Origin of the sequence: Streptomyces sp. CLV115 (genome assembly GCF_038448545.1) — a bacterium.
In the GTDB taxonomy this organism is placed as follows: Bacteria; Actinomycetota; Actinomycetes; order Streptomycetales; family Streptomycetaceae; genus Streptomyces; species Streptomyces sanglieri.
Genome location: NZ_JBCEWQ010000025.1, coordinates 1 through 55,819, shown reverse-complemented (window position 1 = coordinate 55,819; position 55,819 = coordinate 1). Strand labels below are relative to the sequence as shown.

The 55,819-nt window shown below is 71.4% G+C and carries 56 protein-coding genes (1 of these 56 cut by a window edge); 23 read left to right on the top strand and 33 right to left on the bottom strand.

The features are described 5' to 3' along the window. A protein-coding gene (locus AADR41_RS12220; protein WP_342281385.1) for a mycothiol-dependent nitroreductase Rv2466c family protein crosses the window boundary here: on the top strand, positions 1–10 show its final stretch. The gene continues 596 nt to the left of window position 1, outside the view; the window shows 10 of its 606 coding nt (coding positions 597–606); its start codon lies beyond the left edge, outside the window; the stop codon is at positions 8–10. A gap of 12 nt (positions 11–22) precedes the next feature. On the opposite strand, the gene AADR41_RS12215 is transcribed toward AADR41_RS12220, so the two are convergent. The 14 genes from AADR41_RS12215 to AADR41_RS12150 form a co-directional block, all read right to left on the bottom strand. Continuing rightward, positions 23–778, bottom strand: coding sequence for a sirohydrochlorin chelatase (locus AADR41_RS12215; protein WP_342281384.1), 756 nt, complete (start codon positions 776–778; stop codon positions 23–25). 8 nt (positions 779–786) lie between these two features. Further along, the gene (locus AADR41_RS12210) at positions 787–1,677 is read right to left on the bottom strand and encodes an ABC transporter permease (protein WP_342281383.1); all 891 of its coding nucleotides are present in this window, start codon (positions 1,675–1,677) and stop codon (positions 787–789) included. Continuing rightward, positions 1,664–2,455 carry an ABC transporter ATP-binding protein gene (locus AADR41_RS12205; RefSeq protein WP_342281382.1) on the bottom strand — a complete coding sequence of 264 codons (792 nt, stop codon included), beginning with the start codon at positions 2,453–2,455 and terminating at the stop codon, positions 1,664–1,666. The genes AADR41_RS12210 and AADR41_RS12205 overlap by 14 nt, the downstream gene beginning before the upstream one ends. A gap of 42 nt (positions 2,456–2,497) precedes the next feature. Continuing rightward, the gene (locus AADR41_RS12200) at positions 2,498–3,610 is read right to left on the bottom strand and encodes an aliphatic sulfonate ABC transporter substrate-binding protein (protein WP_342281381.1); all 1,113 of its coding nucleotides are present in this window, start codon (positions 3,608–3,610) and stop codon (positions 2,498–2,500) included. Positions 3,611–3,845: 235 nt separating this feature from the next. Next, the gene (locus tag AADR41_RS12195; protein WP_342281380.1) at positions 3,846–5,195 is read right to left on the bottom strand and encodes a sulfate adenylyltransferase subunit 1; all 1,350 of its coding nucleotides are present in this window, start codon (positions 5,193–5,195) and stop codon (positions 3,846–3,848) included. After that, entirely contained in the window at positions 5,196–6,131 is a 936-nt protein-coding gene (cysD, locus tag AADR41_RS12190; protein ID WP_342281379.1) for a sulfate adenylyltransferase subunit CysD, read from the bottom strand. After that, on the bottom strand, positions 6,128–6,697 hold the full coding sequence (gene cysC, locus AADR41_RS12185; RefSeq protein WP_342281378.1) for an adenylyl-sulfate kinase: 570 nt from the start codon (positions 6,695–6,697) through the stop codon (positions 6,128–6,130). Before cysC ends, cysD begins: the two co-directional genes overlap by 4 nt. Further along, positions 6,697–7,398 (bottom strand): phosphoadenylyl-sulfate reductase, encoded by a 702-nt coding sequence (locus tag AADR41_RS12180; protein WP_342281377.1) that lies wholly within the window; start codon positions 7,396–7,398, stop codon positions 6,697–6,699. The genes cysC and AADR41_RS12180 overlap by 1 nt, the downstream gene beginning before the upstream one ends. Next, complete coding sequence (locus AADR41_RS12175; protein WP_342281376.1) at positions 7,395–7,574, bottom strand: hypothetical protein; 180 nt, start codon at positions 7,572–7,574, stop codon at positions 7,395–7,397. Before AADR41_RS12175 ends, AADR41_RS12180 begins: the two co-directional genes overlap by 4 nt. Further along, the gene (locus AADR41_RS12170) at positions 7,571–9,268 is read right to left on the bottom strand and encodes a nitrite/sulfite reductase (protein ID WP_342281375.1); all 1,698 of its coding nucleotides are present in this window, start codon (positions 9,266–9,268) and stop codon (positions 7,571–7,573) included. Before AADR41_RS12170 ends, AADR41_RS12175 begins: the two co-directional genes overlap by 4 nt. Before the next feature lie 115 nt (positions 9,269–9,383). Further along, positions 9,384–9,467 carry a putative leader peptide gene (locus AADR41_RS12165; RefSeq protein WP_311203059.1) on the bottom strand — a complete coding sequence of 28 codons (84 nt, stop codon included), beginning with the start codon at positions 9,465–9,467 and terminating at the stop codon, positions 9,384–9,386. Between the two features lie 193 nt (positions 9,468–9,660). Continuing rightward, positions 9,661–10,254, bottom strand: a complete 594-nt coding sequence (locus tag AADR41_RS12160; RefSeq protein WP_342281374.1) for a GNAT family N-acetyltransferase — start codon at positions 10,252–10,254, stop codon at positions 9,661–9,663. A gap of 101 nt (positions 10,255–10,355) precedes the next feature. Further along, positions 10,356–11,654 (bottom strand): GAF domain-containing protein, encoded by a 1,299-nt coding sequence (locus tag AADR41_RS12155; RefSeq protein ID WP_446751021.1) that lies wholly within the window; start codon positions 11,652–11,654, stop codon positions 10,356–10,358. Between the two features lie 235 nt (positions 11,655–11,889). Next, positions 11,890–13,527, bottom strand: a complete 1,638-nt coding sequence (locus AADR41_RS12150; RefSeq protein WP_342281372.1) for an acyl-CoA dehydrogenase family protein — start codon at positions 13,525–13,527, stop codon at positions 11,890–11,892. 17 nt (positions 13,528–13,544) lie between these two features. Between AADR41_RS12150 and AADR41_RS12145 the strand changes: the two genes are divergently transcribed. After that, positions 13,545–14,756, top strand: a complete 1,212-nt coding sequence (locus AADR41_RS12145; protein WP_342281371.1) for a YihY/virulence factor BrkB family protein — start codon at positions 13,545–13,547, stop codon at positions 14,754–14,756. Positions 14,757–14,763: 7 nt separating this feature from the next. On the opposite strand, the gene AADR41_RS12140 is transcribed toward AADR41_RS12145, so the two are convergent. After that, complete coding sequence (locus AADR41_RS12140) at positions 14,764–15,189, bottom strand: CU044_2847 family protein (RefSeq protein ID WP_342281406.1); 426 nt, start codon at positions 15,187–15,189, stop codon at positions 14,764–14,766. 52 nt (positions 15,190–15,241) lie between these two features. Between AADR41_RS12140 and AADR41_RS12135 the strand changes: the two genes are divergently transcribed. Continuing rightward, positions 15,242–16,045, top strand: a complete 804-nt coding sequence (locus tag AADR41_RS12135; protein ID WP_342281370.1) for an AraC family transcriptional regulator — start codon at positions 15,242–15,244, stop codon at positions 16,043–16,045. Here AADR41_RS12135 and AADR41_RS12130 read toward each other — a convergent pair. From AADR41_RS12130 to AADR41_RS12115, 4 genes are all read right to left on the bottom strand, one after another. Then, complete coding sequence (locus AADR41_RS12130) at positions 15,985–16,377, bottom strand: VOC family protein (RefSeq protein WP_342281369.1); 393 nt, start codon at positions 16,375–16,377, stop codon at positions 15,985–15,987. The two genes, AADR41_RS12135 and AADR41_RS12130, sit on opposite strands and share 61 nt — an antisense overlap. A 110-nt stretch (positions 16,378–16,487) precedes the next feature. Beyond that, a complete protein-coding gene (locus AADR41_RS12125; RefSeq protein ID WP_342281368.1) occupies positions 16,488–18,041 on the bottom strand; it encodes a 3-hydroxyacyl-CoA dehydrogenase in 1,554 nt (517 codons plus the stop codon). 190 nt (positions 18,042–18,231) lie between these two features. Further along, the gene (locus AADR41_RS12120; protein ID WP_342281367.1) at positions 18,232–19,065 is read right to left on the bottom strand and encodes a CoA-transferase subunit beta; all 834 of its coding nucleotides are present in this window, start codon (positions 19,063–19,065) and stop codon (positions 18,232–18,234) included. Between the two features lie 50 nt (positions 19,066–19,115). Beyond that, complete coding sequence (locus tag AADR41_RS12115; RefSeq protein WP_342281405.1) at positions 19,116–20,033, bottom strand: CoA transferase subunit A; 918 nt, start codon at positions 20,031–20,033, stop codon at positions 19,116–19,118. A gap of 315 nt (positions 20,034–20,348) precedes the next feature. Here AADR41_RS12115 and AADR41_RS12110 point away from each other — a divergent pair, with 315 nt between their 5' ends. From AADR41_RS12110 to AADR41_RS12095, 4 genes are all read left to right on the top strand, one after another. Continuing rightward, positions 20,349–21,257 (top strand): LysR family transcriptional regulator, encoded by a 909-nt coding sequence (locus AADR41_RS12110; protein ID WP_342281366.1) that lies wholly within the window; start codon positions 20,349–20,351, stop codon positions 21,255–21,257. Between the two features lie 128 nt (positions 21,258–21,385). After that, entirely contained in the window at positions 21,386–22,615 is a 1,230-nt protein-coding gene (locus AADR41_RS12105) for an acetyl-CoA C-acetyltransferase (protein ID WP_342281365.1), read from the top strand. A gap of 375 nt (positions 22,616–22,990) precedes the next feature. Then, on the top strand, positions 22,991–24,334 hold the full coding sequence (locus AADR41_RS12100; RefSeq protein WP_342281364.1) for an MFS transporter: 1,344 nt from the start codon (positions 22,991–22,993) through the stop codon (positions 24,332–24,334). Between the two features lie 85 nt (positions 24,335–24,419). After that, entirely contained in the window at positions 24,420–24,878 is a 459-nt protein-coding gene (locus tag AADR41_RS12095; protein ID WP_342281363.1) for a MaoC family dehydratase, read from the top strand. A 92-nt stretch (positions 24,879–24,970) separates the two neighbouring features. Here the strand turns inward: AADR41_RS12095 and AADR41_RS12090 are convergent, their stop codons facing one another. From AADR41_RS12090 to AADR41_RS12075, 4 genes are all read right to left on the bottom strand, one after another. Then, positions 24,971–26,437: a sialate:H+ symport family MFS transporter gene (locus AADR41_RS12090; protein ID WP_342281362.1), complete on the bottom strand. Its 1,467-nt coding sequence runs from the start codon at positions 26,435–26,437 to the stop codon at positions 24,971–24,973. Between the two features lie 63 nt (positions 26,438–26,500). Continuing rightward, the gene (locus tag AADR41_RS12085) at positions 26,501–27,181 is read right to left on the bottom strand and encodes an N-acetylmannosamine-6-phosphate 2-epimerase (protein ID WP_342281361.1); all 681 of its coding nucleotides are present in this window, start codon (positions 27,179–27,181) and stop codon (positions 26,501–26,503) included. Next, positions 27,178–28,152: an ROK family protein gene (locus tag AADR41_RS12080; RefSeq protein ID WP_342281360.1), complete on the bottom strand. Its 975-nt coding sequence runs from the start codon at positions 28,150–28,152 to the stop codon at positions 27,178–27,180. Before AADR41_RS12080 ends, AADR41_RS12085 begins: the two co-directional genes overlap by 4 nt. Continuing rightward, entirely contained in the window at positions 28,149–29,108 is a 960-nt protein-coding gene (locus tag AADR41_RS12075) for a dihydrodipicolinate synthase family protein (protein ID WP_342281359.1), read from the bottom strand. The genes AADR41_RS12080 and AADR41_RS12075 overlap by 4 nt, the downstream gene beginning before the upstream one ends. Before the next feature lie 187 nt (positions 29,109–29,295). Here AADR41_RS12075 and AADR41_RS12070 point away from each other — a divergent pair, with 187 nt between their 5' ends. Then, positions 29,296–29,994 (top strand): FadR/GntR family transcriptional regulator, encoded by a 699-nt coding sequence (locus AADR41_RS12070; RefSeq protein ID WP_342281358.1) that lies wholly within the window; start codon positions 29,296–29,298, stop codon positions 29,992–29,994. 89 nt (positions 29,995–30,083) lie between these two features. Here the strand turns inward: AADR41_RS12070 and AADR41_RS12065 are convergent, their stop codons facing one another. Continuing rightward, positions 30,084–30,674 carry a TetR/AcrR family transcriptional regulator gene (locus tag AADR41_RS12065; protein ID WP_342281357.1) on the bottom strand — a complete coding sequence of 197 codons (591 nt, stop codon included), beginning with the start codon at positions 30,672–30,674 and terminating at the stop codon, positions 30,084–30,086. A 115-nt stretch (positions 30,675–30,789) separates the two neighbouring features. Between AADR41_RS12065 and AADR41_RS12060 the strand changes: the two genes are divergently transcribed. Next, on the top strand, positions 30,790–31,914 hold the full coding sequence (locus AADR41_RS12060; RefSeq protein WP_342281356.1) for an ABC transporter permease: 1,125 nt from the start codon (positions 30,790–30,792) through the stop codon (positions 31,912–31,914). Further along, a complete protein-coding gene (locus AADR41_RS12055) occupies positions 31,911–32,603 on the top strand; it encodes an ABC transporter ATP-binding protein (RefSeq protein WP_342281355.1) in 693 nt (230 codons plus the stop codon). Before AADR41_RS12060 ends, AADR41_RS12055 begins: the two co-directional genes overlap by 4 nt. A 27-nt stretch (positions 32,604–32,630) precedes the next feature. On the opposite strand, the gene AADR41_RS12050 is transcribed toward AADR41_RS12055, so the two are convergent. The 6 genes from AADR41_RS12050 to AADR41_RS12025 form a co-directional block, all read right to left on the bottom strand. Continuing rightward, complete coding sequence (locus AADR41_RS12050; protein WP_342281354.1) at positions 32,631–33,824, bottom strand: FAD-dependent monooxygenase; 1,194 nt, start codon at positions 33,822–33,824, stop codon at positions 32,631–32,633. A gap of 107 nt (positions 33,825–33,931) precedes the next feature. Continuing rightward, on the bottom strand, positions 33,932–35,371 hold the full coding sequence (locus tag AADR41_RS12045) for an exo-alpha-sialidase (RefSeq protein WP_342281353.1): 1,440 nt from the start codon (positions 35,369–35,371) through the stop codon (positions 33,932–33,934). 200 nt (positions 35,372–35,571) lie between these two features. After that, positions 35,572–35,781 (bottom strand): hypothetical protein, encoded by a 210-nt coding sequence (locus AADR41_RS12040; protein WP_342281352.1) that lies wholly within the window; start codon positions 35,779–35,781, stop codon positions 35,572–35,574. Beyond that, positions 35,781–36,557 (bottom strand): laminin G domain-containing protein, encoded by a 777-nt coding sequence (locus AADR41_RS12035; RefSeq protein WP_342281351.1) that lies wholly within the window; start codon positions 36,555–36,557, stop codon positions 35,781–35,783. Before AADR41_RS12035 ends, AADR41_RS12040 begins: the two co-directional genes overlap by 1 nt. A gap of 15 nt (positions 36,558–36,572) precedes the next feature. Then, a complete protein-coding gene (locus tag AADR41_RS12030; RefSeq protein ID WP_342281350.1) occupies positions 36,573–37,628 on the bottom strand; it encodes an acetylxylan esterase in 1,056 nt (351 codons plus the stop codon). 161 nt (positions 37,629–37,789) lie between these two features. Further along, on the bottom strand, positions 37,790–38,521 hold the full coding sequence (locus AADR41_RS12025; RefSeq protein ID WP_342281349.1) for a FadR/GntR family transcriptional regulator: 732 nt from the start codon (positions 38,519–38,521) through the stop codon (positions 37,790–37,792). Between the two features lie 180 nt (positions 38,522–38,701). Between AADR41_RS12025 and AADR41_RS12020 the strand changes: the two genes are divergently transcribed. The 5 genes from AADR41_RS12020 to AADR41_RS12000 all read left to right on the top strand — a co-directional run bounded on the left by AADR41_RS12020 (position 38,702) and on the right by AADR41_RS12000 (position 45,369). Further along, positions 38,702–40,297, top strand: a complete 1,596-nt coding sequence (locus AADR41_RS12020; protein WP_342281348.1) for an ABC transporter substrate-binding protein — start codon at positions 38,702–38,704, stop codon at positions 40,295–40,297. A gap of 234 nt (positions 40,298–40,531) precedes the next feature. Further along, positions 40,532–41,482 carry an ABC transporter permease gene (locus tag AADR41_RS12015; protein WP_342281347.1) on the top strand — a complete coding sequence of 317 codons (951 nt, stop codon included), beginning with the start codon at positions 40,532–40,534 and terminating at the stop codon, positions 41,480–41,482. 1 nt (position 41,483) lies between these two features. Continuing rightward, positions 41,484–43,451, top strand: a complete 1,968-nt coding sequence (locus tag AADR41_RS12010; protein WP_342281346.1) for a dipeptide/oligopeptide/nickel ABC transporter permease/ATP-binding protein — start codon at positions 41,484–41,486, stop codon at positions 43,449–43,451. Further along, positions 43,448–44,437, top strand: a complete 990-nt coding sequence (locus AADR41_RS12005) for an ABC transporter ATP-binding protein (protein ID WP_342281345.1) — start codon at positions 43,448–43,450, stop codon at positions 44,435–44,437. Before AADR41_RS12010 ends, AADR41_RS12005 begins: the two co-directional genes overlap by 4 nt. Next, positions 44,434–45,369 (top strand): dihydrodipicolinate synthase family protein, encoded by a 936-nt coding sequence (locus AADR41_RS12000; RefSeq protein ID WP_342281344.1) that lies wholly within the window; start codon positions 44,434–44,436, stop codon positions 45,367–45,369. Before AADR41_RS12005 ends, AADR41_RS12000 begins: the two co-directional genes overlap by 4 nt. 105 nt (positions 45,370–45,474) lie before the next feature. Here AADR41_RS12000 and AADR41_RS11995 read toward each other — a convergent pair whose 3' ends face one another. After that, positions 45,475–46,314 carry a chaplin gene (locus AADR41_RS11995; protein ID WP_342281404.1) on the bottom strand — a complete coding sequence of 280 codons (840 nt, stop codon included), beginning with the start codon at positions 46,312–46,314 and terminating at the stop codon, positions 45,475–45,477. 530 nt (positions 46,315–46,844) lie between these two features. On the opposite strand from AADR41_RS11995, the gene AADR41_RS11990 reads away from it, so the two are divergent. The 6 genes from AADR41_RS11990 (at position 46,845) to AADR41_RS11965 (ending at position 49,917) form a co-directional block, all read left to right on the top strand. After that, the gene (locus AADR41_RS11990; RefSeq protein ID WP_342281343.1) at positions 46,845–47,246 is read left to right on the top strand and encodes a rodlin; all 402 of its coding nucleotides are present in this window, start codon (positions 46,845–46,847) and stop codon (positions 47,244–47,246) included. A gap of 305 nt (positions 47,247–47,551) precedes the next feature. Then, positions 47,552–47,785, top strand: a complete 234-nt coding sequence (locus AADR41_RS11985; protein ID WP_342281342.1) for a chaplin — start codon at positions 47,552–47,554, stop codon at positions 47,783–47,785. 250 nt (positions 47,786–48,035) lie between these two features. Further along, positions 48,036–48,326 carry a hypothetical protein gene (locus AADR41_RS11980; protein WP_342281341.1) on the top strand — a complete coding sequence of 97 codons (291 nt, stop codon included), beginning with the start codon at positions 48,036–48,038 and terminating at the stop codon, positions 48,324–48,326. Positions 48,327–48,511: 185 nt separating this feature from the next. Continuing rightward, positions 48,512–48,922, top strand: coding sequence for a rodlin (locus tag AADR41_RS11975; RefSeq protein WP_342281340.1), 411 nt, complete (start codon positions 48,512–48,514; stop codon positions 48,920–48,922). Between the two features lie 264 nt (positions 48,923–49,186). Beyond that, positions 49,187–49,387, top strand: a complete 201-nt coding sequence (locus AADR41_RS11970) for a hypothetical protein (protein WP_342281339.1) — start codon at positions 49,187–49,189, stop codon at positions 49,385–49,387. A 119-nt stretch (positions 49,388–49,506) separates the two neighbouring features. Beyond that, positions 49,507–49,917: a rodlin gene (locus tag AADR41_RS11965; protein WP_342281338.1), complete on the top strand. Its 411-nt coding sequence runs from the start codon at positions 49,507–49,509 to the stop codon at positions 49,915–49,917. 154 nt (positions 49,918–50,071) lie between these two features. Here AADR41_RS11965 and AADR41_RS11960 read toward each other — a convergent pair whose 3' ends face one another. Beyond that, positions 50,072–50,572: a DUF5949 family protein gene (locus AADR41_RS11960; RefSeq protein ID WP_124721272.1), complete on the bottom strand. Its 501-nt coding sequence runs from the start codon at positions 50,570–50,572 to the stop codon at positions 50,072–50,074. A gap of 386 nt (positions 50,573–50,958) precedes the next feature. Between AADR41_RS11960 and rsgA the strand changes: the two genes are divergently transcribed. Together rsgA and AADR41_RS11950 are read left to right on the top strand one after the other, a co-directional pair. Continuing rightward, positions 50,959–52,134, top strand: a complete 1,176-nt coding sequence (rsgA, locus tag AADR41_RS11955; protein ID WP_342281337.1) for a ribosome small subunit-dependent GTPase A — start codon at positions 50,959–50,961, stop codon at positions 52,132–52,134. 103 nt (positions 52,135–52,237) lie between these two features. Beyond that, positions 52,238–53,590, top strand: a complete 1,353-nt coding sequence (locus AADR41_RS11950) for a DNA-3-methyladenine glycosylase 2 family protein (protein ID WP_342281403.1) — start codon at positions 52,238–52,240, stop codon at positions 53,588–53,590. 6 nt (positions 53,591–53,596) lie between these two features. Here the strand turns inward: AADR41_RS11950 and AADR41_RS11945 are convergent, their stop codons facing one another. Next, entirely contained in the window at positions 53,597–55,801 is a 2,205-nt protein-coding gene (locus AADR41_RS11945; protein ID WP_342281402.1) for a glycosyl hydrolase family 95 catalytic domain-containing protein, read from the bottom strand. Positions 55,802–55,819: the final 18 nt, after the last annotated feature.

The following is a 55,819-nucleotide window of genomic DNA, read 5'->3' as shown; positions in this document are numbered from 1 at the left end:
CGTGGGGTGAGCGGCAGCCGGGTCAGGCGCTGAGCGCCACCGGCCGGGCTGCCGCACCGCGGGTCTCGTCGTAACGGGTCAGCAGCAGCCGCGCCAACTCCGGTGCGGGGCCCAGCACATCGGCCAGCACGTCCGCGCCCGCCGCCCCTTGGGCGATCCGGTCCGGGAGCCGGCCGGGCGCGATGACGTACGGCGCCACCGCCACCCGGCGCACGCCTTCGGCCCGCAGGGCCCGTACCGCGTCCTCGGTGCGGGGGAAGCCCGCGGGAGAGGTGGCGGAGGCGAACGCAGGCCGCACGGAACACCAACCGGTGTGCCGCAGCTCCCGCGCGATTTCAGCGATCACTGCGATCGCCTCCGGGTCTGTGGAGCCCGCCGAGGCCAGGACGAGGCCGGTCGAGCTTCGGTCACCGGGGCGGATCCCGGCTTCTCGCAGGCGCCGTTCCAGCGCAGAGTTCAGCAGCGGCGACGGACCGAGCACCTCGGCCTGCCGGACCCGCAGCCGGGGCAGCCCGGTCCGGGCCCCGCGCAGCACCGTCGGGATGTCGGACTTGGCGTGGAAGGCCCGGGTGAGCAGGAGGGGGAGCGCGATCACGTCCTTTGTGGCCAGGCGTTCCAGGACCCTGGGCACCGACGGCGCGTTGAAGTCCAGGAAGCCCGTCTCCACGCGCAGCCCCGGACGCAGCGACCGTACCCGCGCGGTGAGCGCGTGCACGGTCGCCGCGTGCCGTGGATCGCGGCTGCCGTGGGCGATGACGAGGAGCACCGGAGCGGTCATGGGCGCACTCAGTTCTTGACGAGGAGGCCGCGGCTGCGCAGCACCCACCGCTCCAGCGGACTGAAGATCAGCAGGTCGATCGCGATGCCGACGGTCAGGATCAGGATGATGGCGAGGAACACCATCGACATGCTGCTGGTCTCCCGGCCCTGTTCCAGCAACTGGCCCAGACCCACGCCCAGATCGGGCGAGGAGGCGATGATCTCGGCGGCCATCAGCGAACGCCAGGAGAACGCCCAGCCCTGCTTCAGGCCCGCCAGGTAGCCGGGCAGCGAGGCCGGCAGCACGATGTGCCAGGTGCCGCGCAGCCCGGTCGCGCCCAGCGTCCGGCCGGCCCGCAGATGCAGCGGCGGGATCTGGTCGACGCCCGAGACCAGACCGTTGGCGATCGACGGGACCGCGCCCAGCAGGATCACCGCGAACATCATCCGGTCGTTGAGGCCCAGCCAGATCACCGCCGGGGGCACCCACGCCACCGAGGGCAGCGACTGGAGCCCGGAGAGCACCGGTCCGATCGCGGCGCGCACCAGCTTGACGCGCGACACCAGCAGTCCGAGCGGGGTGCCGATGACCAGCGCCAGCAGGAATCCCAGCAGACCGCGCGAGACGCTGGTCCAGATGAAGCCGAGCAGGGTGCCCTGCGCCCAGGCGTCGGTCACCTCGCCCCAGACCAGGGAGGGCGACGGCAGCTTGTAGTCGTCGGTGACCTTCGCCCAGATCAGGATCTGCCAGACGACGAGCACCAGGACCACGGCCACGGCCGGCGGCAGCACCTTGCGCACCAGCACCTCGCGGACCGGGGTCCGGCTCACCCGCACCGCGTCGAGTGCGTCCAGCCCCGCCTCCAGGCCCGCCAGGTCCCGGGCGGTGTCCTTGGCGGCGGTCTCAGTGCTGGCCATGTCGGCGGATCTCCCCACGCAGTTCTTCGGTGATCTCTACGGACAGCTCGGCCACCGCGGTGTCCTCGATGCGGCGCGGCTGGTCGATGTCGACCGTCCACTCCCGGGCGACCCGGCCCGGCCGCGACGAGAGCAGGACGACCCGCTCGGCGAGCCGGACCGCCTCGCGCACGTTGTGCGTGACGAAGAGGACCGAGACGTTCGTCTCGCGCCAGATCCGGGTCAGCTCGTCGTGCAGCACATCCCGGGTGATGGCGTCGAGAGCGGCGAACGGCTCGTCCATCAGCAGCAGTTGACTGTCCTGGGCGAGCGCGCGGGCCATCGCCACCCGCTGTCGCATGCCGCCGGAGAGCTCGTGCACCCGCTTCCCGTGCGCCCCGCCGAGCCGTACGAGTTCGAGCAGGCGTTCCGCCTCGGCGCGGCGGTCGGACTTGGGTACGCCGCGCAGCCGCAGCGCGAGTTCGATGTTCTTGCCCGCGGTCAGCCACGGGAAGAGGGCGTGCTCCTGGAACATCAGGGCCGGCCGCCCGCCGGGGGTCTCGATGGACCCCGCGGTCGGGCGGTCGAGTCCGGCCACCAGGTTGAGCAGGGTCGACTTGCCGCACCCGGAGGCACCCAGAAGGGTGACGAACTCGCCGGGAGCGACATCGAGTGTGATGTCGTCCAGGACGAGCTGCTGCCCCTCCGGTCCGCCGAAGGACTTCGAGACGTGGGCGATGCGGGCGGCGTGCCCGACCGCCGTACGGTCCTCGGCCTTGGTGAGCGTGGTGGTCGCCATGGTCGTCACCTCCTGGGAATCCTGTTCGGGTGCCGGACGCTGCTACTTGACGCCGAGACCGGCGTCGGCGACCTCGGGCCTGCCCGCGGCCCTGAGGATCGTGTTCAGCGGCTTCAGGTCGTAGATGCCCGTCAGGTCCGTCTGCTCCAGCAGGCCGGCCTTCACCGCGTGCTTGGCCTCGGTGTCGAGCGTGGCGGCCAGCGGGTCGTCGATGAACTGGACGGACTTCCACGCCGGATCGAGGATCTCGGCCGGCAGCGCCTTGCCGCTGAGCTCCTTGAGCGCGGTGTTCGCGGAGGCCTTCGCCTTGTCCGGGTTGGCGTTGATCCACGCGTTGGTGGCGACCGTGCCGCGCAGCACCGCCTCGACGACGTCCCCGTGCTCGGCGAGGAACTTCTGCGACACGATGATGTTGGTGATCACGAACTTGTTGTCCGGCCACAGCGTCGACTCGTCGAGGAGTTCCTTCGCGCCCTGGGCGACCAGCTTGGACGCGGTCGGCTCGGGCACCCAGGCACCGTCGATGGAACCCGAACGGTAGGCGTCCGGCGTCACCTTGTTGTCCGTGCGGACCACCGAGACGTCGCCCTTGCCACTGCTGGCGTCGACCTTCCAGCCCTTTTCGGAGATCCAGTTGAGGAAGGCCACGTCCTGGGTGTTGCCGAGCTGCGGGGTGGCGATCTTCTTGCCCTTGAGGTCGTCCAGGGTCTTGATCTTCTTCGGGTCGACGACCAGCTTCACCCCGCCGGACGCCGAACCGCCGATGATCCGCAGGCTCTTGCCCTTGGACTTGGTGAAGCCGTTGATGGCGGGGGAGGGGCCGATGAAGCCGATGTCGATCGAGCCCGCGTTGAGCGCCTCGATCTCGGACGGACCGGCGTTGAACGTCGACGGCTTGACCGAGGTGGAGCCGAGCTCCTTGGCGATGATGCCTTCCTGGATGCCGACCAGTGCCGTGGCGTGGGTGAGGTTCGGGAAGTAGCCGATCTTCACGGTGTCCGTGGAGAGCTTCTTGCCGCTGGCGGCGGCGTTCGCCCCGGTGTCGTTCTGCTTCGCCTCGGAGCCGTAGCCGCAGGCGGTGAGCGCGACGGCGAGCAGCGGGAGGGCGGCGACAGCGGCGAGAGTGCGGCGCAGCGTGGTACGGGGGGCAGGCACGGGAGGTTTTCCTCTCGTCGGCCCGGTGCTCGCGTCCTTCGGTGCTTACGGGGGCGCGGCCGGGAAGTCGGCAGGTCTTCGTCTGAACTGGCGGTGCGGGTGGTACGAGTGGGCGCGCAGGCGGTGCGCGTACGTCATCGCGCACATCGCGCGACCCCGCCCTGACCGCTGCCGAGGGCGCCGCTGCCGATGCGGCCGCCCTCCTTCGCGAACGTCGAGAAGATGTCGATGCTCATCAGAAGTCCCACTCCGCGTCGTCCGCGGCCGCCGCACCGGGCTCGGGCTCGGCCGCAGCGGCGAACGAGGCGCCCGCCATCCCGGCCGTCAGGGTGGTGCCGTCCGCCGGGTCGATCAGCAGAAACGATCCGGTGCGCCGGGAGTCCGCGTACGCGTCGAGCGCGAGCGGCTCCGCGGTCCGGACGACGACCCGGCCGATGTCGTTGGCGACGAGCCGGCCGGGCGCCGGGTGCTGGGAGAGGTCGTCCAGCGTGAGGCGCGAGGGGATGTCCTTGACGATCGCCTTGACCGTGCGGGTGGTGTGCTTGAGCAGCACCCGCTGGCCGACGGAGAGCGGCTGGTCGGCGACGTGGCACACGGTCGCCTCGACGTCCTGGGTGACCGCCGGCGCGTCGTCGGCCGGTGCGATCAGGTCGCCGCGCGAGACGTCGATGTCGTCGGCCAGCCGGAGGGTCACCGACTGGGGTGCCCAGGCGATGTCCACGCTCTCGCCGAGCGCGTCGATCCCGGCGATCGCCGACGTACGGCCGGAGGGCAGTACGGTGACGGCCTCGCCCACCCGGAACGCACCGGCCGCGATCTGGCCCGCGTAGCCCCGGTAGTCGGGGTGCTCGGCGGTCTGCGGCCGGATCACGTACTGGACCGGGAAACGGGCGTGGCAGGCGGTGAGGTCGTGGCTGACCGGCACCGTCTCCAGGTGCTCCAGGACCGTCGGCCCGCCGTACCAGTCCATGTGCGCGGACGGCTCCACGACGTTGTCACCGGCCAGTGCGGAGATCGGGATCGCGGTGATCTCCGGGACCCCCAGCGAAGCGGCGTACGCGGTGAACTCCTCGGCGATCGCGGCGAACACCGGCTCCGCGTAGTCGACCAGGTCCATCTTGTTGACGGCCAGCACCACGTGCGGCACCCGCAGCAGCGCGGCGACGGCGGCATGCCGGCGGGTCTGCTCGACGACCCCGTTGCGGGCGTCGACCAGCACGACGGCCAGCTCGGCCGTCGAGGCGCCGGTCACCATGTTCCGGGTGTACTGGACGTGCCCCGGGGTGTCGGCCAGGATGAACCGGCGGCGCGGTGTCGCGAAGTAGCGGTAGGCGACGTCGATGGTGATGCCCTGCTCACGCTCGGCCCGCAGCCCGTCGGTCAGCAGTGCCAGGTCCGGCGCCTCCTGGCCCCGGCTGCGCGAGGCGTGCTCGACGGCCTCCAGCTGGTCGGTGAGGACCGACTTGGAGTCGTGCAGCAGACGTCCCACGAGGGTGGACTTGCCGTCGTCGACGGACCCCGCGGTGGCGAACCGCAGCAGGGTGGTGGTCGACAACTGCTCCGCGTGCTGGATGTGCGTGGTCATTTAGAAGTACCCCTCGCGCTTGCGGTCTTCCATCGCGGCCTCGGACATCTTGTCGTCGGCACGCGTCGCGCCCCGCTCGGTGAGCCGGGAGGCGGCGATCTCGGTGATCACGTCGTCCAGCGTCGTCGCGTCCGAGTCGACGGCGCCGGTGCACGACATGTCGCCGACCGTGCGGTAGCGCACCTGCCGGGTCTCGACGCTCTCGTGTTCCTTGGGCCCGCCCCAGTCACCGGCGGTGAGCCACATGCCGTTGCGGTCGAAGACCTCGCGCTCGTGGGCGAAGTAGATCTGCGGGAGCTCGATGCCTTCGCGGGCGATGTACTGCCAGACGTCCAGCTCGGTCCAGTTGGAGATCGGGAACACCCGGACGTGCTCACCGGGGGCGTGCCGACCGTTGTACAGCTGCCACAGCTCGGGGCGCTGACGGCGCGGATCCCACTGGGAGAACTCGTCCCGCAGCGAGAAGACCCGCTCCTTGGCGCGCGCCTTCTCCTCGTCGCGGCGCCCGCCGCCGAACACGGCGTCGAAGCGGTGCTGCTGGATCGCCTCGGTCAGCGGCACGGTCTGCAACGGGTTGCGGGTGCCGTCCGGTCGCTCGCGCAGCTTCCCGGCGTCGATGTACTCCTGCACGGAGGCGACATGGAGCCGCAGCCCGTGCCGGGCCACCGTGCGGTCCCGGTACTCCAGCACCTCGGGGAAGTTGTGCCCGGTGTCGACGTGCAGCAGGGTGAACGGCACCGGCGCGGGCGCGAACGCCTTGAGCGCCAGGTGCAGCATCACGATGGAGTCCTTGCCACCGGAGAACAGGATCACCGGCCGCTCGAACTCGCCCGCCACCTCGCGGAAGATGTGCACGGCCTCGGACTCCAGGGAGTCCAGGTGGCTGAGTGCGTACGGATTGTCGGTGCCTTCCGGCACGGTCGCGACGGTCGTCATGCCGCACCCCTCTCGCTCAGCAGCGCGTACAGCTCCGCCGCGGACTCCTGCACGGTCTGCCGGTGCGACTCGATCCGCAGGTCGGGCGACTCCGGGGCCTCGTACGGGTCGTCGACCCCGGTGAGGCCGCTGATCTCGCCCGCCGCCTGCCTGGCGTAGAGCCCCTTCACATCGCGCTGGGAGCACACCTCGACCGGGGTCGCGACATGCACCTCCAGGTACGCGGTGCCCTCGGTCTGGTGCCGCTTGCGCACCGCGTCCCGGCTGTCCGCGTACGGGGCGATGACCGGGACCAGCACCTTCACCCCGTTGGCCGCCAGCAGCTCGGCGACGAAGCCGATCCGCTGGACGTTGGTGTGGCGGTCCTCGCGGGAGAAGCCGAGCCCCGCGGAGAGGAACTCCCGGATCTCGTCCCCGTCGAGCACCTCCACACGGTGGCCCTCGCCGCGCAGCCGCCCGGCCAGTTCGTACGCGATGGTGGTTTTGCCCGCGCTCGGCAGACCGGTCAGCCAGATGGTGGCTCCCGTCTCCGTCACGCTCATCGAAGTCTCCTGATCAGTCGTCATCAGTCGTGCAGCCCGCACTCGGTCTTGCCCCGGCCGGCCCAGCGCCCGGCCCGCGCGTCCTCGCCCTCCAGCACCCGGCGGGTGCAGGGCGCGCAGCCCACCGAGGCGTAACCGTCCATCAGCAGGGGGTTGGTGAGCACGCCGTGCTCCGCGACGTACGCGTCGACGTCGTCCTGCGTCCAGCGGGCGATCGGCGAGACCTTCACCTTCTGCCGCTTCGCGTCCCAGCCGACGACCGGGGTGTCCGCCCGGGTGGGGGACTCGTCGCGGCGCAGCCCGGTCGCCCATGCCGTGTACCCGGTCAGGCCCTCCTGGAGCGGCTTGACCTTGCGCAGCGCGCAGCACAGGTCGGGGTCGCGGTCGTGCAGCCTCGGCCCGTACTCGGCGTCCTGCTCGGCCACCGTCTGCCGGGGCGTGAGGGTGCGGACACGGACGTCCATCACCGCCTCGACCGCGTCACGGGTGCCGATCGTCTCCGGGAAGTGGTAGCCGGTGTCGAGGAAGACCACGTCCACGCCCGGGAAGACGCGCGAGGCGAGGTGGGCGACGACCGCGTCCTCCATGGAGGAGGTGACGCAGAACCGCCCGCCGAAGGTGTCGGCGGCCCACTTCAGGATCTTTGCCGCGGAGGCGTCCTCCAGCTCCCGGCCGGCCCGGGCGGCCAGGGTCTCCAGGTCCTCGGTCCGCAGAGTGTCCGTCATGTCCCGTCCCCTTCGACGTCGTTGCGCTGCAGTCCCCGGGTCAGCAGACCCAGGAACTTGAGCTGGAACGCGCGGTTGCAGGAGGCACATTCCCAGGCGCCGTGGCCGCTCTCGTGCGGGCGCAGGTCCTCGTCCCCGCAGTACGGGCAGTAGAACGGTGCGGCGCGCCCGCTCATGACAGCGACTCCGCACCGGCCCGCGCCGCCCAGGTCGCGAAGCGCTCGCCGTCCTCACGCTCCGCCAGATAGTGGCCCAGGACCCGCTCCACGTAGTCGGGCAGCTCGGCCGAAGTGACCTTCAGGCCGCGGACCTTGCGGCCGAACCCGGCCTCCAGGCCCAGGGCACCGCCCAGGTGCACCTGATAGCCCTCCACCTGGTTGCCGTCGTCGTCCAGGACCAGCTGGCCCTTGAGGCCGATGTCGGCGGTCTGGATCCGGGCGCACGCGTTGGGGCAGCCGTTGATGTTGATGGTGAGCGGCTCTTCGAACTCCGGCAGGCGGCGCTCCAGTTCGTCGATCAGCGCGGCGCCGCGCGCCTTCGTCTCGACGATCGCCAGCTTGCAGAACTCGATGCCGGTGCAGGCCATCGTGCCGCGCCGGAACGGCGAGGGCCGCACCTGGAAGTCGAGCGCCTCCAGGCCGGAGACCAGGGAGTCCACCTGGTCCTGCGCCACATCGAGGATGATCATCTTCTGCTCGACGGTGGTACGCAGCCGGTCCGAGCCGTGCGCCGCCGCGAGGTCGGCGATCTTGGCGAGCGTGGAGCCGTCCACCCGGCCGACCCGGGGGGCGAAACCGACGTAGTAGCGGCCGTCCTGCTGCTGGTGCACGCCCACGTGGTCGCGCCAGCGGCTGCTGGGCTGCTCGGGCGCGGGGCCGTCGGTCAGCGGGCGCTTGAGGTACTCGTCCTCCAGCACCTGGCGGAACTTCGCCGGGCCCCAGTCGGCCATCAGGAACTTCAGCCGGGCACGGTTGCGCAGCCGCCGGTATCCGTAGTCGCGGAAGATGCCCACGACCCCGGCCCAGACGTCCGGAACCTCGTCCAGCGGTACCCACGCGCCCAGCCGTTCGGCGAGCCGCGGGTTGGTGGAGAGCCCACCGCCGACCCAGACGTCGAAGCCCGGACCGTGCTCGGGGTGGACCACGCCGACGAACGCGATGTCGTTGATCTCGTGGACCACGTCCTGCACCGGCGAGCCGGAGATCGCGGTCTTGAACTTGCGCGGCAGGTTGGAGAATTCCTTGCTGCCGATGTACCGGTCGTGGATCTCGTCGACGGCGGGCGTGCCGTCGACGATCTCGTCGGCGGCGATGCCGGCCACGGGGGAGCCGATGATCACGCGGGGGCAGTCGCCGCACGCCTCGGTGGTGGAGAGCCCGACGGCCTCCAGCTTCTCCCAGATCGCCGGGACGTCCTCGATGCGGATCCAGTGCAGCTGGATGTTCTGCCGGTCGGTGATGTCCGCGGTGCCGCGCGCGTACTCCTGCGAGATCTCCCCGATCACCCGCAGCTGCGCGGTGGTCAGCCGGCCGCCGTCGATCCGGACCCGCAGCATGAAGTACTTGTCGTCCAGCTCCTCCGGCTCCAGGACGGCGGTCTTGCCGCCGTCGATCCCGGGCTTGCGCTGGGTGTAGAGACCCCACCAGCGCATCCGGCCGCGGAGGTCGTTGGGGTCGATCGAGTCGAAACCGCGCTTGGAGTAGATCGTCTCAATGCGTGTCCGCACATTGAGACCGTCGTCGTCCTTCTTGAACTGCTCATTGCCGTTGAGCGGAGTGTGGTGCCCCACGGCCCACTGGCCTTCGCCACGGTGGCGTCCGGCCTTGCGGCGGGGCGTGGTGGTCGCAGGCTGTTCCGGGGTAGCGGCCATGACGGTACGTCCTTCGGGACTGCAGGAGGGCGGCTCTGAACTGCACACTCGCGCTGAGGCGCGGCGGTGCGCAGGGGTTTGCAGAGAAAAGGGGATCGCGGCGGTGCTGGGACTCTCAGCTCGCCGGACAGATGGCGCTGGACACGCGGCCGAGGTCGACGTGGCGTCGACTCACCAAGGCAATTCCAGTTCCAGACATGACGGAAGCGTGGCACGCGAATCTCGGGCCAGTCCACCACTATCCAAGATGTGGACGAGAGTGTCCCGTCATCCGAGACGCTGTGGTGCTCGTCACGGAAAGTTTCCGGCCCGCACCGCCCGTAATGGCCGCAATCCCCCGGTCTGTCATCGGAACGCGGCCACGCAGGCGCAGGACCGCCCTCCTGTCGTACCTACCGCCCGGACCCGGGCCACGGACCCGGCGTCTCCACCTCCGGCTCCAGCTCCACCTTCGTGTCGAAGAGCCGGAAGCCGCGCCGCAGATAGTTGTCCATGGCGTGCGGACCGTCGTTGGAGCAGGTGTGCAGCCACACCCGCTTCGTCGGCGTCCGCTCCGGCCAGCGCTCCGCCAGGTCCCAGGCACGGGCCACCCCGTACGAGAGGAGATGGCCGCCGATCCGGCGCCCCCGGAAAGCCGGAATCAGCCCGAAGTACATGATCTCGACCACGCCCTCGTCCTGCGGGTCCAGCTCCAGGTAGCCCGCCGGGGTGCCGTTCGCGTACGCCACCCACGTCTCGGCCCCCGGCCGGTCCAGGGCCTTCTGCCACTGCGCGTACGTCATGCCGAGCCGGTCGGTCCACCGGATGTCGCCGCCGACCGCCGTATAGAGGAACCGGCTGAACTCGGGAAGCGGCATCCCGGACCGCACGATCCGCACATCGCCCTCCGGGACCGCGGCGGGCCGCAGATCGTCGGGGGAGGTCTGTTGCAGGGACCAGATGGTCACTTCGGAGGTGGCGGCGGGGCTGTGTGCGGGGTTGCTCATGGCTGCCAGGGAACCACGCCCCGGCTCCTGCGCCAAAGCCGGTCCCGAAGCGCGGACGAGGATCACCCGCGTACCGGGCCGGACCCGGTACGCGACCCCCCTCAGCCGGCCGTACGCGCCCTGACCACCACCGGAGCCGTCGAGTGCGGCAGCAGATCGGCCGGCTGGTCCGGGTGGATCACCTCCACCTCGACGTCCTCACCGAAACGGTACGGGCGGTGCGCGAGCACCTGGGCGAGATGGCGGCGCATCCGGGAGATCTCCGCCCGCACCGTCACCGTCCGGGTCGCGTCACCGAAGATGTCCTGTGCCAGCTCGGACGCCGTACGCCCCTCCGGGTGCAGCGCCAGGGCGTACAGCAGCTCCGCATGGCGCGGCGACAGCCGCTGCGTCCAGGTGCCCACCGTACCCACCACATTGACCGTGAGACCGCGGGGCCGGCTCAGATCCAGCACCACCCGCTGCGGCGCCCCGTCCGAAGGCCCCTCCGAGACCTGGATCAGCCAGCCGCCCGGCAGCGGCTCGACCCGGCACATGCCGAGCGACGGCAGCCACACCCGGCCCGGACGTAACGACTTGGGCAGCGGCAGCCGGTCGACCGGCGGCATCCCGGTCACCGCGGCCAGCCAGCCGTGGCTGTCCACCGCCAGGGCCCGGCCGCCCAGCCGGCACACCAGCGGCGCCGCCACCGAGCGCAGCCGGTCGATCGCCTGCAGATGCCGGTTCCTGATCTCGCTCTCCGCCAGCCTGGCGACCGAACTGACCAGGGCGAGCGTCGTCGGATGAAACGTGGACGCGGGACCGCTCATGTCGACGATGCCCATCATCTTCCCGTCGCGCGGGTCACGGACCGGGGCCGCCGCACACGTCCAGTTGTGCAGCGTACGGACGAAGTGCTCCGAGGAATGGACCTGGACCGGGACGCGGGAGACCAGCGCCGTACCGATCGCGTTCGTTCCCGTGCTCTCCTCCGCCCAGGCCGCCCCCTCCGCCAGACAGACCTCGTCCGCCCGGCGCAGCACCCCCGCGTTGCCCCGGCGCCACAGCACCCGGCACTCCACATCGGTGACCACCATGATCTGCTGGGCGGCGTCCGCCAGGGCGACCAGACCGTCGTCCAGCAGCGGCATCACCTCGCCCAGCGTCGAGATCCGGCGCCGGTGCTCGATCTCGTCCACATCGAGCAGCGGGCTCTCCGTCGACTGGTCCGGGTCGATGCCGCTGCGCAGCACCCGGTCCCACGAGGCCCCGATCTCGGCCCGCGGTGCGACCGCCGGGCGGCCACCGGCCAGCGCGGTCTCCCTGGCCCGGTGGATCGCCCGGGTGGCCGCCGCAGTCTGCGGGACAGCAGGCCGGGACACCCCGAAGGCGCTGGTCTCCACTCTCGTTTCCCCCCACATGCCAGGGCCGGCTCGACGATCCACGGCCCCATCCTGCCGCCGCGAGGGGCCCGGCACCGCGCACTCCGCACAATGGTTGCAACCCTTTGCAACTCTGGCGAGAGGGTACGGGTCCGTACGAGAGTGGTGGAACACCTCGCGGCGGAGCCCGTGTTCCGTCGTCCGGTGTGCACAGCATGGAGGGTGGTGCCGTGTCGGCGCAGCACCACCCTCCGTTGCTGTCCACGGGCGGCTCTCAGTGCGCCACGGGCCTCGCCCGTTCGACGACCGACGCCAGATCGAGGGTGTGCGGCAGCGTCCCGAAGGCCGCGCCCCGATCCCCGCCCAGCCGCGACGCGCAGAACGCGTCGGCCACCTCCGGCGGTGCCCACCGCACCAGCAGCGAGCCCTGGAGCACCAGCGCCATCCGCTCCGCCAGCCGGCGGGCCCGCGCCTCGATCCCGTCCAGATCGGCCAGCTCCGTCAGCATGTCCCTGATCGCCCGGTCCAGCCGGTGATCGGCCCCGCGCGCCCTGCCGACCTCCTGGAGGAACGCGTTCAGCGCCATCGGCTCATGCTGCAGCGCCCGCAGTACATCCAGTGCCTGTACGTTCCCGGCGCCCTCCCAGATGGAGTTGAGCGGCGCCTCGCGCAGCAGCCGGGGCAGCCCGGACTCCTCGACGTAACCGTTGCCCCCCAGACACTCCAGCGCCTCGCCCACCACCGGCGCGCACTGCTTGGTCACCCAGTACTTCGCCGCGGGCACCGCGATCCGCAGAAAGGCCCGCTCGCTCTCCGATCCGTCGTCGCAGGCCGCCGCCAGCCGCATCGCCAGCACCGTCGCGGCCTCCGACTCCAGCGCCAGATCGGCCAGCACATTGCGCATCAGCGGCTTCTCGATCAGCACCCCGCCGAACGCGCTGCGGTACGTGCAGTGGTGGATCGCCTGCGCCACCGCCTGCCGCATCAGCGCCGCCGAACCGGCCACACAGTCCAGCCGGGTCGCCGCCACCATCTCGATGATGGTGTGCACCCCGCGCCCCTCCTCACCGACCCGGCGCGCCCAGCTGCCGTCGAACTCGACCTCGGCCGAGGCGTTCGACCGGTTGCCCAGCTTGTCCTTGAGCCGCTGGATCGCGAACGGGTTGCGGGTGCCGTCGGGCAGCACCCGGGGCAGCAGGAAACACGTCAGACCACCGGGTGCCTGCGCCAGCACCAGAAAGCCGTCGGACATGGGCGCCGAACAGAACCACTTGTGCCCGGTGAGCAGATACTCGCCCGCCGCGGCCAGCGGCTCGGCCCGGGTCGTGTTCGCCCGCACGTCCGTGCCGCCCTGCTTCTCCGTCATCCCCATCCCGAGGAGCGCACCGGCCTTCCGCGCGGCGGGCCGCAGCCCCTGCTCGTACACCGGCGAGGTGAGCAGCGGCTCCCACTCGGCGGCCAGCTCCGGATCGGTGCGCAGCGCGGGCACCGCCGCGTGCGTCATCGACAGCGGGCAGCCGTGCCCGGCCTCGGGCTGCGTCCACACCAGGAAACCGGCCGCCCGCCGCAGATGGCCGGCGGGCCGGCCCCAGGCACCGGTCAGGCCCGCGCCGACCGCATGGCCGAGCAGCCGGTGCCAGGCCGGATGGAACTCGACCTCGTCGATCCGATGCCCGTACCGGTCGTGCGAACGCAGCACCGGCGGATTGGCGTTCGCCTGCGCACCCCACTCCTGCACCTGGGCGGAGCCCGCGGCACGGCCCAGCTCACCGAGTTCGTCCCGGACTTCGGCCAGTAGCTCGGGCGGTGTGTGACGTTGCACGGCCTCGGTCAGGGCCCGGTCGGTGCCGAACACGTCGTAGCCGGTCAGCGGCGGTACCTGGTTGGACACGGTATGGGTGGTGGCTGCCATGCCGATACGGTAAGGACGTGCAGGCAGCAAACAAAACACCCGACAGGCCACCGGGCCGGCTCCACCGGGCCCGAGTCCTCTACCGCAACGTATCCAAGCGGCAGATGGCCTGGCGGTTGCTCAAGGACACCGTCAACTCGTGCATGGAGTACCGCATTCTCGGGCTCGCCGCCGAGGCGGCGTTCTTCACCCTGCTGTCCCTGCCGCCCCTGCTCCTCGGCCTGATCGGACTGCTCGGATACGTCGACGAGTGGACCAACACCACCACGGTCGCCTCCATCGAGCGCAACATCCTCAACGCCGCGCAGACCGTGCTCAGCGAGCGCGGCGTCAACGACTTCGCCAAACCGCTGCTCGCTGACGTCTCCACCGGCGCCCGGCCCGACGTCATCTCGATCGGCTTCGCGATCGCGCTCTGGTCGGGCTCCCGCGCGGTCAATGTCTTCATCGACACGATCACCGTGATGTACGGCCTCGACGGCCAGCGCGGCATCGTCAAGACGCGGCTGCTCGCCTTCCTGCTGTACGTCGTCGCGCTGCTGCTCGGCGCCGTCGTGCTCCCGCTGCTGGTCGTCGGCCCCGACCGGGTCGTGGAGTTCGTCCCCTGGGGCACCGAGCTCATAAGCGTCCTGTACTGGCCGCTGGTGATCCTTCTGTCGATCGCGTTCCTGACGACGCTCTACCACGTGTCGGTGCCGGTCCGTTCGCCGTGGATCGAGGACATGCCGGGCGCGCTGGTCGCACTGGCGATGTGGGTGCTCGGCAGCTTCCTGCTCCGGATCTACCTCACCAGTACGGTCGAGGGGCCCACGATCTACGGCTCGTTGGCGGCCCCGATCGCCGTACTGCTGTGGATCGGCATCTCCGCGTTCGCGGTCCTGGTCGGCGCGGCGGTGAACGCGGCCATCGACCGGGTCTGGCCCTCGCTGGCGACCGCCGCCGCCCGCGCGGCGAACGACCGGGTACGGGCGGCCCAGGCGGCGGAGCTGGTCGCCCGGGCGCAGGCGGGGAACCAGGAGGACTGGGACGACGACGAAGACGATGACGACGACGGGAGCGATGTCGGCGACAGCCCCTACATGCCCTCCGAGTTCCCGGAGCGCTGGTCGAAGTTCCTGCCGCCGGACGACGTGAAGTCCAGGCTGCAGCCGAGCCGCGACAAGGAGCCGGAGAAACCGGACCCGGAGAAGCGGGACGAGGGGAAGCAGGACGAGGAGTCCGGCGACTGAGCGGCCCCTACGGCGCGGGTGCGGGTGCGGGCACCGGAGCGGTAGCGGGAGCCGGAACGGCCGGCTCCGCCGGAGCCGCGGGCACCGGCGGTGTCGCAGGCGCCGTCGGCGTCGCGCCGGGGGACCAGGACAGCTTGACCGTCAGATGCCCCTCGACCGCGCTCTTGGCGATCACCGCGCCGGCCTCAGCCGTGATCTTCACCCCGAACTCCAGCTCCACCCCGTCCGGCTTCAGGTCGCCGTCCCGGAAAACCGCCAGGGCGGACTCCGCCGCCGACCGGATCCCCGTCAGCGCACTGTCGAACGTACGCCCGGCTCTGGCCAGGGTGTTGTCGTCGCCCAGCGCCACCAACTGCGCGCCCTGCGTGTGCCGGTCGACCTCGACCGTGACCGTCGCGCCGCTTGCGGTGGTGAACTCCATCAGTGCCGTCATGACCGTCCCCGGGAAGCTGATTCCGTTCGCCGACGAGATTAGCGTGTGAGCCATGGCTGACAGCTACGAAGAGCGGATGTCGCGGTTCGAGGGTGCGATCGTCTGGACGCTGAGCGTGCCGGAGGGATCCACCCATCCGGTGCTGCCCGACGGCTGCATGGACCTGCTCTGGATCGGTGGACGGCTGCTCGTGGCGGGCCCCGACACCCGCGCCGCGACGCCGTCCGCCCCGGCCGGCGGACGGTGCGCCGGCATCCGGTTCGCGCCCGGCACGGCCCCCGCGCTGCTCGGGGTGGCGGCGGACGAGCTGCGCGACCGCCGCGTCGAACTCTCGGACCTGTGGCCGGGAGACCGGGTGCGGGTACTCACCGAGCAGCTTGCCGAGGCCCGCGACCCGGCTGCCGCGCTGGAGGACATCGCGCTGCGCCGGGCGGCCGGGACGGCGCCGCCGGACCCGCTGATGCGGTACGTCGCCGGCCGGCTCGACGCCGGATGGTCCGTCGCGGACACCGCACAGCGGGCCGGCCTGGGCGCCCGCCGGCTGCACCGCCGTTCGCTCGCGGCCTTCGGCTACGGGCCGAAGACACTCGCCCGGATCCTGCGCCTGCAGCGCGCGCTGGCCCTCGTCCGGTCCGGGACGCCGTACGCCGAGGCGGCGGTCGAGGCGGGCTGCACCGACCAGGCGCATCTCGCCCGCGAGATGCGCGACCTGGCCGGCACCACCCTGACCGCCCACCTGGCCCGCCGGGGTCCTTCGTCCGGATCGGGCCGGATCAGGAAGCGGGGGCCGTCGCCTCAGCCGTTGGCGGCGAACAACGACACCGCGCAGCCGTCCGGGTCGAGGACCGTCGCGTAACGCTGCCCCCACACCGCGTCCCACGGCTTCAGATGCCCCCGGTATCCCGCGCCGGTCAGGTCGCCGTACACCGCGTCCACCTCCGCCGGGCTGTCGCACAGGAAGGCCAGCGAGAGACGGTCCCCGCCGGTCGGCGCGGTCCATCCGGGGTCGAACGAGCGCATGACGTCCTCGGTGTCCCACAGCAGCCGCTGGCCGCCCGGGAGCGTCACTTCGACATGGGGTGCGGATTCCGCTCCGGCAGGGATGTCGAGGCCGAGCCGGCGGTAGAAGGTGAGCGATGCGGCCAGATCCGCCGTGACGATGCCGATCGCGTCCATGCGTGGAGTCATGCTCCGACCGTACGCCGGGCCCCGGCACGGGTCTTGTACGAAACGGACACTGCCGGTACGCGGGGCGAGTGCCGCCGGGGGAACCCGGCAGCACCCGTTCGCCACCGCGGCTACGTGGCGTCGGCCGTGCAGTCGGCGGGCGACGTGCCCGGGTCCGTCAGCGCGAGACCGAGCTGGGCGCGTTCGGTGACCCAGCGGCTCGGACGATGGCGCGGATCGCCCGTCGTGCGGTGCAGGGCGCGGTGCAGCTCCAGCATCCGGTCCGCGCCGATCCGGTCGCCCCAGGCCAGCGGACCGACGGGGTAGCCGAGCCCGGTGGTGACGGCGAGGTCGATGTCGGCGGGAGCGGCGATGGAGCGCTCCGCGATCCCCGCCGCGACCGACACGATCGAGGCGAGCAGCCGCTGGGCGACCGAGCCCGCGGTGTCCCGCACCACCGAGACCGCCCACGGCTCCTCGCCCTGTGCCGCGCGGGCCAGCACCGCGCGGGCGTCGCGTGCGGCGGCCGGATCCGCCGCCGGGGTCACGGCCAGCACCCGCCGCCGACCGGCCGAGGGCAGCGGGTCCACGCCGAAGGTGCGCGCCGCCGGCAGCCCGTGTCCGGCGATCTCCCCGGCCACCGCGGTGCCCCAGACCGGAACCAGCACCAGGGCGCCGGCGGACGGGCCCTCGCCGGTCTCGACCACGGCCCCCGCGGCGGTCAGCGCGGTCCGCAGCGCGGCCGCGTCCCGGGCCCGCCCCCCGGTGCCGTGGACGAACACCGGGCGGCCCGCGTCGCCGGTGACCGGCGGCTCCGGAGCGGGGGCGGGCACCTCGGGGCCGTACGCGTACCAGCCGCGCCCGGTCTTGCGGCCGTGCAGCCCGGCCGCCACCCGGTTCGGGGTGAGGTAGGAGGGGCGGAGCCGGTCCGCGTGGCGGAAGCCCTGCCAGACCGAGTCGATCACCGCGGCCGTCACATCCAGGCCGGTGAGGTCCATCAGCTCGAACGGGCCCATCCGCAGGCCCAGTACGTCACGGGCGATCCGGTCGATGTCCGCCGGATCGCCGACCGTCTCCTCCAGCAGCGCGAGCGCCTCGGTCACCAGCCCGCGCCCGGCATGATTGACGAGGAAGCCGGGGGTGTCGGCGACGGTGACCGCGCGATGGCCGCAGCTCTCGACGAGTGCGGTCAGGGCCGGCGGGATCTCCGGGCGGGTGGCGGCGCCGGGCACGACCTCGACGATCTTCATCAGCGGCACCGGGTTGAAGAAGTGCAGCCCGGCCAGGCGTGTCGGGTCCTCCAGCGTCGCGGCGATCCGGGTGACCGACAGGGACGAGGTGTTGGTCGCGAAGACGGTCGTCGCGGGCAGCGCCTTCTCCAGCCGCCCGAACACCTCCGTCTTGGTGTCGAGGTCCTCCCGCACGGCCTCGACGACCAGCTCCACCTCCGGGCCCTGGGCCCACGGGTCGTCGAGCGGGATCAGCCGCTCCAGGGCGGCTGCGCCGCCCTCGGCGGACATCCGGCCCTTCTGGACGGCCCGTTCGAGCATGGACCGTACGAAGTCCACGGCGGCCGTAACGGCCTCCGTACGTACGTCGCACAGCTCGACGGTGTGTCCGGCGGTCGCCGCCCACTGGGCGATGCCGCGGCCCATGGCCCCGGCGCCGACGATCCTGATACGCATGGCGGTTGCGGTCCTCTCGCGGTGTGACATGTGATCCGTCCGGGTCGGCGGGTGTGACATGTGACCTGTCCGGGGTGGCGGGCGTGACATGTGACCTGTCCGGGTCGGCAGGTGTGACATGTGACCTGTCCAAGCCGACGGGTGTCACATGTGACCCGCCCAAGCGAACGGGTGTGACATGTGATCCGTCTCAACGAAGATAGACGCGGCCCGGGTCCACGTCCTCACGCAGCAGCCGGAGTTCGGCCGCGGTCGGCGGCGGGACCGTGCCGACCGTGTCGGCCACCTTCAGCTCCCAGCCCGTGGCCGCCCGCACCTGTTCGACGGTGACACCGGGGTGGACGGCTACCAGGCGGAGCTCCTCGCCGACGCCCGCGCGGGCCAGGATGCCCAGTTCGGTGACGACCCGGGTGACTCCGGCGCCCAGCGGCCGGATGCCCTCGGCCAGTGCCCGGTCCGGGCCGGGAGTGGTGCAGAAGTCCAGGTTCCCGGTGAAGGAGCGTGGGTTGTGGCGGCGCATCACCACGAAGACCTCGCGGGAGTTGGCCATCACCTCGACGCCGCCGCCGGAGCCGGGCAGCCGGACCGAGGGGCTGTCCCAGTCACCGATCACGGAGGTGTTGAGGTTGCCCCACCGGTCGATCTGCGCGGCGCCCAGGAACCCCACGTCGATATGGCCGCCCTGGAGGACGCAGCCGAAGAGCGTGGGCATCGCGAGCACCGCTTCCGCACCGGTGATCAGAACCGCGTCGGCGATGGTCTCCGGCAGGTGCGAGGGGTGCGCGCCGCAGACCCCGGACTCGTACACGACCTCGATCTCCGGGGCGACCGTCAGATGGGCCAGCTCGGTGGCGAGCGTCGGCAGACCGATGCCGGCGAACACGGTGCGGCGCGCGGCCAGTTCGCGGGAGGCGACGACGGAGAGCAGCTCCGAGGAGGTGACGGTGTCCGGTGCGGTGGTGGTCGTGGCTGTTGCGGCTGTCGTGGCTGCCCTGGCCGTCGCGGTCGTCTTGGGCGCGGTCATGGGGTGTTCCCTTTCCTGTTCCGTTTCCGCCGGCCGTGCGGTCCGCCCGCTCACAGCCGCCGCCCGTAGTTCACGGGCAGGCTCAGCGCCTCACCGACCGCCAGGCCCGCCCAGAACTCCTCGCCGAGCCTGTCGACGTACTCCGCGTGATCGGCCGTCCCCAGCACCCATTCCGCCAGCCAGTCCTGGAGCCGCTGCGGATCCTTGCTGATGTGCGACCAGGCACGGTAGAAGGCGTTGTCCCGGTCGTAGTACCCCTGCGCGAAGGAGGGGTGGGCGCCGCGCGGGCAGACGACGACCGCGTCGACCGCGTGGGCGGGGACGAGCGTACGGTTCGGGTCCGAGCGGATCACCTCGTCGTCGACGATCTCCTCCACGACGACGATGGCCTTCTCGGCCGCGTACACCGCCTCGGCCTGGACGCCGGTCAGGCCCCACATCTGGGTGTTGCCGCTGCGGTCGGCGCGTTGGGCGTGGATGATCGTCACGTCCGGGTTGACCGGCGGTACGACGTAGATCTGCTCGGGCTCGCCGTCCGGACCGGGATAGGGCGAAGTGACCTTGCGCATACCGCTGTTGACGGACGGCAGATCGCTTCCGCCGTAACTGCGCAACGGATGGAACGGCAGTCGCTGCGCACCGGCCAGATAGCGGCAGATCATCCCGTAGTGGCTGTACTCCTCGAAGGCGAGCGGCGCGGGCTCTCCGGTCTCGATGCGGCGGCGCAGCTCGCCGAGCGATCCGGCGGAGGAGTTGCCGACGAAGGAGGAGACCAGCCGCGAGACGCAGCCCGCGGCGATCATCTGGTCCACCACGATGTCCGCGGTCATCCGGACCACGGTGAGGTCCCGGCGGCCCTGGCGGATGATCTCGTGACCCGCGGCGGTCGGGACGAGATGGGTGAACCCTTCGAGACAGACGGTGCCGCCGTCGTGGACGAAGGCTGCTATCGCCGCCTTCATCGACATCGTCTTGTCTTTCCGGTCCGTCGTGGCCACGGTGCTCCTCCGGCTCTGCCTGCGCGTCCTGGTAAGCGCGTCGCTCCACCGTGTCAGCGGCTATTGATTGCTGTCCAATACCAAATTAAGGTCGTATCAAGACGCCTTACTAATGAATCGGATCAGTTGGTCCGGTCGACGGGTGTCGGCGAGTGCCGGCGAGCCGGGTTGGCATGCCGGATCGATGAATCCGGCCGATGAATCCGGCTGATGAATCCGGCTGATGAATCCGGCTGATGAATCCGGTCGGCGGCGACCGGTGATCGAAACCGAAGGGGAGCGCGCATGGAGCTGCGTCATCTGTCCGCGTTCGTCGCCGTGGCCGAGGAACTGCATTTCGGACGGGCCGCGAAGCGGCTGCAGATGGCCCAGCCCCCGCTGAGCCAGCAGATCCGCCAGCTGGAGAAGGAGCTGGGCGTCCAGCTCTTCGAACGCAACACCCGGTCGGTGCGGCTCACCAGCGCGGGGGAGTCCTTCCTCCAGCCGGTCCGCACCGTTCTGGACGACCTGGACACCGCGGTGCGCGCCGCGAAGGCGGCGGGCCGCGGCGAGTACGGCCGGGTCACCATCGGCTTCGCGGGCGCCTCCAGCCACGAGACGCTGCCGCACCTCACCAGGGCCGTGCGCGCCGCCCACCCCGCCCTCGAACTGGTCATGCGGGGCCAGACCTACGCCAACGTCGCCCTGGACCGGGTCGCCGACGGCTCGCTCGACCTGGGCTTCGTCCGGCTGCCGGTGAGCCAGCCGGGAGTGGCCTACCGGGTGATCGACGAGGAGGAGCTGGTCTGCGCGCTGCCCTTCGATCACCGGCTCGCCCGGCTGGAGAGCGTCCCCATCGACGTCCTGGCCGAGGAGCCCTTCGTCTCCTTCCCCGCCAACACCGGCTCCACGGTGCGCGACGCGATGGTCGGGGCCTGCGAGGCCGCCGGGTTCAACCCCCGGGTCGTCCAGGAAGCGCCCGACTCGTACACCATCCTGGCGCTGGTCGCCGCGGGTGTCGGCGTCACGCTCACCGTCACCTCCGTCCAGCACATCCAGCAGAACGGACTGGTCTACCGGCCGCTGTCCGGCCCACCGATCCGGCTCCAGGCGGCGCTGGCCTGGCGGGCCGACAATCCTTCCGCCGCACTGCGGGCGGTCCTCGCCGTGGCGGAGGACGCCCTGCCCACGCCGACGGGCCCGGCGGGGGCGTGAACCGCCGTGGGCCGGCGCCGCATTGAGACGCGCCACGTCTTGAACCAGGGCGAACTGGATATTGGACCGACTCAGTCGCCGGGTGCAAGGGTCGGCGGCAAACGCCCTCGCCACCGAAAGGTCACGCCGTGCCCGACCAGCAGCTCGATGTCGTCATCTGTGAACCACTGCGTACCCCCATCGGCCGGTTCGGCGGGGTGTTCGCGCAGCAGACGCCGGCCGTACTCGCCGCACGTGTCATCGCCGAGGTCGTGGCCCGCACCGGTATCGACCCCGGTGCCGTGGACGAGGTGATCCTCGGCCACTCCTACCCGTCCGCCGAGGCCCCCGCCATCGGCCGGGTCGCCGCTCTCGACGCCGGGCTGCCCGAGACCGTCACCGGTTCCCAGGTCGACCGCCGCTGCGGCTCGGGCCTTCAGGCCGTGCTCGACGCGGCGATGCAGATCCGGGCCGGCTTCAGCGAGGTCGTGATAGCCGGCGGAGTCGACGTGATGAGCGCCGCCCCGTACTACACCCACGACGGCCGCTGGGGCATCAAGGGCCCCGGCCTCCAGCTCCACGACTCGCTGGCCCGGGGCAGGGTCACCGCGGGCGGCATCAACCACCCCGTGCCGGGCGGCATGATCGAGACCGCCGAGAACCTCCGGCGCGCATACGGCATCAGCCGCGCCGACCAGGACGCCCTCGCCCTGCGCTCCCAGCAGCGGGCCGGCCGGGCGGCGGCCGAGGGACGGTACGACGCCGAGACCGTCCCCGTCACCGTACGCACCCGCAAGGGCGAGACGGTCGTCACCGCCGACGAGCACCCCCGCCCCGACACCACCGCCGAACAACTCGCCGCGCTGCGCCCGGTCATGGCGAAGTCCGACCCGGAGGCGACCGTCACCGCGGGCAACGCCAGCGGCCAGAACGACGCGGCCGCCGCCTGCCTGGTCACGAGCGCGGCCACCGCCGAACGGCTCGGCCTCACCCCGCTGGTCCGCCTGGTCTCCTTCGCCCGTGCCGGGGTGCCCGCCGCCACGATGGGCATCGGCCCCGTCCCGGCGACCCGGGCCGCTCTGGCCCGTGCCGGACTCGCCCTCGCCGATCTCGACCTGATCGAGCTCAACGAGGCCTTCGCCGCCCAGGTGCTGGCCTGCACCCGCGAACTGGGCCTCGGCGAGAAGGACCACGAGCAGCGGATCAATGTCAACGGCTCCGGCGTCTCCCTCGGCCACCCGGTCGGCGCCACCGGCGCCCGCATCCTCGCCACGCTCACCCGTGAGCTGCACCGCCGCGAGGCGCGGTACGGCCTGGAGACCATGTGCATCGGCGGCGGGCAGGGCCTTGCCGCGATCTTCGAGCGGATCGCGGCCTGAGATCCGGCCGCTGAGATTTCACAGGTGCCACTGAGGTGTCATGGGTGCCGCTGAGGTGTCACAGGTGCAGTGAGACGCGTGACGTCTCACTGCACCAGTAATTCGGTATTGGACCGTTCTAGGTCCCGGCTGGCACCGTAACGCCATCACCCCCCGACGCCGCGGCCCCTCCCCGGTTCACCGACGCGTCCCCACGTGTCCCGAGCACCATCAGGCATTCCCACGCACTGCCACTCAGCGCCACTCAGCGCCAAGCAGTCCCGCAGTGCCTCGCAGTCCCGCGCGGCGACGGGCGTCCCGGGCGACGCCCATTCCCGTCCACTGCCATCTCGTCCCCTGCCATCCGTTCGATCAATGACGTTCACGGGAGCCACCATGAGTGCGTCCACCGCCAGCGCACGAGAGCGCACAAGAGCCGCGAACCGTGCCGGATTCGGTGCTTTCATCGGTTCGACCATCGAATGGTTCGACTTCTACATCTACGGGACGGCGGCCGCGCTCGTCTTCGACAAGGTGTTCTTCCCCGAGCTGGACGGCCCGGTGGGAACCCTGGTCGCCTTCGCGACCTTCTGGGTCGGCTTCCTCGCCCGGCCCATCGGCGGGATCATCTTCGGCCACTACGGCGACCGCCTGGGCCGCAAGAAGACCCTGGTCATCACCCTGCTCATGATGGGCATCTCGACCACCGCGATCGGTCTGCTGCCGAGCTACGCCTCCATCGGCATGGCCGCCCCGATCCTGCTCGTCGCCATCCGCATGGTGCAGGGCATCGGCCTGGGCGGTGAGTGGGGCGGTTCCGTACTGATCGCCTCCGAGCACGCTCCGAAGGGCAAGTCGGTGCTGTACGGGGCGTTCGCCCAGCAGGGCTCGCCGGTCGGCAACACCCTCTCCACCCTGAGCTTCCTCGCCATCAGCCAGCTGCCCGACTCCGCGTTCGTCTCCTGGGGCTGGCGGGTGCCGTTCCTCTTCTCGGCCGCCCTCGTCATCGTCGGGCTCTTCGTCCGGCTGAAGGTCGCCGAATCCCCGGCGATGGCGAAGCTCATCGAGAAGAAGGAGGTCGTCAAGCTTCCGCTGACCGAGGTCCTGCGCACCCAGCCCATGCTGATCGTCCTCGGTATCGGTGCCTGCACGATCGGTCTGTCGGCCACCTACTTCAAGTCGACGTTCGCCCTGTCCTGGGCCACCTCGGCACTCAGCTTCGACCGCAGCTCGTTCCTGACGATCATCCTCGTCGCCAACATCACCCAGATCGTCGTCCAGCCCTTCGGCGCCCTCATCGCCACCCGCATGAAGAGCTGGTCCCGCGCGGTGACCGTGATGCTGGTGCCCGAGCTGATCCTGATGCCGGTGATGTTCCTGCTCATCCGCACCGAGAACTACGGGCTCGCGATGCTCGGCGTCGCCGTCGCCACCATCCCGCACTGCCTCTACTACGCGGCCCTGGCCGGCATGCTCGCCAGCCGTTTCCCGGCCCACCTGCGCTACACCGGAATCTCGCTGTGCTACCAGCTCTGCGGGACGCTGCTCGGCGGCACGACCCCGATCATCGGCCAGTTCCTGCTCAACCGAACCGGCTCGATCACCGCCGTCATCGCCTATGCCGTCTTCCAGGTGGCGCTGACGCTGGGCTGCATGCTCCTGCTGCTCAAGCGCCCCGACCACGACGAGCAGGCCGCCGAGCCCGTCGCCGCGGCACGCACCGCGGCCGCTGCCGTCTGACCCCCGCCCCACGAGAAAGATCTGTCTCCCGCCCCACGAGAAGATCTGTCCCCGCCCCACGAGAAGAGACGAGAGGACGGCCGTCGTGCCGCTGACCGTTGAAGGCATCCCGGAGCTCCTCGCGCTGAACGGGCGCGACCTCGGGCACTCCGACTGGAAGGAGGTCACCCAGGAACTCATCGACGCCTACGCGGACGTCTCCGGGGACCACCAGTGGATCCACACCGACGTCGAACGCGCCGCGTCGGGCCCGTACGGGCGCACCATCGCCCACGGGTACATGGTGCTCAGCTGGGGCATCCCGATGTTCGCCGAGCTGCTCCGGGTCGAGGGGGTGGGCCGCGCCCTCAACTACGGGCTCGACCGGGTCCGCCACCCGGCGCCGGTACCGGTCGGCAGCCGGGTCCGGCTGCATGCCGCGGTCGCCGGGGTGAAGGAGGTCGCGCGCGGCGGTGTGGAGATGGCGCGGGCGTTCACCTTCGAGCTCGAAGGGTCCGCGAAGCCGGCCTGCGTGGCCCGGTCATTGACGCATTTCTACCCGTAGGACGGGCGACGCCCGGGGCGGGGCGGGTGTGGAGGACACCGCTCCGTCCCGGGCTTCCCCCACGGTCCCGCCCCGCCCGTGCGGCCCCGGCCTCAGCCGGTGGCCGTCGTGCGCGGGGCCGCGTCCCGCTCCGCAGCCGTCACCGCGAGATGGTCCCGCTCGGCGTCCGGGTCGGTGAGCCGGTTCAGCCGGGCCGGTACGTCGAACCCGACCAGCAGCACCACGATCACCGTGCCCGCGAAGGTCAGCACGGCCAGCGCCTGCCCCAGATCCATGCCGGACGCCAGATGCGCCCCCAGCACCGGAGCCACCGCGCCGCCCAGTGCCCCCACGTTGTACGTGAAGCCGAGCGCCGCGCCCCTGCTCGCGGTAGGGAAGTGCCCGCCGATGTAGCGGGGCAGCAGCCCGGAGATGCCGAAGCTGGTCGCCTGGAGCAGGAAGAGCAGGATGCCGAGCAGCAGCAGGTTGTCGTGCACGGCGAAGACCGGGTAAACGAACGCCAGCGACGCGAGCAGGGTCAGCGCGTACGCCTTCTTCGCACCGATCCGGTCACCGAGGAAGCCCGCGGTCCAGCAGCCGACCATGGTCCCGAAGCCCGCGAAGTACAGGACGTCGGTGACCTGGTCGGTGGAGTAGCCGAGTTCGGTCTTCAGATACGTGGGCAGCAGCGCCTGGATCGGCCACGAGTACAGGAACGCGAAGAACAGCGTCACGATCATCGACAGGTAGAGCACCCAGCCGCGCTTCCCGCCCAGCTGCACGGCGAACGCGGCGAGCGTCAGCCCGGCGACCACCGAGAGCACCGGAACCGCCCCGGCCCCGCCCGGGGTGAAGACCAGGAAGAGCGAGACGGTGGCGACGACCACCAGGACCGTATTGACCGCGGCCCGGCCCCGGGTCGAGAACAGCGGCCGGAACGGATTGGGCCTGGCGCCCTTGTCCGCGACGCTCTCCGTCCACTCCTCGGCCTCCGGCAGCGCCCGCCGCATCCACAGCGCGATGGCGATCGGGATCAGGCCGAGGTAGAACATCCACCGCCAGCCGAGCGAGGGCACCACCCAGTTGTAGACCTGCGCGGCGAGCACCGAACCGACCGAGAAACCGGAGATCAGGAAGCCGCTGGCCCGGCTGCGGAGCCTGGCCGGCCAGCTCTCCATGACGTACGTGGCGCTGGCGCTGTACTCACCGGCCATGCCCATGCCGATGGCCAGCCGGGCGGCGAACAGGCTCTGGTAGTTCCAGGCGAATCCGCAGGCGAAGGTGCCGAGCGAGTAGAGCAGGATGCTCAGGACCATGGAGAGCTTGCGGCCGTACCGGTCGCCGATGGCGCCGAGCACCGCACCGCCCAGCCAGCGGGTGATGAAAGCGCCGGAGATCAGGCTGGCGGCCTGCACCGTGCTCAGCCCGAAGTCGTCACTGATCTCGGTGAGCACGAGGGTGATCAGCACGAAGTCGAAGCCGTCGAGGACATAGCCGATCCAGGCGGCGAGGAACGACTTCCACTGGGTGCCGCTCACTTCTCGGTACCAGCGGAGCTTGGCGGGTGATGTGGTCTGCACGGTGACTCCAGGATGCGGGACGGCGCTCGTCGTCGGGCGGCCGCTCCGCGTGGTGGGGGCGGGTCAGGGCCGGGCGATGCCCGCCACGAAGCGGGCGGTCAGGGCGGTGGGTGCGGTGATGGCGGTGCCGACGACGACGCTGTGCGCGCCGCGTGCCAAGGCCTGGGCGGCGTCCTCGGGGGTGTTGATACGGCCTTCGGCGACCACGGGTACGTCGATCGCGGCGGCGAGCGCGGCGACCAGGCCGAGATCGGGACCGGACTGTTCCGGCGTGCCCGGTACGTAGCCGGAGAGGGTGGTGGAGACGAAGTCGGCGCCCTGCCCGGCCGCGGTGATGCCCTCCGCCAGCGTGGCGACGTCGGCCATCACCAGCGCACCGGCGCCGTGCACCGCCGCGACCAGCTCGGCGAAGGTGGAGCCGTCCGGGCGCGGCCGGTCGGTGGCGTCGGCGGCGACGACGTCGGCGCCGGCCTCGACCAGTGCGAGGGCGTGCCGGACGGTCGGGGTGATGTAGACGCCGACGTCACCGTCCTTCCACAGGCCGATGACCGGCAGATCCACGGCCTCGACGATCGCGGCGACGACCTCCGGCTCATTGGCGCGGATCGCGGCGCCGCCGCCGGCGACGGCCGACCGGGCGAGCCGGACGAGGGTGCCGGTCTCCCGCATCGGGTCGCCGGGGGGTGCCTGGCAGGACACGATCAGCCTGCCCCGGAGGGAGGCGGCCAGTTCCTGAGCGGTCATCGAAGGACTCCCTGGTGGTGGAGGGGAAGTGTGGTGGTCAGGGCGGCGGCGCCGAGCACCGCCGCGTCGGCGCCGTACAGGGGCGCCCGGGGCAGGAGCCCGCGCAGCGGCGGCATCAGTTCCGCGGTGAAGGCGGCGGTCAGGGCGTCCCCGTACAGCGGGCCGATCCGCGGCACACCGCCGCCGACGACGACCCGGTCGGGCCCCAGCGCGTTGGCGAGCCCGCCGAGCACCCTGCCGGTGGCGGCGGCGCCGGTGGTGATGGCGCGGACGGCCGCCGGGTCGCCCTGCCCGGCGCGGGCGGCGACGGTTTCGAGCCGGTCCGCGCGGGCGCCGGCCAGCCGCTCGTAGTGGGCGGCGATGCCGGGCCCGGAGGCGATGACCTCCAGATGCCCGGTCGCGCCGCAGGTGCAGGCCAGTCCGGCGGCCTCGGGGCTGGACAGGTGGCCGAGGTGCCCGGCCAGCCCGGAGGCGCCGTGCAGCATCCGCCCGTCCACGGCGACCGCGCCGCCCACTCCCGTACCGACGGCCACGAAGAGCAGCGAGCCGCCCCCCGGGTGCCGCGCGGTCAGCGCCGCGAGTTCCGGTCCGGCCGTGGCGCGTACGTCGTTGTCGCAGGCCACCGGGTATCCGGTCCGGTCCGCCAGGCCGGTGCCCAGTGCGGTGCCGGCCCAGCCGAGGATGGAGTCGGTGGCGCTGGTGACCATGCCGGTACGCGGGTCGACGACCCCGGCCGCCGCGACGCCGAGCGCCGTGGCCAGCCGTCCGGGATCGACGGCCGCGGCCGCCCCGGCGAGCGCGTCCAGCACGGCCGCCGCGCCGTCCCGGGCCGGTGTGGGCCGGGTGTGCCGGGCCAGTACCGTGCCGTCCGGGCCGAACAGCGCGGCGGCGATCTTCGTACCGCCGAGGTCGAGCCCGATCACCGTGGCACCGGTGCCACCGGCGGCCGGCCGGAAGCGGTCGTCGCTCATCGGACCGGCGGCAGACCGGCGGCGCGCAGGCGCTCGGCGACCCGGGCGACGGACTCGGCGCCGAGCTGGATCTGCGGGAACGCCGTGTCGCCGCAGTCGATGACGCCGAGCAGGTGGAGCGCAGCCTTGAACGAGCCGAGCGCCGAGGAGCTGCGGCCCATGTCCGCCTCCGGGCCGACGTCGACCATGGCGAACAGCTCCACCAGCCGCTCCTGCTCCTCGGCGGCCAGCTCCCAGTTCCCGGCCCGCGCGGCGTCGTAGAGCCGTACGTATCCGGCCGGGTCGACATTGCCGATGCCGGGCACCACGCCGTCGGCCCCGGCCAGCAGGACGGCGTCCACGGTGAGTTCGGATCCGGTGAGGATGCTGAACCGGGGCGCCGGGCCGTCCGCGCGGCCGTTGCGGCCACCGAGCTCGACGATGAGACGGCGCAGTCCGCCCTCGTCGCCGCTGCTGTCCTTGAGGCCGGCCAGCGTGCCGTCCTCGGCGAGCTCGCGCACCAGCGCGGGGGAGAGCTTGCTGTGCACGGCGACCGGGATGTCGTACGCGAACAGCGGCAGGTCGACCGCCGCGCGCAGCCGCCTGAAGTGCTGGGCGATCTCCTTGCCGTGGGTGCGGGTGTAGAACGGCGCGGTCGCGACCAGGGCGTCGGCGCCCAGCCCGGCGGCGGCCCTGGCGTGTTCGACGACCCGGGCGGTGGTGGTGTCGATGACACCGGCCAGCACCGGAACCCTGCCGTCGGCCGCCCCGACCACGGTCGTCAGCGCCGTGGCGCGCTGCTCGTCGGTGAGGTAGGCGACCTCGCTGGTGGACCCGAGCGCGAACAGCCCGTGCACACCGCCGTCGACGAGGTGCTCGACGAGGCGGGCGAGGGATGCGGTGTCCACCTCCCCCCGGGGGTCGAGCGGGGTGCAGACGGGCGGGACGACGCCGCGCAGCGGTGAGGTCAGTGACATGGTGACGGGCTCCAGTCGGGTCGATGCTCGGTCGAGGGTTCGCGCGCAGGCTCGGTCGACGCGCCGGTCCGTGCCCGGAAAGGCTGCACCGACCGAGAGGTGAGACGTAAGATGTCCTATGTCCGGCTCACCTTAAACAGATGCTCCTGTGAACGGTCAAGGGGCAATCGCACCTCGGGAGGTTGTTGTGGCGCGCCCCACCATGGCTCAGGACATAGAGCGCCGGGTCAAGGAGCTGATCCTGGAACGGAGGCTCGCCCCCGGCGACGCACTGCCCACCGAGGCCGAGCTCATGGAGCTCTTCGGGGCCGGCCGGGTCTCGGTGCGCGAGGCCCTCAAGGCGCTCCAGGCCGTCAACGCCGTGGAGATCCGCCGGGGCTTCGGGACCTTCGTCGGCTCGCTCTCGCTGTCCGCCTTCGCCGAGGGGCTCGCCTTCCGCGCCGCGGTCCGTCACCGGCAGGGCGAGCCGGGCCTCTTCGAGCTGATGAAGGTCCGGGAGGCGCTGGAGGCCGGTCTGGTCGGCGCCGTCACGGCCGGCATCCCCGACGAGGACCTCGACGTGCTGCGCGGACTTGTCGCGAGGATGGAGACCGAGGCCCGCGACGGCGGCCGGGTCGCGCGCTCCACCGACCGCGCCTTCCACCTCGCGCTCTACGCCTCGCTCGACAACCACCTGCTCAGCGAGGTGCTCGACGCGTTCTGGGCGGCCATGGACCGGGTGCGCGAGGACCTCGACGACGGCCATCAGGACCCGGTGGCCACCTGCGTCCAGCACCGCGAGATCGTCGAGGCGGTCGCCGCGGCCGACGGCGAACGAGCGGTCCGCGCCATGCGCACCCACTTCGACGGCATCCGCACCCGCCTGGAACCGCCCCCGGCCCGGTAGCCGGGCGCGCCCGCCCGGGAGCCGTCGCCGAACCCGCGACCGTCCCCGGTCCCGTGACCGTCCCCGGCCCCGTGACGGCGCCCGCCCTCCTACCGCCCCGGCGTCGCCCCGGTGATCGCCGTGACGGCCATCCGTACCGCCCGGTCCGTCACCGCCGCGGCGTCGTCGCCGTTCTCGATCGCGGTTGTCGCCGCGTTGACGATTCCCTGGAGGAGCAGGGCCGTGCGTCGCGGATCCTCCTCGCCCAGCTCGGTCAGCGCGCCGATCAGCGGGGTGAGCAGCTCCCGGTGCGCCCGCACCGCGCTCTCCCGCACCACTGCCGCGTCCCGGACGCCGGCCAGCGCCCGGGCGATCCGGTGCTCCCCGCCGCGCACGAGCTCCAGCTGGGACGACACATAGGCGGCGATCTTCTCCTCGGGCGTGCCGGCCGCCGACATGCCCGCGCGGATGGCGTCCGTCCAGCGGGGCATCGCGTCCTCGACGACCGCGGCGAGCAGCTCGGGGCGGCCGGGGAAGTACTTGTACAGGCTGTTGCGGGCGAGGCCCGTCGCCCTGGCGACCGCGGTGAAGGTCACGGCCTCGGCGTCGCCGCCCTCCAGCAGTTCGCGCGCCGCCCGCACCAGGGCCAGCCGCTGCTGGGCGTGGTGCTCGGCGACGGTGGCGGCTCTGATCCTGGGCACCGGCCCAGTCTAGAAGCCCCGGCACACCTCCGACCCCACTTGGCGACACCGCGTCCCCATCATCTATGTTGGCGACGCACCGTCCCTAACATCGATCCATCGAAGGGAACCACCCGTGTTCCTCGCTCTGCTGGAGCTGCGCGCCGCCCGAGGGCGCTTCCTGCTCATGGGGTCCGTCGTGGTGCTCGTCGCCGCACTCGTCGGCATCGTCTCCGGCTTCACCACCGGCCTGGGTGACGACACCATCTCCGCGCTGCGCCGCCTCCCGGCCTCGCAGCTGGTCTTCTCCTCGGACGCCCGGTCCGACCAGTTCGCCCGCAGCCTCATCGACGAGAGGACCGCCGCCGCCTGGCGCGCGGACGCGGGCACCGACACGACCCCGCTGGGCGTCGCCATCACCCGCGGAACGACGAACCGCGGCGCCGAGGTCGACCTCGCCGCCTTCGGCGTCGAGCCCGGCTCCTTCCTCAACCCCTCGGCCACCGACGGCGACGGCCTCACGGACGGGAAGCCGGACAGCATCGTGATGTCCGCCGAACTCGCCGACGAGGGAGTACGCGTCGGCGACACCCTGATCATCGACCGGCTCGGCATCGAACTGCGCGTCGTCGGGCTGACCGAGCGCTCCGCCTACGGTCATGTGCCCGTCGCCTACGTCCCGCTGAGGACCTGGCAGCGCATCCGCTTCGCCACCCCCGGCACCCCGGCCTCCGCCACCGCCACGATCCCCGGCCAGTTCAGCGCCCTGGCCCTGCGCACCCCGCCCGCCAAGACCTCGGCCGCCACCCTCGACGCACGGCACTCCACCACCACCCTCACCAAGGAGAAGGCATACGAGGCGGCCCCCGGCTACACCGGCGAGCGCGTCACCATGACCTCGATCCAGGTCTTCCTCTACCTGATCGCCCCGCTCGTGGTCGGCGCCTTCTTCGCCGTGTGGACCGTGCAGCGGCAGCCCGAACTCGCCCTGCTGCGCGCACTGGGCGCCTCCCGCCGGCGGCTCCTGGCCCACACCGTGCTCCAGGCGGCCCTGGTGGTCGTCCTCGGCACCGTGGCGGGTGCCGTGCTCGCCGGAGCGGTCGGGCTGCTGGTCGGCGAACAGGTGCCGTTCAGCCTGCCCGCCACCACCCTCGCCGGCACCATGTGCACCGTCGTGGCCGTCGGCCTCGCGGGCACCGTCCTGACCCTGCACCGGGTCACCCGAGCCGACCCGCTGACCATGCTGGGAGCCAACCGATGAGCCTCGAACTGACCGGCGTCACCGTGGAGTTCGGCAGCCCCGACGCCCGTACCACCGTCCTCGACGGCCTCGACGTCACCTTCGGACCCGGCCGCATGACGGCCCTCGTCGGCCCGTCGGGCTCCGGCAAGTCGACGCTGCTCGCCGTCGCGGGCGCGCTGCTGCGGCCCACCGCCGGGCAGGTCCTGCTGGACGGCGAGAACCTCGCCGGGCTCGGCGACGCACAGCGCGCCAGGGCCCGCCGGGAACGGATCGGCTACATGTTCCAGAGCGGCAACCTGCTCTCCGGGCTGGCCGCCGTCGACCAGCTGCTCGCCGCCGTGTACATCGGCGGCCGACGTCCCCGCGCGCACCGGACCCGCGCCGAGGAGGCCCTGACCCGGGTGGGCCTCGGCCACCGCCTGCGCCACCGCCCCGAACAGCTCTCCGGCGGCGAACGCCAGCGGGTCGCCCTGGCCCGCGCGCTCCTCCTCTCCCCGAAGCTGCTGCTGATCGACGAACCGACGGCGGCCGTCGACCGCTCGCAGGCCGGTGAACTGGCCGCGCTCCTCGCCGAACGCACCCGCCAGGACGACTGCGTCACGGTCGTCGCCACGCACGACCCGGCCGTGGCCGAGGCCGCCGACCGGGTCGTGGACATGGCCGCGCTCACCGCCGACGCGACCCGGTCCGCACCGTCCGGCCGCTGACCCCTTCCGCTGCCGCCGGACCCGCCCCTACCGCCGCCGCTGGACGCTGCCGAACAGATAGCTGTCGTCGCCGTCCAGCGCGGCTCGGCCCAGCGCCGCCACCTCGGCGGGCCCCATCGCCGGCCAGTCGGGCGCGTTCTCGACCAGCGCGCGCCCCAGCCTGCGGCCGAGGCCGACCAGACGGGCCCCCTCGGCGGAGCGCTCGTCCGCGTACCGGCGCAGGGCCTCGGCCGTCGTGGCGGAGGCGCGCAGCGACCGCTCCAGACACAGCGCGTCCTGGAGCGCCTTGACCGCGCCGCTCGCGGTGTGCGGCCGGGTCACGCTCGCCGCGTCGCCGGCCAGCACGAAGGGAGGTTCCGCCGCCCGGGGCACCACGAAGTCGGCCACCGGGTGGAGCGCCTGGGAGGTGTGCTCGCCCCGGGCGACGATGTCGGCCCACTCGGCGGGGAAGTGCTCCTCGGCGATGTCCCGCACGTACGCGGCGGAGACCGGGGTGTACGGCGCCGTTCCGGCGTGCGGGGGAGAGGCGTAGACGGCGTACGCCAGCAGCCGCGAGCCCGCGGCCGCTCCCGGGATCAGATAGAAGACACCGTGCCCGCCGGGGAAGCCCAGGGTGACCCAGGAGCTCTCCAGCAGCTCCAGCTGCGCCGGATGGTCGCGGAGGGCGGCGGCCGGAATCGTGCCCCGCCAGACCAGATACCCGGCGGGAACCGGCCGCACCTCGGGTGCGACCAGCTCGCGGGTGACGGACCGGTGCCCGTCCGCCCCGACCACGAGGTCGTACTCCCGCTCGTCGTCCGCGGTACGGATCACGGCGCCGCCGGAGGCCGTGCGCCCGACGGAGGCGACGGGCCGCCCGCGGTGGTAGGCCCCGCTCCCGGCGCCGGCGCGCAACGCCCGCCACAGCAGTCCCCAGTTGCAGGGTGTCACCGGGGCCTGCTGCCGGGCCAGTTCGCGCGCCGACCGCCGCCCCGGTGCCCGTGCCAGCCAGACCCGGGTGGCGACCGGGGTCGTGGGCATGTCCGCGCCCAGATACCCGCCCGCGACCAGCTCCCGGTGGAGCGGCGGCGGGATGACGATGCCGAACCCCCGGTCCTGCAACTCGCCGTCGCTGCGCTCGTGGACGGTGACGTCCGCCCCCGCCCGCGCCCCCGCGATCGCCATCGCGCAGCCGGCGATGCTGCCGCCGACCACCCCGATGCGTAAGCCTGTCACTGCCACCGCGCTACCACCTGTTCTGACGCTCCGGGAGGTGCTGAACGCCCTCATCGTCGCACCCGGTCCGGCGCGGGGCGGGGACACGCGGCACCTCCCGGAGGTCCGGCGCGTTACGGAGCCACGGTCACCGTCGAGCTGCCGGACGCCTGCTTGCCGTTCGCCCGGTACGTGGCGGTGAGCGGGACACTGCCCGAGGCGCCGGCGGCGACCGTCACCGGGACCTTCACATTGGCCCCCTGGCCCGGGGCGAGCGCCGGGACCGCGACCTGGCTCGTCGTCCATCCGCCGGGCACCGTGAGATCCATGGTGCCCCGGTCACGGCGCACGTCCATCCGGTTGACCACCCGCACCGTCACCTCGGCGGACGTGCCCGCCCCGAGCGTCGCGGGCGGGGTGATCGTGATGTCGGCGCAGGTGCCGCCGAGCCACTTCAGGTCGAAGGACGCGTAGGTGATGTGCTGGTAGTCGGCCCGCTCGTAGAGGAGTCCGAGACGGCCGTCGGGCAGCCGGGTGAGCGTCGAGTAGGCCGCGGCACCGGGGTCGACGACCTTCCGGATCGGCCAGGTCCTCCCGTTGTCGCAGGACATCTTCACCGTGAGGTTGCGTCGCGCGGAGGCGTCCTCCGTGTTGCTGAACAGCAGCCAGGACGACTGCGGGTCCGACGGCGCGGCATCGGGGGCGTACCGCATCACCGAGGCGTTGTTCGCCGGGTCGGTGAGCCCGGTGTCCTGGGTGAACGGGGTGTAGTTGACGCCGCCGTCGGTGGAGTACGCGATCGTCCGGTACGGCTTCGAACGGTTGTTGAGCATGACCCTGCCGTCGGACAGCTCGACGGTCTTGTTCTCGTCGCCGCCGGGACCGACCGGATTGCCCATCTTCCACGTCTCGCCGTGGTCGTCGCTGTAGGCGCTGGCCGCGTGGTTGGCGCCGTTGATACGGACGGCGTACTGCTGGATCAGCCGGCCCTTGTACGGGCCCCGGCGCAGTTGGATGCCCTCGCCGGAGGCCGCGAACATGCCCGCCCAGGCGGGGTTCTTGATCTGCTTGGTGATACGACGGTGGGTCCAGGTCACTCCGTCGTCGTCGGAGTAGCTGTAGTCGGCCTGGAGGACATTGGGGTCGCTCTCGTCGTTGCCGGTGCCCGAGCCGAAGAAGCCCTGGTTCACCGAGGCCGCGTAGAACAGGAAGATCCGGCCGGTGGTGCGGTCCACGAGCAGGCTCGGGTCGCCGTAGCCCTTGGGCGCGGCGTCCTTGCGGACCACCTGCTGCGGCTGCCATGTCACACCGTTGTCCATGCTGCGGCGCAGCACGATGGAGATGTTGCCCGGCAGGTCGCCGAGGGTGGGGCGGGCGTCGTAGGCCGCGAGCACCGTGCCCTTGACCGAGGTGGTGAGCGCCGGGATGCGGTAGTGGGGCGAGCCCACTCCGTCGACGGTCAGGTCCTGCGAGGTCAGCTGACCGGGGGCGGGTGAGGCGGCCTGGGCGGTACCGGTCGCGGTGACCACCAGCATGGCGGCGCTGAGCAGGGCGACGGAGACTTTTCGCTGCATGGACGAGCTCTCTTCTCGGAAGGGGGATGTGCTTCTTGGAAGGGAAAGCGCTTCTCACGAGGGAAAGCGCTTCTCGCGAGGGGAGGGGCTTTGTGCGAGGGGGGCTTTTTGCCCAGGCGGACGGGTGGACAGGCGGGCAGGCGGACGGGCGGACGGGCCGGGGACGGGGTGCGGGTCGGCGCGCGGACTCTCACGCGCCGCTATGGGACGCGTAGCGAGCAGACCCGGCTGCCCGGGTCGAAGACCCGCAAGTCCTTGATCATCTTCAGTGCGAGGCGGTGGTGGCCCCGCTCGTCGGAGTGGAGCCCGTCACTGAGCAGCGACAGCGGGACCTGGCCGCCGTTGCCGTTCAGCCAGTTGTTGTAGTGGTCCACGAACACCACGTTCCGCGCCGCCGCGACCTCGCCCATCACCTGCGCGTACCGCGAAAGCCCCACCCGGCCGGGCCACTTCGCCGGAGCGACCGGATTGGGCGACTGGAGCACCGGAACCGGCGAGCCGGGCAGCGCCCGCACCGAGCCGATGGCCTGCCCGGATCGGCGAGGTCGGGACGGGGGCTGTGTGCGACCAGTTCGGCCTCGCCCAGCACCCGGTCCCAGACCGCGGCCCGCTCGATGGTGCCGGTGCAGAACCATTCGCCGCCGGGGTGGTCGCTGTCGAGATTGCGGCCGAGAGCGAGTGCGCCCAGCCCGGAGACAGCGGCGAAGAAGGGGCGCCGCGCCGTCTCGAACACGGCGCGTCCGCCGGCGTGGAGCCGGGTGCCGGAGGCGTCGACGGTGACCGCGACGGTATGAAGCAGACCGTCGTCGTAGCGTGTCCTGGTCATGACATTGATCAGCACCGCGCCCTTCTCGCGTACGGAGAACTGAAGGGCGCCGCCGCTCAGGTTCAGCGTGATGTTGGAGGAGGGCTCGGTCGGATCGGAGGCGCTGAGCAGCGTCATCGCCTCGTTGTGGCTGGTGGTGCGGAAGGTGACCAGGATGGTCCCCGCGGTGAGCGGGGCGAGTGCGCCGACCCGGTTCGACAGGTCGACGTACTCGCTGCCGTCGAGGTCCACGGAGGTGTCGTGGTCCAGGAGCGGATCGCCGCCCGGATCCCCGCCCGGAGCGGCGGCGAAGGCGTGGCCGCCGAACGGGGCGCTCAGGGCTGCCGCGCCGGCGGCGAGAAGCATGGATCGTCTGCGCACGGAAGGTGCCTCCGGTCAGGAGTGGCCGGCCCGCCCCGACGGCGGGCCTGCGAACAGGGAACGCACCCAGGCCAGTTGCTCCCGCTGCTGATACGCCGTGCCGCCCTCGTGCCCGTTGAACTCGTAGACGCGTACGTCCTTGGGCCCCGCGTAGTGGTTGTACGCGGTGAAGCAGGTGGAGGGCGGACAGATCTCGTCCATCATCGCGATCGAGAACAGCGCGGGAGCGGTGGCGCGGGTGGCGAACAGCGCCGCATCGAAGAACGACAGGGTGGTGAAAGCCGTCCCGGTGCGGTCGCGGTGGAGCTTCAGGTACTCGGCGATCTCGGTGAACGGCGGCCGGCCCGAAATCTCCGCACCGCGCCGGAAGTTGCAGAGGAACGGCACATCCGGCATCACCCCGGCCAGCCCCGGCACCAGCCCCGACACCGCCAGGGCGATCCCGCCGCCCTGGCTGACCCCGGTCACGACGATCCGGTCCGGATCGACCGCAGGGTGCTCGCGCACCGCCTCGACGCAGCGCACCGCGTCGGTGAACACCCGCCGGTAGTAGTACGTTTCGGGGCTCTCGATGCCGCGGGTGAGGAAGCCGGGTACGGTGCCGGCCGCCCCGGCATCCGTATCGGCGGTGGAACCGCCCGCGGCCGACCAGCCCTGGCCGCGGGTGTCCATGATCAGGTGTGCGTGACCGGCGGACGCCCAGAGCGTGTTCTCGTGCGGGAGGCCGCGGCCACGCCCGTACCCGAGGAACTCGACCACGCAGCCCAGCGGTTCGGTGGCCCCGGCCGGTAGGTGCAGCCAGCCGTGGACCGGATGTCCGGCGAAACCGGGCAATGTCACATCGTACGTATGGAACTGGGTGAGCCCGGTGTCCACAGGCGCGAACACCGGCTTCAGCGCCGGCCCCAGTACTGGCCCCAGTGCCGGCTTCAGCACCGGCTTCGGCACCGGACCGCCGGCGGCGGGCACCTCGCTCAGGGTGCTCGACCAGAAGGCGTCGAAGCCGTCCGGAACCGGCAGTTCGGGCCGGTAGTCGCGGCAGTCCGCGAGCGAGAGGTCCGTCAACGGCATGGAGGTGCCCTCCTGGGAAGCGCCGGGGTGTGAACGCCGGACATCGAGACAGAAGACGTCAGATGTCCTGGCGGCACACGGACCCTAGGCAGTCATCGCGATGGCCGTCAAGGGCCCGGCCGGCGGATCACGGGCCGGGGTCGGTGGCACCGGCCCGCCGGTCAGTCCAGGGCGCTGTCGCGGGCGCGGGCCTCGGAGATCCGGCGCCTGACCGGGGCGTAGTGCTCGCCCAGCGCCTTCATGAAACCGGTGATGTCCCCGGCCCGTGCGGCGTCCACGATGTTCTGGTGGGCCGCGATCGTCGCCATCTCGTCGGCGTGCGTGAACCCGTCGAGATGGGGCGCGACGATCGTGTACACGTCCCAGAAGGCCATCGAGAGCTGGCCGATCAGTTCATTGCCGAGCGGTGCCACCAGCAGCGCGTGGAACGCCCGGTCCGCCTCGACGAAGCCGTGCCCGTCCTGGGCGCCGGTCCTGCGCATCGTGGTGACCAGGCCGTCCAGCCTGTCGAGCTGCTCCTCGCTGAGCAGCGAGACGATCCGGTCGGCCATCCCGCGCTCGAAGAGCTCGCGTACGTCGACGAGGTCGGCCATCACCTGGAAGTCGTCGTCGGGGGAGAGCAGTCCGCGGAAGGTCAGGCTCTCCACCAGGGCCGACAGGCTCAGCCTGCCCACGTACGTGCCGTGCCCGTGCCGCACCTCCACGATGTCCAGCGCGGCGAGGATCTTGACCGCCTCGCGGACGCTGGAGCGGCTGGCGCCGAGCGCCTCGCACAGGGCCGGCTCGGTGGGCAGCGGATCCCCGGGGCGAAGGCGCTCTTCGAGGATGTAGCGCTTGATGCCCTCGACCACTTCCTGCCGGAGCAGCTGCCGGCCGGGCTTCGCACCGGACATATGTGAACTCCCCACCTCTTGACCCCTCTCGATTGTCCAGCTACGTTCCCACGCTATCAAGGCATCAGACATCTGACGTCCGATGCCTGGGGTTCTCGATCCCTCGCGATCCTGTCTCCCGCCACCCCGTTCCCCGCCAGAACCCCCTCACGTTCCACCTTCGACGTCCCTGGAGGACCCGTGCCCGAGCTGAGACCAGCCGGTGTCGAGCGCCGCACCTTCCTGCGATACACCGGCACCATCGGTGCCGCAGCCGCCATCACGGCGAGCCTTTCCGCCTGCGGCGGCCCGTCGTCGACCGCCGACGGCACGGCGGACAAGGGCAGCGGCAGCGGCCTGATCGAGGCCGGTCTCTCGTACCCGCTGTCCACCGGTTTCGACCCGATGATCACCTCGGGCGCCACCCCGTACGCCGCCAATATGCACATCTTCGAAGGCCTCGTAGATCTCGATCCGGCAACACTCGTGGCCCGTCCCGCACTTGCCACCGAGCTGCCGAAGAAGATCAACGCCACCACCTACCGGGCCACGCTCCGCAAGGGCGCGACCTTCCACGACGGATCGCCGGTCACCGCCGACGACGTGGTGTTCAGCTTCGAACGCATCCTGGAGCCGAAGAACGCCTCGCTCATGGCACAGTTCGTGCCCTTCATCGACACGGTGAAGGCCGTCGACGCCGGCACGGTCGAGTTCAAGCTGAAGTACCCCTTCGCACTCTTCCCGTCCCGCATCGCCGTGGCCAGGATCGTCCCGAAGAAGATCGTCGGGCCGGACCCCAAGGCGTTCGACGCCAAGCCGGTCGGCTCGGGACCGTACCGGTTCATCGAGGCGACCCGCGAGGACAAGATCGTCTTCGAGGCGTACGACAAGTACAACGGCCCCCACCCGGCCAAGGCGAAGAAGATGATCTGGCGGCTGATGTCCGACCAGTCCGCCCGCGTCAGCGCCATGGAGTCCGGCCGGGTCCAGGCCATCGAGGACGTCCCCTACATCGACGTCAAGCGCCTCGCCGGCGCCTCGAAGACCGAGTCCGTGCAGTCCTTCGGCCTGCTCTTCCTGATGTTCAACACCGCCGACAAGCGGTTCGCGGACAAGCGCGTGCGCCAGGCGCTGCACTACGCACTGGACACCGAGAAGATCATCTCGACGGCGATGGTGGGCAACGCCGCGGCCGCCACCGGGTACGTTCCCGCCACCCACCCCGACTACCACAAGGCCGCCACGGTCTACACCCACGACATCGCGAAGGCCAAGAAACTGCTCGCCGACGCGGGTGTCGAGAACCTCTCCTTCACCGTCCTCACCACCGACACCGGCTGGGTCAAGGACATCGCCCCGCTGCTGAAGGAGAGCTGGGAGGCGGCCGGCGTCAAGGTCACCCTCGACATCGCCCAGTCCCCGGCCCAGTACGCAAAGGTCGACAAGGGCGCCTTCGAGGTGCTGGTCGCCCCCGGCGACCCGTCCGTCTTCGGCAACGACGCCGACCTCCTGCTGCGCTGGTTCTACTACGGCTTCTGGCCCGAGAGCCGTTACGGCTGGGGCAGGTCCGCGGCGTACAAGAAGGTCAGGCAGACGCTCGACAAGGCCGCCCAGGCTGCCGACGAGGCCAAGCGCAAGGAACTGTGGGGCGAGGTCACCGACCTGGTCGCCGACGAGGCCGCGCTCTACCCGATCCTCCACCGCAAGCTGCCCACGGCATGGAACGAGAAGGCCCTGCCCGGCTTCAAGCCGCTGCCCACCACGGGCCTCTCCTTCCTGGACGTCAGCCGCGCCTGACCGAAGCGCACAGGTCACCGGTGACATGTCATTGCTGCGACAGGCCACCGGTGACAGACCACCGGTGACACGTCACCGCTGTGCCATGTCACCGCTGCGCCATGTCACCGAGCCCCCGCACTCCGGACGCCGCTCCCGTGACACGTCACAGGTGGCCGACAGACCGGTCCGACACCCGGCGCCCCGCCCTCCGTGCCAGGACCGCCAGACCGCCCAACCGCAAGGAACCCGACGATGGTTGCTTTTCTCCGGCTCGCGCTGCGTCGCGTCGCGATGATGCCGGTGATGATCCTCGGCATCGCGCTGCTCGTCTTCGTGGTGCTGCAGTTCTCGCCGGTCGACCCGGCCTTCAACGCGCTCGGGGAGAGCGCCACCCCCGAGGCCCGAGCGGCCTTCGCCGAGGCCAACGGCCTCAACGACCCGCTTCCGGTCCGGTATTTCCACTTCCTCGGCCAACTGCTGCACCTCGACCTCGGGACGACCGTCCCGCCGAGCCAGCCCGTTGCCGACCGCATCACGGCCGCATTTCCGCTCACCCTCCAACTCACCCTGCTCGGACTGCTCCTCGCGGTCGTGCTGGCGGTGCTGTTCGGAGTGGTCGGCGCGATGTACCGGGACCGCTGGCCCGACCAGCTGTTCCGGGTGGTCTCCATGGCCGGGGTCGCCATCCCCTCCTTCTGGCTCGGGGTGCTCCTCATTCAGCAGTTCGCCCTGAACACCCGGATCTTCCCGACCGGCGGCTACACCAATCCGGCGGACTCCTTCAGCGGCTGGCTCACCACCATGGCCCTGCCCGCGATCTCGCTCGCGCTCCCGGTCTCCGCGTCCCTCGCCCGCCTCGTACGGACCTCGATGGTCGCCGAACTCGACCGCGACTACGTACGCACCGCCCGGGGCAACGGCCTCCCACCGCTGCTGGTGATCCGCTCGGTGCTGCGCAACGCGCTCGTCACCCCGCTGACCGTGCTCGGCATCAAGGTCGGCTACATGCTCAGCGGCGCGGTGGTCATCGAAGCGATCTTCGACCTGCCCGGTATGGGCAAGCTCATCCTCGAAGGTGTCACCGGCGGCGATGTCGCCCTGGTCCAGGGCACCGTACTGACCATCGCGATCGCGTTCCTGGTGGTCAACGTCATCGTCGACCTGCTCTATCTGCTGGTCAACCCGCGCATCAGGACGGTGTGACATGTTCGCCACCGGCCGTCTGGCCAACAAACTGTCCCGACCGGGCATCGCGTTCCGCTCCCTCCCGGTCACCTCCCGCATCGCCCTCGGCGTACTGATCGTCGTCGTACTCGGCGCCGTACTCGCCCCACTGTTCACCCAGGACCCATTGACCACCGGCACCCCGGTGCAGGCACCGGACGGCGCCCACTGGTTCGGCACCGACCGGGCCGGCCGCGACGTCTTCGCCCGCGTCGTGCACGGCTCCCGCTACTCGCTGGTCATCGGCCTCGGCGCGACCGCCGTGGCGCTGATCGCCGGTTCGCTGCTCGGCTCGGTCGCCGCGACCTCCCGCAAGCTCGGCGACGAGTCCGTGATGCGGACCCTCGACGTCGTCATGTCGTTCCCGCCGATCGCGCTGGCCGCCGTCCTCGTCGCGGTCTTCGGCACCAGCGTCCCGGTGATCATCTTCACCATCGCCTTCGTCTACACCCCGTCGCTGGCCCGCGTGGTCCGCGCCAATGTGCTCGCCCAGTACGGCGAGGACTACGTCGCCGCCGAGAAGGTCATCGGCGCCCGGCGCAGCTACATCGTGCTCCGTCACGTCGCCGTCAACTGCATGGCCCCGGTCATGGTGTTCGCCACCGTCATGGTCGCCGAGGCGATCATCTTCGAGGCCAGCCTCTCCTTCATCGGCGCCGGAGTGCAGGACCCCGACCCCAGCTGGGGCAGCGTTCTCGCCTACGGCCGGCAGATCCTCCTCGCCGGCGGCTGGTGGGCCACCTTCTTCCCCGGCCTCGCCCTGCTGATCACCGTCCTCGCCCTCAACATCCTCTCCGAGGGCCTCACCGACGCCTCCGCCGCGCCCAGCCGCGCCAAGGCCGCCGCCGACCCCACCGGGGCCACCGCCCCCGACCCGGTCGAGGCCGCCGCCACCGCGGACATCGACGCCGCCCTCACCAGGCTCGCCGACCGCATCAACGCCACCGGGCCGGCCATCACCCCGGTGCCGGACGACGCCGCCGAACTGCTCGTCGTACGTGACCTGTCGATCCGCTTCCCCGACCGCTACGGGCAGATCCCCGTCGTCGACTCGCTGAACTTCACCGTCCACGAGGGCGAGACCCTCGGTCTGGTCGGCGAGTCCGGCTGCGGCAAGTCCATCACCAGCCTCGCCGTCATGGGCCTGCTCGCCCGCAACGCCGAGGTCGGCGGCGAGATCCTGTACCGCGGCCAGAACCTCCTGGAACTGCCTCCCAGGGAACGCCGCGCGCTGATGGGCCCGGAGATCGCGATGGTCTACCAGGACGCGCTCTCCTCCCTCAACCCCTCCGTCCTCGTCGGCACCCAGCTCAAGCAGCTCACCTCGCGCGGCGGTACGAAGACCCCGGCCGAACTCCTCGAACTCGTCGGTCTCGCCCCCGAACGCACCCTGCGCAGCTACCCCCACGAGCTCTCCGGCGGCCAGCGCCAGCGCGTCCTGATCGCCATGGCGCTCTCCCGCGACCCCCGCCTGCTCATCGCCGACGAACCGACCACCGCCCTCGATGTCACCGTCCAGGCCCAGGTCGTCGAACTCCTCGTGGAACTGCGCGACGAACTCGGCTTCGCCATGGTCCTCGTCTCGCACGACCTCGCGCTCGTCGGTGACCTCTCGCACCGCGTCGCCGTGATGTACGCGGGGCGCCTCGCCGAGATCGGCGCCACCCGCTCCGTACTCACCGGCCCCACCCACCACTACAGCCGCGGCCTGCTCGGCTCGGTCGTCTCCCTGGAGGCAGGCGCCGACCGGCTGCACCAGATCCGCGGCATCGTCCCCGCACCCCAGGGCTTCGGCACCGGCTGCCGCTTCGCCTCGCGCTGCGACGCCGCCACCGACCTGTGCCGCACCACCGCGCCCGGACTCACCGCACCCGACACCACGAAGGACCACGGCTTCGCCTGCCACCACCCCGCGAAGGCCGCACAACTGGAAGGGAGCGCCCGGTGATCCGGATCGACGGCGTCCACGTACGCCACAAGGCACGCAGCGGCGGGCTGTTCCGCCGCGACGCCGTGCATGCCCTCACCGATGCCACGCTGGAGGTCGGGCGCGGTGAGATCGTCGGCCTGGTCGGCGAGTCCGGCTGCGGCAAGTCCACCCTGGCCCGGGTACTGACCGGACTGCAGAAGCCCACCGAGGGCGAGGTCCGCTTCCACGGCCGCGACCTGTGGGCGATGTCGGCGGCCGAGCGCCGCGACGCCTTCGGCTCCGCCGTCGGAGTCGTCTTCCAGGACCCTTCCACCGCCCTCAACCCCCGGCTCACGGTCCGCCGGATCCTCCGCGACCCGCTCGACGTGCACGGACGGGGCACCCGCGAGGCGCGCGAGGCACGCGTCGAAGAGCTCCTGGACCTGGTCGGCCTGCCCGGCCACACCCTTGCCGCGCTTCCCGGACAGCTCTCCGGCGGCCAGCGCCAGCGCGTCGCCATCGCCCGCGCCCTGGCCCTCGAACCCGAACTGATCGTCGCCGACGAACCGACCTCCGCCCTCGACGTCTCCGTACGCGCCCAGGTCCTCAACCTCCTGGTCGACCTGCGGGAACGCCTGGGGCTCGGCATGGTGTTCATCTCGCACGACATCCAGACCGTGCGCTACCTCGCCGACCGCCTCGCCGTCCTCTACCTCGGCCGGATCGTCGAGGAAGGGCGGGCGGCCGACGTGGCGGGCGCGCCGGCGCACCCCTATACCGAGGCGCTGCTCTCCGCGACCCCGAGCCTGCTGGAGACCACCGAGCGCATCGTGCTCACCGGTCCCGTCCCCTCCGCCACCAACCCGCCGTCCGGCTGCCCGTTCCGCACCCGCTGCTGGAAGGCGGACGACGCCTGCGCCACGTCCTTCCCCGCCACGGCGTCCGGCCCGGACGGACACCGCTGGCACTGCGTCCACCCCCAGATCCCCGCGTCCCCCGTACCACCCGCAAGGAGCACCGTATGACCGCCCGGAACCCCCGCTGGACCGGCGTGATCCCGCCCGTCGTCACCCCGCTCACAGAGGACGGCGAGATCGACCGCCCCTCTCTGGAGCGGGTCGTGGGCCATCTGCTCGACGGTGGCGTCAGCGGCCTGTTCGCGCTCGGCAGCTCCGGCGAGACCGCCTATCTGACGCCGGACCGGCAGGACGAGGTCATCAAGGTCATCGCCGCCGCCTGCGCCGGCCAGGTCCCGGTACTCGTCGGAGCGATCGAGACCACCACCGACCGGGCGATCGAGCGGGCCCGCGCCGCCGAAGGACTCGGCGCCGACGTCGTGGTCGTCACCGCCCCCTTCTACACACGCACGCACCCCACCGAGATCGACCGCCACTTCCGTGACATCGCCGCCGCCCTCGACCTGCCGGTCCTGGCGTACGACGTACCGGTCTGCGTACACAGCAAGCTCGACCCGGAACTGCTGCTGCCGCTCGCCGCGGACGGTGTGCTGGCCGGGGTGAAGGACTCCAGCGGCGACGACGGCTCGTTCCGCCGCCTGGCCATCGGGGCCCGTGAGCTCCCGGAGTTCTCCGTGCTCACCGGGCACGAACTGGTGGTCGACGCGATGATGCTGGCCGGGGCGGACGGTTCGGTCCCGGGGCTCGGCAATGTGGACCCGCACGGTTACGTACGTCTGCACGAGGCAGCGGTACGGGGCGACTGGGCCGCGGCCAGGGCCGAACAGGACCGCCTGGTCGCGCTCTTCGACATCATCCGCGCGGCCCGCCCCGGCACGGCGTCCGCCACCGCCGCGGGCCTCGGCGCCTTCAAGACGGCGCTTGTGCTGCGCGGGATCATCGGGACGAACACGATGAGCGCGCCCATGCGCCGCCTGGACGCGGCGGAGACTGCCGAGATCGCGGCCTGCCTGGACCGGGCGGGTCTCAGCCGGGTGTGAACCGGCCCGAACGAAGAACAGCGGCCCGTCGCCGCAGCCCCGGCTGCGACGACGGACCGCGGCTTTTCGGCCGGTCGATCAGCGACCGGCTACCGACGGTGCAGATCAGCTCTTCGAGGCGCGGGTACGGCGGACCAGCAGGGTTCCACCGAGCACCATGGCCGCGGCGGCCCCGCCGGCCATGGCCAGGCCGGCATCGGCACCGGTGTGCGCCAACTGGCCGACGGAGCCCTTCGGCTCAACATCGGTCCGCGGTTCACCGCCGCGAGGCGTGACCGGGGGAGTGGCCACGGGAGGCGTCGCGGGAGGCGTGACCACCGGAGGCGTCACGGGAGGCGTGACCACCGGAGGCGTCACGGGAGGCGTGACCACCGGGGGCGTGACCGGAGGCGTGACCACCGGGGGCGTGACCGGAGGCGTGACCACCGGGGGCGTGACCACCGGCGGTTCGACAGGCGGTTCGACAGGCGGTTCGACCACGGGAGGCTCGACAACCGGCGGCTCGACAACCGGCCCGTCCACGTTCGCGCAGGTGTTGCCGGCAGCAGGGTTCAGCGCACCGACGACATCCACGGAGTTGCCGCAGGCATTGACCGGTACGTCCACCGGAGTCTGGATGTTGTTGCCGGACAGCACCCCAGGGGAGCCGACCGCGCCGCCCTCGGCGCTCGCGCCCCGGCCCCCGGCACCCGCGCCGGAACCGCCCGCGTTCACGCACTTGTTGCCGAACGCGGGGTTCAGCAGGCCGATCACATTCACCGTGTTGCCGCACACATTGACCGGTACATGCACCGGCACCTGCACGTTGTTGCCCGATCCGACACCGGGCGAACCGACGGCCGCGCCATCGGCAGAGGCATCCGCGAACGCGTATCCACCGGCTGCGGTCAGGATCCCCGACGCCGCCGCCATCACCAGCAGGCTCTTACTCAAGGCTTTTCGCATTCGTTGCCCCTTCTTAGGACATTCCGCGCGAGCTGAACGCTCGCTGTTCATTCATCAGGCCGGTGCGGAGACCGCCGGGAGGCCCTCCCGACGGTGCCCGTGCATGACTCGGCAAGTGGCGGTCACGGAAAGCGCAGAGACCACGAAGAGGCGTCCTTCGTGTTGATGAGTCCTGCTTCTGCCGGTCAAACGCCCGAACCTGCACGCTTGCGTCACTCATAACGAGGAGAACTTGTTGAGGAAACTCGCAGGGCCGTGGAAATTGTGTAACCACCCGAATGGAGTATGCGAACGGGCCGGTTCGGGCTCCGTGCGGCGTGTTATTGACGCCTGACACGCCGGGTGGGAAAGGCCGTTGGGGGCGGGCGGTGCAAAGAGGCGGAACGATTCCGTCCGCACCCTTCCGGAGCGCCCTTTCGTACTGCTGTACGCACCTCTGGGCATTCGGGTGAATGGAGAGAACCAAACGCCCGTTGGCGAGTTGGGCAGGGGGCTCCGGTACGGGGCATCCAGTACGAGAAGGGTTAATCGTGATCAAGAAGGTTCTGGCTACGGGTGCCGTTGCCGCCTCCATCCTCGGTCTGGGCGCGACGCAGGCCATGGCCATCGGCGACGACGGCGGTACGACCTCGGTCAACGGCAACGGAGCCTCGCAGTCGTTCGGCAACGCCGAGACCCACGGTGACGGCAGCCCGCAGTTCGGCCTGGTCCAGGGCAGCCTGAACAAGCCCTGCATCGGCCTGCCGGCCAAGGTCAACGCCGGTTCGCTCGTCGGCCTGATCCCGGTCGCGGTCCAGGACGTCAACGTGCTGTCCTCGCCGCAGAACCAGCAGTGCACCGAGAACTCCACCCAGGCCAAGGGCGACGAGCCGCTGTCGCACATCCTGGACGGCATCCCGGTGCTCTCCGGCAACGGTGCCGGCAACAGCTGATCCGCAGCCGATCCAGCCGTAACGACAGGCCCGGGCCGCCGGCGTTCCTCCTCCGTGCGGCCCGGGCCTGTTGCTGCCATTCCCCGGAATGGATGCATCGGATTGTCGGAAGATCGCGCCGGTGATATCGAGTGATCGACATTGCGTCATTCGGGCGATTTTCTGAGAATCTTCTGGCCGAAGAGTTTCGACTACGGTCTTAAATCGTTATGAATTCCAGCGGCGGAGTTACGAGTGATCGGTATCGCGCTCGTGCGGCACGAAAGACGTGGCCGCTTCGGACTCCGTCGAAGAAAGGGAACAAAGTGAAGTACACCAAGGTTGCCGCCATTGCCGCCGGAACCCTGATGGCCATGGGTGCCGCCGCCCCCGCCTTCGCCGACTCGGGCGCCGAGGGCGGCGCCGCCCTCTCCCCGGGCGTCATCTCCGGCAACTCCGTCCAGATCCCGGTGCACATCCCGATCAACGCCTGTGGCAACACCGTGAGCGTGATCGGTCTGCTCAACCCCGCCTTCGGCAACACCTGCGCCAACGTCTGACCCACGGTCGGACGGGCCGAACGCTCGTGACCGGAAGGCCCCGGATCGCATTTCGATGCGATCCGGGGCCTTCCTTCTTTCTCCCCGGCATTCGATCGGGTGGTCCCGCGGGAAAGGCGACCCCATCCAGTTGCCGTGTCGCAACCGCGTCGTTACCCAGGGCGAAAGCGGCAGATGGCACGGCCAAAGAAGGCTCGTGCGGTGCGGGTGCGCGACCGAACAGATGCCGCCGCAGAAGGGAACCCCGAAAGTGAAGTACGCGAAGACTGCTGCGTTCGTTGCCGGTTCCGTGGTTGCTCTCGGAACGGCTGCTCCCGCCTTCGCCGTCACCAACGCCACGGCCCCCAACTTCAGCCTCAACGGAGGCATCAACCAGGTGGTGGAGAGCGCCCCGCAGGCTGTCGACCCGATCGTCGACACGGTGGGCGGCGCCGCGGAGTCGGTGCAGAAGAACGGCACCGTCACCAAGCTGGCGGACCAGGCCACCGGTGCGGCCAAGGGGGCGGCCCCGCTCATCGGCGGGCTGCCGGCGGGCGGCTGACCGCCGGCACCGCGGCAGTTCCCCGCCGGTCCCGGACTCTCGCATTCCTCCGGTGCTGTGAATTCGGCGAACAACCGAACGTAAAAGCACCGTTCGAGTGAATGGGCACAACCATCCCCGTCGTCGTGAGTTGATCAGGGCGCTCCGGACAGGCGGGCAACAGAAAACCCCAGAAGGGCTATTTCATGATCAAGAAGATTATGGCCTCGGCAGCAGTCGCTGCTTCGATCGTCGGCGTCTCCGCCGCGATCGCCCCGCAGGCCATGGCCATCGGCAACGACAGTGGCACGACGTCGGTCAACGGCAACGACGCCATCCAGTCGTACGGCAACTCCGCGACCCACGGTGACATGAGCCCGCAGTTCGCGCTCATCCAGGGCTCGCTCAACAAGCCCTGCATCGCGCTGCCGGCCAAGGCCAACGTCGGTTCGGTCCTCGGGGCCGTCCCGATCTCGGTCCAGGACATCAACGTCCTGGCCTCGCCGCAGAACCAGCAGTGCACGGAGAACTCCACCCAGGCCAAGGGTGACGAGGCGCTCTCGCACATCCTGGACGACATCCCGATCCTCTCCGGCAACGGCGCCGGCAACAACTGAGGCCCGTACCGCTCCGGACGCTCCTCGCCGGCTTCTCCGAACCGGCAGGGGAGCGTGCCGCGGGCAGCTTCGAGCCCGCCTGCAAGCAGTAACCGAATCACCTGTGGGGTCGTCACATCCACGCGGCAGCCGTTCTCCGGCCGCCCGGATGTGCCGGCCCTGCTCGTGTGTCCGGGGTACGGCAGCCCCTCGAAGGGGCGGTGGACTGGGCCGGTTGCCGTAGTGCGGGCAGGCGTCGTCCGCCGCACCGGGTAGGTGCCACACATGGACCAGTACGACAGTCAACGCTCCCGCGACCGGCAGCGGCACGCACAGGACGGCACACCCATCTACGACCGGCTGCTCGCCGAGTGGCAGGCGGCCCACGGCGGCCCGGGGCCCGCGCCGCAGGCAGGGCCGGACCGGCCGTGCGCGGGCGGCCGGGTTCCCGCGGCCCGAACCTCCGGCGAGGCTGTCGACGGGTGATCAGGAACCGTCGAACTCTTGCCGGATCGAACCCTTTTGAGTGGTACTGCGGAACCGACGCTTCCGTAGCGGGTTGATCAGTACGTTCCACAACGGGACGCTCCGAAAGGTGAAGCGTGATGAAGAAGATGATGGCCGGCGCAGCAGTGGCCGTGTCCCTGGTCGGTCTGTCCGCAGCCGCGGCCCCCGCGGCCATGGCGATCGGCAACGACGGGGGCACCACGTCGGTCAACGGCAACGGCGCCGTGTCCGAGTTCGGCAACAGCGTGACCCAGGGCGACGGAAGCCCGCAGGTCCAGCTCGTCCAGGGCACGCTGAACAAGGCCTGTGTCGGCCTGCCGCTCAAGGCAAACGCCGGTTCGCTCGTCGGCCTGCTGGTGCCGGTCGCGGTCCAGGACATCGACGTGCTGTCCTCGCCGCAGAACCAGCAGTGCGCCGACAACTCCGTCCAGGCCAAGGGCGACGAGCCGCTGTCGCACCTGGTCGACGACATCCCGGTGCTCTCGGGCAACGGCGTCGCCAACGACTGACGCACCCCACGTGCGGGCTGCCCCGGGGATTCCCCCGCGGTCGCCCGCACCGCGGTGCACAGCAGAATCCGGGGCATCGCCCCAGGGCTCCACGCACAAGGATGCCCACCGCGCCACGGGGGGCGGTGGGCATCCTTGTGCGTGGAGGGGGCGGTCAGCCCAGGGTTCGTACCGGGACCACGCAGTGGGCGGAGGTGGTGATGACCTCCGGGTCGCCCGCGAAGGACCGCAGCAGCTCCTCGCTCACGGGCCGGCCCGGTGCGCCCTGGGGCCACGGGCGGGTGGCGAACATGGTGTGCACCTCGCCGCGTTGGCCGGCCGCGGCCAGCCACTCGGGCGGGGCGGGGTACTGCGCGGTGAAGTGCGGCAGCGTGAGGACGGCCTGCCCGGCCTGGACGAGCAGCTTCACCGGGAGGCCGGGGTTCTCGGCGGCGTACACCGGACCGCTGCCGACCGGCAGCCCGCTGCGCTCCAGGGACATGCGCATGGCCGCCTCGCCGACGGCGGGGCCGTCCGTGCCGTCTCCCAGCGAGTAGACGAGCAGGAAGGCGACATCGTGGCCGTCGGCGGGGTGTTCGCCGCTCCATCCGATCAGTGTGATGGTGCCCAACTGGGCTTGTGTGAACGTGCCGGTGGCGGTCTGGGGTGAGGTCATGCTCGGCACCATAACGGCCCCGGACCGGTCGTTGTGCATGTGTTTCACCTGATCGAGGGAGATAGCGGTATATCTCCGGTGGAAGCGGCTCGGACCGTCTCCGTTCGGAGCGCTCGGGAGACGCGTTCGAAGGCGTCGGCAAAATGTGTTGAGCCGGCCGGTGCGCGCGGGCTATGGTGTCCACTGTTCCGGACGGCGGAGATCAACTCCGGCTGTCGGTCCCGTGCTTGAACCAGGAGGTGAGGATCGTGATGGCTGTCACTGTGATGGGCGCTGCCCATAACCCGAAGAGCATCATTCCCACCCCCGTGGTCGCCGGCTGACCTACTCCGCAACTCTGCGCGCCCGTGTGCGCGTTGCCGGGGCCACCCTTTGAAGGGTCTCCCTTGTCTTTCCAGTCTTTCTCCTTCTCTGCTTCGTCTCTTCAGGGCTCGTCCGCGTCGCATCCGCTGTCCCCGTACGGCTGGGACGACGCGTGGGCGGCCGAATTCGCACCGTACGCCGAGCAGGGTCTGCTGCCCGGGCGTGTGGTGCGGGTGGACCGTGGTCAGTGCGATGTCGTCACCCCGCGGGGCACGCTCCGCGCCGACACCGCCTTCGTTGTCCCGCGCGATCCGATGCGGATCGTCTGCACCGGCGACTGGGTCGCGGTCGACCCCGACGGCGATCCGCAGTTCGTACGGACGCTGCTGCCGCGGCGTACCGCCTTCGTCCGCTCGACGTCCTCGCAGCGCTCCGAGGGCCAGGTGCTCGCCACCAATGTGGACCACATCGTCATCTGCCTCTCGCTCGCGGTCGAGTTCGACCTGGGGCGGGTGGAGCGCTTCCTCGCGCTCGCCATGTCCAGCTCCAGCGGTGACGCGCTGCTGGGCGGCGGGGGGCCGGCCGGGGACGGTGCCGCCGAGCCGATCGTGGTGCTGACCAAGGCCGACCTCGTACCGGACGCCACCACGCTGTCGCACCTGGTCCAGGACATCGAGGGCGTCGCGCCCGGGGTGCAGGTGCTGACCGTCAGCTCCGCCACCGGGGAGGGCGTCGACGTCTTCGCCGCCGTCGTCTCGGGCGGTACGAGCGTGCTGCTCGGGGCCTCCGGCGCCGGCAAGTCGACCCTCGCCAACACCCTGCTCGGCCACGACGTGATGGAGGTGCAGGCCGCGCGGGACGTCGACGGCAAGGGCCGGCACACCACCACCACCCGCAATCTGCTGCTCCTGCCCTCCGGGGGCGTGCTGATCGACACCCCCGGGCTGCGCGGGGTCGGACTCTGGGACGCGGAGGCCGGCGTCGGCCAGGTCTTCTCGGAGATCGAGGAGCTGGCCGGGCAATGCCGGTTCCACGACTGCGCCCATGAGTCGGAACCGGGCTGCGCGGTGCTCGCCGCGATCGAGGACGGTTCGCTGCACGAACGGCGCCTGGACAGCTTCCGCAAGCTGATCCGCGAGAACCGGCGCATCGTCGCCAAGACCGACGCCCGGATGCGGTCGGAGATGCTGCGCGACTGGAAGCGCAAGGGCGCCGAGGGCCGGTTCGCCATGGAGGCGAAGCGGGGCCGGGTGCGGTAGAGGGGGTTTCCCGGTCCGCGGCCGCCCATGGTCGCGGACCCGCCGGTCCACGTCCGAAAACCGCCAGTGCGGTACCGGTGGGTGCCGCACACTGGACGGTGTGATGGACGAACGGACCAGGTACGAGGCGGTGAGCAGCCGCGACGCGCGTTTCGACGGGGAGTTCTTCTTCGCCGTCGAGACGACCGGGATCTACTGCCGGCCGAGCTGTCCCGCCGTCACGCCCAAGCGGAAGAACGTCCGCTTCTACCCGACCGCGGCCGCCGCGCAGGGCCAGGGCTTCCGGGCCTGCCGGCGCTGCTGGCCGGACGCCGTGCCGGGATCGGCGGAATGGAATGTGCGGGCCGATGTCGTGGGCCGCGCCATGCGGATGATCGGCGACGGCGTGGTCGACCGGGAGGGCGTGCCCGGTCTCGCGCACCGGCTCGGCTACAGCTCGCGCCAGGTGCAGCGGCAGCTCAACGCCGAGCTGGGCGCCGGCCCGGTCGCGCTCGCCCGTGCCCAGCGGGCCCACACCGCGCGGGTGCTGCTCCAGACGACCGGGCTGCCCGTGACGGAGATCGCCTTCGCGGCGGGCTTCGCGAGTGTGCGCCAGTTCAACGACACGATCCGGCAGATCTACGCCCGTACGCCGAGCGCGCTGCGGGCCGAGGCAGGGACGGGGCTGGGAGCGGCGGTCCGGGAGGCGCGGACCACCGGGATACCGCTGCGGCTCGCCCACCGGGGGCCGTACGCGGCCCGCGAGGTCTTCGACCTGCTGGCCGGAGAGCCGGTCGCCCGGATCGAGGAGATCAGCGGTACGCCGGGTGCCCGTACCTACCGGCGCACTCTGCGGCTTCCGTACGGTACGGGCATCGTGGCCGTGGACGAGCGGTCCGCCGGGGCCTGGCTCGATGCCCGGATCCACCTCACGGACCTGCGGGACCTGACGACGGCCGTCCAGCGGCTGCGGCGCCTGTTCGACCTGGACGCCGATCCGTACGCCGTCGACGAGCGGCTCGGCGCCGATCCGCTGCTCGCCGCGGGCGTCGCCGCCCGCCCCGGGCTGCGTTCGCCGGGTACGGCGGACCCGGACGAGTTCGCCGTACGGACGCTGGTGGGGCGGGCGGAGTCGGAGCGGCTGGTGGAGGCGTACGGGAAGGTGCTGGACGTGCCGTGCGGCGGGCTGACGCACGTGTTTCCCGAGCCCGGGGTGCTGGCCGGTTCGGCGGGCGGCCCGGAGCTGCGGGCGCTGGCGGCCGCGCTCGCCGACGGGGACGTACGGCTGGACGCCGGGGCCGACCGCGACGAGGCCGAGCAGGCGCTGCTGCGGCTGCCGGGGATCGCCCCGGCAGCCGCGGCGCTCATCAGGATGCGTGCGCTCGGTGACCCGGACGTGGATCCGGACGGCCGGCCCGGGGCGGACCGGTGGCGGCCGTGGCGTTCGTACGCGGTGCGTCACCTGGGACTGCTGTGAGCGGGCCTACGCGGGCAGTCCCCAGCGCGGCGCGGGGGCGTCGGCCGCCACCGGGCGGATGGTCAGGTCCGGTCGGTCGCCCCGCGCCGTGATCAGGGCCGATTCGCCCTTGCGCAGGGGGATGCGTACCGTGCCGTCGGCCGTCGTCACGTGGTCCAGCGGACGGCCGTGCCGGTCGCGGATCTCCACCGGGCCGTCGATGCCGTGGCGTACGACGCAGGGTGCGCCGGCCTCGCTGGTCAGCCTTACCCAGCGGGTCCGGCCCTCCTCGCGCACCGCACTGAGCAGGAAGGCGCCCTGCGTGCGGAAGTCGTGCACGGTCAGGTCCCGCCAGCCGGCGGGGAGCGCCGGGAAGACCCTGATCGTGTCGCCCCAGGACTGGCAGACCATGTCGTGCAGGGACTGGGCCGCCGAGAGCGGGGTCTCGATGACCGGGCCCGACTCCTTGTACATGGTGTTCGCCTGGATGAAGCGGTTCATCAGCTCGCCCAGGTACTTCAGCGCGTCCTCGCCCTTGCCGAGCAGCGCGGACATCGACGCGGCACCGGTGAACGTGTAGCCCTGGAGGGCGCCCTCGAAGCCCACCCAGTGGGCGAGGGACCTCTCGATCAGCGCGCGTTCGTCGGCCGTCGCGCCGGTCAGCTCGTACAGCGGGTACACCGCGAGCATGTGCGAGTAGTGGCGGTGCGACTTCGCGAACGGCACCCCGGCGCCGATCATGAACCCGTTGGCATCGACCGGGTACGGCGCCAGCCTGGCGAGGACCTCCTGCCAGCGGGCGGTCAGCGGGTCGCGGACGCCGAGCCGGCCGGCCGATTCGAGCAGGGTGCGGCAGCCCCAGCGCAGCAGCATCAGGTCGTAGTTGCAGTCCGGGGCGTTGACGCCGTACTCGGGGGAGAACGTCGCCGGCAGGTGCAGCTTTCCGTCGGTGCCGGGTGTGAGGAAGTGCAGGTAGTAGTTGACGGCCTTGCGCAGCAGCGGGAAGAGCGTGTCGCGCAGGATCGACTCGTCCATGGTGTGGCGGTAGGAGAGCCAGACGTTGTGCAGCGCCCAGGTCAGATTGCCGACCTCGGGGGTGGGCGGGTCCTGGCCGGGGATGCCGACCCCGTAGCCGCCGTCGGTCACCGAGGCGCCGTTGACCAGTTGAGGGTCGGTGGTCCGGGGGATGCCGGCCGAGTCGCTCCGGTAGGGGGCGGCGACCTCCCGCGAGAGCTGGTCCCGGAATTCGCTCAGGGCCCGGGTGACGGCGTCCAGTTCGAGGTGGTTGGAGCCGTGGATCAGCCAGTACTCCAGCTGGACGTTGAGGTTCCACCAGGTGTTGGGCCAGGGCGTGGGCTCCAGCCAGGGGCCGGAGGTGGCCATCACCGGGGCGTCCTTGCGGGCCGCCGACGCGGTCTTGTAGAGCTGGATCCAGTAGAAGCGCTGCAACCGGGCGTCGGGCAGCGAGAGGAAGCTCTTGCGGTAGAAGCGGTCCCACCAGGTGCGGTGGGGGGCGGCGAGCGGACCGTAGGGGAGCGCGGAAGCGGTCCTGACGGTGCGCAGCGCGCGGTCACGGGCGGTGTCCGTGGGGTGGGAGTGCGCGACCGTGACGTACAGGGTGCGGACCGTGCCCCGGGTGCGTTCGCGCCAGGCGGTGACGTGCCGGCCGCCCGCGAGCAGCGGCTGGACGGCGGCGGTGGTGTCGCCGTGCTGCTCGGTCACGGCGGGAGGGTTGCCGGTGTAGCCGTCCGGGACCGGCTTGAAGGCGGCACGCGGGCTGATCGCCTCGGCGGGGTGGAAGACCCAGCGAAAGCCCTGTTCGCCCGCGCTCGGGGTGATCTCCACGGCGAGCACATCGCTGGTGGAGTGGACGAAGGCGCGGAGCTTCAGGGTGCCCGCGGTCGTGGTGACCGTGCCTTCGAGCTCGGCGGTGCGCAGCCGCATCCACCACTCGACGCCCGTGATGGCGCCCACCGGCTCCAGGGTGAAGTGGCCGATGGGGAGGCGGGCGAGGCCGAAGAGCGAACCGAATTCGGGGCGGTGGTCCTGCACCTCGGAGTGCTGGACGTTGAAGCGGACGGCCCGGGTGGTGGCGCCGGGTTCCGCGTAGATGCCGGAGCCGAGGCGGCCGTTGCCCAGATAGGGGCCCTCGTACCAGGTCTTCGGCAGCTTCCGCCAGAGCAGGTCGGCGTCGTCGAGAACCGTGCGCCAGCTGTCGCCGGGGGAGTGCACGGTGGTGGGGGCCGGGGC

Bases quoted from the DNA above. Each gene is read 5' to 3' on its own strand.
- cysD (WP_342281379.1), bottom strand. From the start codon at position 6,131: ATGACGACCGTCGCGACCGTGCCGGAAGGCACCGACAATCCGTACGCA.
- AADR41_RS12055 (WP_342281355.1), top strand. From the start codon at position 31,911: ATGAGCCTCGAACTGACCGGCGTCACCGTGGAGTTCGGCAGCCCCGAC.
- AADR41_RS12085 (WP_342281361.1), bottom strand. From the start codon at position 27,181: ATGACCGCTCAGGAACTGGCCGCCTCCCTCCGGGGCAGGCTGATCGTG.
- AADR41_RS12160 (WP_342281374.1), bottom strand. From the start codon at position 10,254: ATGAGCAACCCCGCACACAGCCCCGCCGCCACCTCCGAAGTGACCATC.
- AADR41_RS12175 (WP_342281376.1), bottom strand. From the start codon at position 7,574: ATGAGCGGGCGCGCCGCACCGTTCTACTGCCCGTACTGCGGGGACGAG.
- AADR41_RS11975 (WP_342281340.1), top strand. From the start codon at position 48,512: ATGATCAAGAAGATTATGGCCTCGGCAGCAGTCGCTGCTTCGATCGTC.
- AADR41_RS12040 (WP_342281352.1), bottom strand. From the start codon at position 35,781: ATGGGCGAGGTCGCGGCGGCGCGGAACGTGGTGTTCGTGGACCACTAC.
- AADR41_RS12130 (WP_342281369.1), bottom strand. From the start codon at position 16,377: ATGACTCCACGCATGGACGCGATCGGCATCGTCACGGCGGATCTGGCC.
- AADR41_RS12215 (WP_342281384.1), bottom strand. From the start codon at position 778: ATGACCGCTCCGGTGCTCCTCGTCATCGCCCACGGCAGCCGCGATCCA.
- AADR41_RS11970 (WP_342281339.1), top strand. From the start codon at position 49,187: ATGGACCAGTACGACAGTCAACGCTCCCGCGACCGGCAGCGGCACGCA.
- AADR41_RS12205 (WP_342281382.1), bottom strand. From the start codon at position 2,455: ATGGCGACCACCACGCTCACCAAGGCCGAGGACCGTACGGCGGTCGGG.
- AADR41_RS12080 (WP_342281360.1), bottom strand. From the start codon at position 28,152: ATGAGCGACGACCGCTTCCGGCCGGCCGCCGGTGGCACCGGTGCCACG.
- AADR41_RS12075 (WP_342281359.1), bottom strand. From the start codon at position 29,108: ATGTCACTGACCTCACCGCTGCGCGGCGTCGTCCCGCCCGTCTGCACC.
- AADR41_RS11950 (WP_342281403.1), top strand. From the start codon at position 52,238: ATGGACGAACGGACCAGGTACGAGGCGGTGAGCAGCCGCGACGCGCGT.
- AADR41_RS12165 (WP_311203059.1), bottom strand. From the start codon at position 9,467: ATGTCTGGAACTGGAATTGCCTTGGTGAGTCGACGCCACGTCGACCTC.
- AADR41_RS12210 (WP_342281383.1), bottom strand. From the start codon at position 1,677: ATGGCCAGCACTGAGACCGCCGCCAAGGACACCGCCCGGGACCTGGCG.
- AADR41_RS12135 (WP_342281370.1), top strand. From the start codon at position 15,242: ATGGCTGACAGCTACGAAGAGCGGATGTCGCGGTTCGAGGGTGCGATC.
- AADR41_RS12015 (WP_342281347.1), top strand. From the start codon at position 40,532: ATGGTTGCTTTTCTCCGGCTCGCGCTGCGTCGCGTCGCGATGATGCCG.
- AADR41_RS12025 (WP_342281349.1), bottom strand. From the start codon at position 38,521: ATGTCCGGTGCGAAGCCCGGCCGGCAGCTGCTCCGGCAGGAAGTGGTC.
- AADR41_RS12045 (WP_342281353.1), bottom strand. From the start codon at position 35,371: ATGCAGCGAAAAGTCTCCGTCGCCCTGCTCAGCGCCGCCATGCTGGTG.
- AADR41_RS12170 (WP_342281375.1), bottom strand. From the start codon at position 9,268: ATGGCCGCTACCCCGGAACAGCCTGCGACCACCACGCCCCGCCGCAAG.
- AADR41_RS12100 (WP_342281364.1), top strand. From the start codon at position 22,991: ATGAGTGCGTCCACCGCCAGCGCACGAGAGCGCACAAGAGCCGCGAAC.
- AADR41_RS12030 (WP_342281350.1), bottom strand. From the start codon at position 37,628: ATGCCGTTGACGGACCTCTCGCTCGCGGACTGCCGCGACTACCGGCCC.
- AADR41_RS11960 (WP_124721272.1), bottom strand. From the start codon at position 50,572: ATGACCTCACCCCAGACCGCCACCGGCACGTTCACACAAGCCCAGTTG.
- AADR41_RS12110 (WP_342281366.1), top strand. From the start codon at position 20,349: ATGGAGCTGCGTCATCTGTCCGCGTTCGTCGCCGTGGCCGAGGAACTG.
- AADR41_RS11965 (WP_342281338.1), top strand. From the start codon at position 49,507: ATGAAGAAGATGATGGCCGGCGCAGCAGTGGCCGTGTCCCTGGTCGGT.
- AADR41_RS12125 (WP_342281368.1), bottom strand. From the start codon at position 18,041: ATGCGTATCAGGATCGTCGGCGCCGGGGCCATGGGCCGCGGCATCGCC.
- AADR41_RS12150 (WP_342281372.1), bottom strand. From the start codon at position 13,527: ATGGCAGCCACCACCCATACCGTGTCCAACCAGGTACCGCCGCTGACC.
- cysC (WP_342281378.1), bottom strand. From the start codon at position 6,697: ATGACGACTGATCAGGAGACTTCGATGAGCGTGACGGAGACGGGAGCC.
- AADR41_RS12180 (WP_342281377.1), bottom strand. From the start codon at position 7,398: ATGACGGACACTCTGCGGACCGAGGACCTGGAGACCCTGGCCGCCCGG.
- AADR41_RS12155 (WP_446751021.1), bottom strand. From the start codon at position 11,654: ATGTGGGGGGAAACGAGAGTGGAGACCAGCGCCTTCGGGGTGTCCCGG.
- AADR41_RS12115 (WP_342281405.1), bottom strand. From the start codon at position 20,033: ATGTCGATGAAGGCGGCGATAGCAGCCTTCGTCCACGACGGCGGCACC.
- AADR41_RS12000 (WP_342281344.1), top strand. From the start codon at position 44,434: ATGACCGCCCGGAACCCCCGCTGGACCGGCGTGATCCCGCCCGTCGTC.
- AADR41_RS12195 (WP_342281380.1), bottom strand. From the start codon at position 5,195: ATGACCACGCACATCCAGCACGCGGAGCAGTTGTCGACCACCACCCTG.
- AADR41_RS11995 (WP_342281404.1), bottom strand. From the start codon at position 46,314: ATGCGAAAAGCCTTGAGTAAGAGCCTGCTGGTGATGGCGGCGGCGTCG.
- AADR41_RS12010 (WP_342281346.1), top strand. From the start codon at position 41,484: ATGTTCGCCACCGGCCGTCTGGCCAACAAACTGTCCCGACCGGGCATC.
- AADR41_RS12140 (WP_342281406.1), bottom strand. From the start codon at position 15,189: ATGACGGCACTGATGGAGTTCACCACCGCAAGCGGCGCGACGGTCACG.
- AADR41_RS12120 (WP_342281367.1), bottom strand. From the start codon at position 19,065: ATGACCGCGCCCAAGACGACCGCGACGGCCAGGGCAGCCACGACAGCC.